This is a genomic window from Cognataquiflexum nitidum (assembly GCF_022538055.1).
Lineage (GTDB): Bacteria > Bacteroidota > Bacteroidia > Cytophagales > Cyclobacteriaceae > Cognataquiflexum > Cognataquiflexum nitidum.
Genome location: NZ_JAKZAM010000001.1, coordinates 173,015 through 230,685, shown reverse-complemented (window position 1 = coordinate 230,685; position 57,671 = coordinate 173,015). Strand labels below are relative to the sequence as shown.

The 57,671-nt window shown below is 40.4% G+C and carries 49 protein-coding genes (2 of these 49 running past the window's edge); 21 read left to right on the top strand and 28 right to left on the bottom strand.

The window, feature by feature from the left end:
• Together MMU07_RS01005 and MMU07_RS01000 are read left to right on the top strand one after the other, a co-directional pair.
• Positions 1-201: the end of a RagB/SusD family nutrient uptake outer membrane protein gene (locus tag MMU07_RS01005; protein ID WP_241123959.1), read on the top strand. 1,317 nt of this gene lie to the left of the window's left edge; 201 of the gene's 1,518 nt are visible here — the last part of the coding sequence; its start codon lies off the left edge, out of view; its stop codon occupies positions 199-201.
• Positions 202-316: 115 nt separating this feature from the next.
• Entirely contained in the window at positions 317-3,619 is a 3,303-nt protein-coding gene (locus MMU07_RS01000; protein WP_241123958.1) for a VCBS repeat-containing protein, read from the top strand.
• A gap of 216 nt (positions 3,620-3,835) precedes the next feature.
• On the opposite strand, the gene MMU07_RS00995 is transcribed toward MMU07_RS01000, so the two are convergent.
• Complete coding sequence (locus tag MMU07_RS00995) at positions 3,836-4,027, bottom strand: hypothetical protein (protein WP_241123957.1); 192 nt, start codon at positions 4,025-4,027, stop codon at positions 3,836-3,838.
• 181 nt (positions 4,028-4,208) lie between these two features.
• Between MMU07_RS00995 and MMU07_RS00990 the strand changes: the two genes are divergently transcribed.
• From MMU07_RS00990 to rsmG, 6 genes are all read left to right on the top strand, one after another.
• Entirely contained in the window at positions 4,209-4,799 is a 591-nt protein-coding gene (locus tag MMU07_RS00990; protein ID WP_241123956.1) for a hypothetical protein, read from the top strand.
• Complete coding sequence (locus MMU07_RS00985; RefSeq protein WP_241123955.1) at positions 4,786-8,115, top strand: VCBS repeat-containing protein; 3,330 nt, start codon at positions 4,786-4,788, stop codon at positions 8,113-8,115. The genes MMU07_RS00990 and MMU07_RS00985 overlap by 14 nt, the downstream gene beginning before the upstream one ends.
• Positions 8,116-8,173: 58 nt before the next feature.
• Positions 8,174-8,398: a hypothetical protein gene (locus MMU07_RS00980; protein ID WP_241123954.1), complete on the top strand. Its 225-nt coding sequence runs from the start codon at positions 8,174-8,176 to the stop codon at positions 8,396-8,398.
• Positions 8,399-8,568: 170 nt separating this feature from the next.
• Entirely contained in the window at positions 8,569-11,841 is a 3,273-nt protein-coding gene (locus MMU07_RS00975) for a VCBS repeat-containing protein (protein ID WP_472843675.1), read from the top strand.
• A gap of 156 nt (positions 11,842-11,997) precedes the next feature.
• Entirely contained in the window at positions 11,998-13,362 is a 1,365-nt protein-coding gene (locus tag MMU07_RS00970) for a vanadium-dependent haloperoxidase (protein WP_241123952.1), read from the top strand.
• A 124-nt stretch (positions 13,363-13,486) separates the two neighbouring features.
• Positions 13,487-14,119 (top strand): 16S rRNA (guanine(527)-N(7))-methyltransferase RsmG, encoded by a 633-nt coding sequence (gene rsmG / locus MMU07_RS00965; RefSeq protein WP_241123951.1) that lies wholly within the window; start codon positions 13,487-13,489, stop codon positions 14,117-14,119.
• Between the two features lie 272 nt (positions 14,120-14,391).
• On the opposite strand, the gene MMU07_RS00960 is transcribed toward rsmG, so the two are convergent.
• Both MMU07_RS00960 and MMU07_RS00955 read right to left on the bottom strand, forming a co-directional pair.
• On the bottom strand, positions 14,392-14,961 hold the full coding sequence (locus MMU07_RS00960) for an outer membrane beta-barrel protein (RefSeq protein ID WP_241123950.1): 570 nt from the start codon (positions 14,959-14,961) through the stop codon (positions 14,392-14,394).
• Between the two features lie 492 nt (positions 14,962-15,453).
• Entirely contained in the window at positions 15,454-16,491 is a 1,038-nt protein-coding gene (locus MMU07_RS00955) for a sialidase family protein (RefSeq protein ID WP_241123949.1), read from the bottom strand.
• Between the two features lie 98 nt (positions 16,492-16,589).
• On the opposite strand from MMU07_RS00955, the gene MMU07_RS00950 reads away from it, so the two are divergent.
• Positions 16,590-17,786 carry an ATP-binding protein gene (locus MMU07_RS00950; protein ID WP_255737140.1) on the top strand — a complete coding sequence of 399 codons (1,197 nt, stop codon included), beginning with the start codon at positions 16,590-16,592 and terminating at the stop codon, positions 17,784-17,786.
• Positions 17,787-17,818: 32 nt separating this feature from the next.
• Here MMU07_RS00950 and MMU07_RS00945 read toward each other — a convergent pair whose 3' ends face one another.
• Positions 17,819-18,238 carry a PH domain-containing protein gene (locus MMU07_RS00945; protein ID WP_241123947.1) on the bottom strand — a complete coding sequence of 140 codons (420 nt, stop codon included), beginning with the start codon at positions 18,236-18,238 and terminating at the stop codon, positions 17,819-17,821.
• Positions 18,239-18,381: 143 nt separating this feature from the next.
• Between MMU07_RS00945 and dnaE the strand changes: the two genes are divergently transcribed.
• The 4 genes from dnaE to selD all read left to right on the top strand — a co-directional run bounded on the left by dnaE (position 18,382) and on the right by selD (position 25,339).
• A complete protein-coding gene (gene dnaE / locus MMU07_RS00940) occupies positions 18,382-22,668 on the top strand; it encodes a DNA polymerase III subunit alpha (RefSeq protein WP_241123946.1) in 4,287 nt (1,428 codons plus the stop codon).
• Positions 22,669-22,867: 199 nt separating this feature from the next.
• Positions 22,868-23,188: a thioredoxin gene (gene trxA / locus MMU07_RS00935; RefSeq protein ID WP_241123945.1), complete on the top strand. Its 321-nt coding sequence runs from the start codon at positions 22,868-22,870 to the stop codon at positions 23,186-23,188.
• Between the two features lie 76 nt (positions 23,189-23,264).
• Positions 23,265-24,323 (top strand): tRNA 2-selenouridine(34) synthase MnmH, encoded by a 1,059-nt coding sequence (gene mnmH / locus MMU07_RS00930; RefSeq protein WP_241123944.1) that lies wholly within the window; start codon positions 23,265-23,267, stop codon positions 24,321-24,323.
• Positions 24,299-25,339: a selenide, water dikinase SelD gene (gene selD / locus MMU07_RS00925; RefSeq protein ID WP_241123943.1), complete on the top strand. Its 1,041-nt coding sequence runs from the start codon at positions 24,299-24,301 to the stop codon at positions 25,337-25,339. Before mnmH ends, selD begins: the two co-directional genes overlap by 25 nt.
• Here the strand turns inward: selD and MMU07_RS00920 are convergent.
• From MMU07_RS00920 to cmk, 9 genes are all read right to left on the bottom strand, one after another.
• Positions 25,336-25,962, bottom strand: a complete 627-nt coding sequence (locus tag MMU07_RS00920; RefSeq protein WP_241123942.1) for a 3-keto-disaccharide hydrolase — start codon at positions 25,960-25,962, stop codon at positions 25,336-25,338. The two genes, selD and MMU07_RS00920, sit on opposite strands and share 4 nt — an antisense overlap.
• Positions 25,963-26,071: 109 nt before the next feature.
• Positions 26,072-26,629 (bottom strand): DUF502 domain-containing protein, encoded by a 558-nt coding sequence (locus MMU07_RS00915; protein ID WP_241123941.1) that lies wholly within the window; start codon positions 26,627-26,629, stop codon positions 26,072-26,074.
• Positions 26,630-26,780: 151 nt separating this feature from the next.
• On the bottom strand, positions 26,781-27,392 hold the full coding sequence (gene nqrE, locus MMU07_RS00910) for an NADH:ubiquinone reductase (Na(+)-transporting) subunit E (RefSeq protein ID WP_241123940.1): 612 nt from the start codon (positions 27,390-27,392) through the stop codon (positions 26,781-26,783).
• 15 nt (positions 27,393-27,407) lie between these two features.
• Entirely contained in the window at positions 27,408-28,088 is a 681-nt protein-coding gene (locus MMU07_RS00905) for an NADH:ubiquinone reductase (Na(+)-transporting) subunit D (RefSeq protein WP_241123939.1), read from the bottom strand.
• 27 nt (positions 28,089-28,115) lie between these two features.
• A complete protein-coding gene (nqrC, locus tag MMU07_RS00900) occupies positions 28,116-28,892 on the bottom strand; it encodes an NADH:ubiquinone reductase (Na(+)-transporting) subunit C (RefSeq protein ID WP_241123938.1) in 777 nt (258 codons plus the stop codon).
• A complete protein-coding gene (locus tag MMU07_RS00895; RefSeq protein WP_241123937.1) occupies positions 28,879-30,093 on the bottom strand; it encodes an NADH:ubiquinone reductase (Na(+)-transporting) subunit B in 1,215 nt (404 codons plus the stop codon). Before MMU07_RS00895 ends, nqrC begins: the two co-directional genes overlap by 14 nt.
• 6 nt (positions 30,094-30,099) lie before the next feature.
• Complete coding sequence (locus tag MMU07_RS00890) at positions 30,100-31,464, bottom strand: Na(+)-translocating NADH-quinone reductase subunit A (RefSeq protein ID WP_241123936.1); 1,365 nt, start codon at positions 31,462-31,464, stop codon at positions 30,100-30,102.
• 134 nt (positions 31,465-31,598) lie between these two features.
• Entirely contained in the window at positions 31,599-32,498 is a 900-nt protein-coding gene (locus MMU07_RS00885; protein ID WP_241123935.1) for a 4-hydroxy-3-methylbut-2-enyl diphosphate reductase, read from the bottom strand.
• Between the two features lie 10 nt (positions 32,499-32,508).
• On the bottom strand, positions 32,509-33,189 hold the full coding sequence (gene cmk / locus MMU07_RS00880; protein WP_241123934.1) for a (d)CMP kinase: 681 nt from the start codon (positions 33,187-33,189) through the stop codon (positions 32,509-32,511).
• A 154-nt stretch (positions 33,190-33,343) separates the two neighbouring features.
• On the opposite strand from cmk, the gene ade reads away from it, so the two are divergent.
• Together ade and MMU07_RS00870 are read left to right on the top strand one after the other, a co-directional pair.
• Positions 33,344-34,978, top strand: a complete 1,635-nt coding sequence (ade, locus tag MMU07_RS00875) for an adenine deaminase (protein ID WP_241123933.1) — start codon at positions 33,344-33,346, stop codon at positions 34,976-34,978.
• A gap of 213 nt (positions 34,979-35,191) precedes the next feature.
• Positions 35,192-36,331: an acyl-CoA dehydrogenase family protein gene (locus tag MMU07_RS00870; RefSeq protein WP_241124014.1), complete on the top strand. Its 1,140-nt coding sequence runs from the start codon at positions 35,192-35,194 to the stop codon at positions 36,329-36,331.
• Between the two features lie 61 nt (positions 36,332-36,392).
• Here the strand turns inward: MMU07_RS00870 and MMU07_RS00865 are convergent, their stop codons facing one another.
• From MMU07_RS00865 to MMU07_RS00820, 10 genes are all read right to left on the bottom strand, one after another.
• On the bottom strand, positions 36,393-37,613 hold the full coding sequence (locus tag MMU07_RS00865; RefSeq protein WP_241123932.1) for an NHL repeat-containing protein: 1,221 nt from the start codon (positions 37,611-37,613) through the stop codon (positions 36,393-36,395).
• Between the two features lie 157 nt (positions 37,614-37,770).
• Complete coding sequence (locus MMU07_RS00860; protein WP_241123931.1) at positions 37,771-38,523, bottom strand: MIP/aquaporin family protein; 753 nt, start codon at positions 38,521-38,523, stop codon at positions 37,771-37,773.
• The gene (gene glpK / locus MMU07_RS00855) at positions 38,523-40,022 is read right to left on the bottom strand and encodes a glycerol kinase GlpK (protein WP_241123930.1); all 1,500 of its coding nucleotides are present in this window, start codon (positions 40,020-40,022) and stop codon (positions 38,523-38,525) included. Before glpK ends, MMU07_RS00860 begins: the two co-directional genes overlap by 1 nt.
• Before the next feature lie 3 nt (positions 40,023-40,025).
• Entirely contained in the window at positions 40,026-41,594 is a 1,569-nt protein-coding gene (locus MMU07_RS00850; protein ID WP_241123929.1) for a glycerol-3-phosphate dehydrogenase/oxidase, read from the bottom strand.
• Between the two features lie 118 nt (positions 41,595-41,712).
• Complete coding sequence (locus MMU07_RS00845; RefSeq protein ID WP_241123928.1) at positions 41,713-42,210, bottom strand: SixA phosphatase family protein; 498 nt, start codon at positions 42,208-42,210, stop codon at positions 41,713-41,715.
• Positions 42,211-42,220: 10 nt separating this feature from the next.
• Entirely contained in the window at positions 42,221-42,634 is a 414-nt protein-coding gene (locus MMU07_RS00840; protein ID WP_241123927.1) for a putative toxin-antitoxin system toxin component, PIN family, read from the bottom strand.
• A complete protein-coding gene (locus tag MMU07_RS00835) occupies positions 42,618-42,845 on the bottom strand; it encodes a hypothetical protein (protein WP_241123926.1) in 228 nt (75 codons plus the stop codon). Before MMU07_RS00835 ends, MMU07_RS00840 begins: the two co-directional genes overlap by 17 nt.
• A 75-nt stretch (positions 42,846-42,920) precedes the next feature.
• Positions 42,921-43,655, bottom strand: a complete 735-nt coding sequence (locus tag MMU07_RS00830; RefSeq protein ID WP_241123925.1) for an RluA family pseudouridine synthase — start codon at positions 43,653-43,655, stop codon at positions 42,921-42,923.
• Positions 43,656-43,769: 114 nt separating this feature from the next.
• Positions 43,770-45,350 carry a peptide chain release factor 3 gene (locus MMU07_RS00825; RefSeq protein WP_241123924.1) on the bottom strand — a complete coding sequence of 527 codons (1,581 nt, stop codon included), beginning with the start codon at positions 45,348-45,350 and terminating at the stop codon, positions 43,770-43,772.
• A gap of 277 nt (positions 45,351-45,627) precedes the next feature.
• Positions 45,628-46,872, bottom strand: a complete 1,245-nt coding sequence (locus tag MMU07_RS00820; RefSeq protein ID WP_241123923.1) for an ATP-binding protein — start codon at positions 46,870-46,872, stop codon at positions 45,628-45,630.
• 146 nt (positions 46,873-47,018) lie between these two features.
• Here MMU07_RS00820 and MMU07_RS00815 point away from each other — a divergent pair, with 146 nt between their 5' ends.
• Positions 47,019-47,489: a Dps family protein gene (locus tag MMU07_RS00815; protein WP_241123922.1), complete on the top strand. Its 471-nt coding sequence runs from the start codon at positions 47,019-47,021 to the stop codon at positions 47,487-47,489.
• 51 nt (positions 47,490-47,540) lie between these two features.
• On the opposite strand, the gene lipA is transcribed toward MMU07_RS00815, so the two are convergent.
• The gene (lipA, locus tag MMU07_RS00810) at positions 47,541-48,419 is read right to left on the bottom strand and encodes a lipoyl synthase (RefSeq protein ID WP_241123921.1); all 879 of its coding nucleotides are present in this window, start codon (positions 48,417-48,419) and stop codon (positions 47,541-47,543) included.
• 59 nt (positions 48,420-48,478) lie between these two features.
• A complete protein-coding gene (locus MMU07_RS00805; protein ID WP_241124013.1) occupies positions 48,479-49,207 on the bottom strand; it encodes a hypothetical protein in 729 nt (242 codons plus the stop codon).
• Between the two features lie 353 nt (positions 49,208-49,560).
• Here MMU07_RS00805 and MMU07_RS00800 point away from each other — a divergent pair, with 353 nt between their 5' ends.
• From MMU07_RS00800 to sdaAA, 4 genes are all read left to right on the top strand, one after another.
• Positions 49,561-50,109 carry an RNA polymerase sigma factor gene (locus tag MMU07_RS00800; protein ID WP_241123920.1) on the top strand — a complete coding sequence of 183 codons (549 nt, stop codon included), beginning with the start codon at positions 49,561-49,563 and terminating at the stop codon, positions 50,107-50,109.
• Positions 50,090-51,442 (top strand): outer membrane beta-barrel protein, encoded by a 1,353-nt coding sequence (locus MMU07_RS00795; RefSeq protein ID WP_241123919.1) that lies wholly within the window; start codon positions 50,090-50,092, stop codon positions 51,440-51,442. The genes MMU07_RS00800 and MMU07_RS00795 overlap by 20 nt, the downstream gene beginning before the upstream one ends.
• Positions 51,435-52,391, top strand: a complete 957-nt coding sequence (locus MMU07_RS00790; RefSeq protein ID WP_241123918.1) for an FKBP-type peptidyl-prolyl cis-trans isomerase — start codon at positions 51,435-51,437, stop codon at positions 52,389-52,391. Before MMU07_RS00795 ends, MMU07_RS00790 begins: the two co-directional genes overlap by 8 nt.
• A 97-nt stretch (positions 52,392-52,488) precedes the next feature.
• Positions 52,489-53,394 (top strand): L-serine ammonia-lyase, iron-sulfur-dependent, subunit alpha, encoded by a 906-nt coding sequence (gene sdaAA / locus MMU07_RS00785; protein ID WP_241123917.1) that lies wholly within the window; start codon positions 52,489-52,491, stop codon positions 53,392-53,394.
• 446 nt (positions 53,395-53,840) lie between these two features.
• Here the strand turns inward: sdaAA and MMU07_RS00775 are convergent, their stop codons facing one another.
• From MMU07_RS00775 to MMU07_RS00765, 3 genes are all read right to left on the bottom strand, one after another.
• Positions 53,841-54,764: a calcium/sodium antiporter gene (locus MMU07_RS00775; protein WP_241123915.1), complete on the bottom strand. Its 924-nt coding sequence runs from the start codon at positions 54,762-54,764 to the stop codon at positions 53,841-53,843.
• 7 nt (positions 54,765-54,771) lie between these two features.
• On the bottom strand, positions 54,772-55,452 hold the full coding sequence (gene upp / locus MMU07_RS00770) for a uracil phosphoribosyltransferase (protein ID WP_336246153.1): 681 nt from the start codon (positions 55,450-55,452) through the stop codon (positions 54,772-54,774).
• 102 nt (positions 55,453-55,554) lie between these two features.
• Positions 55,555-56,835 (bottom strand): OmpA family protein, encoded by a 1,281-nt coding sequence (locus tag MMU07_RS00765; protein WP_241123914.1) that lies wholly within the window; start codon positions 56,833-56,835, stop codon positions 55,555-55,557.
• A gap of 166 nt (positions 56,836-57,001) precedes the next feature.
• On the opposite strand from MMU07_RS00765, the gene MMU07_RS00760 reads away from it, so the two are divergent.
• Positions 57,002-57,671: the 5' portion of a M20/M25/M40 family metallo-hydrolase gene (locus tag MMU07_RS00760; RefSeq protein WP_241123913.1), read on the top strand. It continues 242 nt past the right edge of the window; 670 of the gene's 912 nt are visible here — the first part of the coding sequence; the start codon lies at positions 57,002-57,004; its stop codon lies off the right edge, out of view.

Genomic DNA, 57,671 nt, shown 5'->3' with positions numbered 1-57,671 from the left:
TTGGATGCTGATATCCTATTAGCGGAAAGAGGAAAAGAGTTCTTTGCTGAAGGGCAAAGAAGGTCAGATTTGATCAGATTTGGAAAATACACTGCTGCATGGTGGGAGAAGCCAGCTTCTCAGGCATTTAGAACATTGTTCCCGATCCCTCAAAACCAGCTTCAGGCTAATCCTAACCTGCAACAAAATCCGGGTTATTAATCCAAAAAAAGTTATACCAAAATTAAAAGAAGTGCACGGAAGTGCACTTCTTTTTGATTTAATGGATACCTTCGAATTTGTAAAAAAACCAGTATCCCAAATTAATCCTATCCAAATGTCATTGGTGAACAGCCGCTACTCCCTTGTTATTCCCTTCATGCTCTTGTTGGTCTCCTGTTCCAATAGAGAGGAGGTTACATTGAACCTTTTTGAACTAATGGAAAAAGAGCATACCGGGATAGATTTTAATAATAACCTAGAATACAACGAAAAATTCAACCCTTATCTCTTTAGAAATTTTTATAACGGAGCCGGGGTAGCCCTTGGAGATATCAACAATGACGGTTTGGTTGATGTCTTTCTGGCCGGCAACCAGCAGGGAAACAAACTTTACCTCAACAAGGGGAATTTCCAATTTGAAGATATCACCACAACAGCTGGATTGGCTGTACCAGAAATCTGGTCCACAGGAGTCAGTATGGCCGATATCAACGGTGACGGTTGGTTAGATATCTATATTTGCAAATCCGGCCCATTAGGTGGGTCTCAGCGATACAATGAACTTTTTATTAATAACGGTGACCTGACTTTCACCGAGAAAGCCAAAGAATACGGCATCGCCGATGAAGGACTTTCCCAGCACGCCGTATTTTTTGACTTTGACAAAGACGGCGATCTGGATATGTACCTGCTCAACAATTCGGCTAGGTCAATAGGTATAAATGATCTCCGGATCGGACAGAGGGATATTAGGGATCCTTTTGGAGGAAATAAGCTTTACCGAAATGACAATGGAAAATATACCGATGTCAGCGAAGCTGCAGGAATTTATGGCTCAGCCATTGGCTATGGATTAGGTGTGACAGTAGCTGACCTCAATAAAGATGGTTGGCCGGACCTATATGTCTCCAATGATTTTTTTGAAAAAGATTACCTCTATATCAATAATGGTGATGGTACATTTACAGAATCCCTAGAGAGCATGATAACTGAAATCAGCATGGGTTCTATGGGGGCGGACATTGCGGACTTAGACAATGACGGTTGGCAAGATATTTTTGTCACTGAAATGCTTCCGGCTACGATGGCGAGGGTAAAAACCAAAACACCTTTTGAAGAATGGGACAAGTACGAAGCCAATGTCGCCGGTGGATATTTCCATCAGTTTACCAGAAACACGCTTCAAAGAAACCTAGGTTACCAACCCAACAGCAATCAGGTTCATTTTTCAGAAATCAGCAGACAATCCGGCGTACATGCTACTGATTGGAGTTGGGGGGCGCTGATTTTTGATACAGACAATGACGGACTCAAAGATATTTTTGTAGCCAATGGTATTGTCAAAGACCTCACGGATTTTGATTATGTCGATTATTATGTCAACAACCAAGACTTGATCGCCCAGTTTAGGCGTGACAGTATCCTATTGACCAAGATGATTGATGAGTTTCCTTCAAACCCACAGATGAACTTTCTGTTTCATAACGAGGGTGATTTCAAGTTTAAAGACATAGCAGCTGGATCAGGAATGGCGCAATTGACTTTTTCTACAGGAGCAGCCTATGCTGACTTGGACAATGACGGCGACTTAGACCTTGTGGTCAATAACCTAAACGGCGAAGTGTCTATATTTAAAAACAACAGCCGTCAAATCAACAAAAACCATTTCCTACAATTGGATCTGAAAGGACAATTCGGAACCCAAGTGACACTTTTTGCCGGAAATAATCTGTTCTTTGCAGAGCATAATCCTGTCAAAGGCTATATGTCTTCCGTTGACCACAGGCTTCATTTTGGACTCGGTCAGGTAGAGAAAATTGATTCAGTTATCGTCCTTTGGCCAAATGGTAAAACCACAAAATTAACCGATGTTTTATCTGATCAATTACTTTCTCTGGATCCTTTTTCAGCCACAGAGGAGCGAAAATCCGATAAACAGGATTTTCTAAAAACGCTTAAACCTTCTTCCATCAAACTTCCCTGGAAACATCAGGAAAGTAATTATATAGATTTTGACAGAGACAGGCTGCTATTTCATATGATTTCCAATGAAGGCCCTAAAATGGCTGTGGGAGACATCAATGCAGATGGACTGGATGACCTCTTTCTTCCGGGCGCAAAAGGACAGACTTCCTCTGTATTTATCCAAAGTGCTTCGGGAGACTTTCAAATCCACCAAACATTCGAGGCAGATTCAATCGCTGAAGATGTGGATGGGTTATTTTTTGATGCGGATGGAGATGGCGACTTGGATCTCTATGTAGTCAGCGGAAGTCTGGAATTCAGTGCATTTAACACCAATTACTTGGATAGGCTTTACCTCAATGATGGAAAGGGAAATTTCACCAAAACAAAAGAAAGCCTCCCTATGGTTTTTCAGAGTTCCTCTTTCGTAAGGGCATTTGACCATAACGGAGATGGGAAAATGGACCTTTTGATTGGGACAAGGACAATACCCTTTGCTTATGGCGTGCCGGGTGATGTGACCCTATTGGAAAATCAGGGAAATGCAGTATTTGTGGATAAGACTATGGAGCTTGCTCCCCAACTCAAAAATATTGGGATGACAAGGGATGCATGGATTGGTGATTTGGATGGGGATGGGTTAGACGAAATCCTGATTGCAGGAGAATGGATGCCAATCAAAGTATTTAAGAAAACCAATGGAAAATATTCCGATGCTTCTGCTGCTTTTGGATTTGAGAATACCGGGGGGCTATGGAATACCCTCCATGTAGCAGATGTGAATGGAGATGGATTTCCAGATATATTGGCAGGAAATGCAGGTTTGAATACCAGGCTTCTCGCATCAGTTGAGAAACCCTTACAATTACAAATCAACGACTACGACCAAAACGGAAGTATCGAGCAAATCCTAACTCAATACGAAGGTGATAGTACCTATCCCTTGGCATTAAAGTCCACACTTATCAAGCAATTACCGGCATTGCGAAAGCAATTGTTGACTTATGACGCTTACAAAAACAAAAGACTAGAGGATTTATTTCCACAAGAAATTTTGTCCCGAAACATGGTGTTAAACGTACATACTTTGGAAACAAGCCTGTTTATCAATAAGGGAAATGGTACATTTACAAAATCAATCTTACCCTATCCTATCCAAAGCAGCCCAGTCTATGCTTTCCATACCTTCAGAGATGCCTTGGGCAAAATCCATTTGCTGTTTGGGGGAAACCAAAGCCGGATCAAGCCTGAGTTAGGGATCAATATGGGGAGTTTCGGATGGCACCTAACCGGATCAAATGAAAAAGACCTTCGGGTGATTCCAGCCAATAAATCAGGATTCTTCGTCAGAGGAGAGATCAGAGATATCAAAAACATCAGAACAGCCAAAGGAACCAGGATAATAGTGAGTAGAAATAACGATTGGCCGATGGTTTGGGAAATGGTGAAATGAGCTGGAAATAGTAAGAGGTCAAAGGTGGGAGGTAGGAAGTACGGAGTACGACGTGGCAAGTACGAGGGTGAGAGGTGGATGGTTAGTGAAGGATGAGGGAGGAAAGATGAGGGTGAGGGTGAGAGGTTGTAGGTATGATAAGGAAGGATGAAGTGAGAGGTGGGAGGCTCAAAAGTTAAAATAACTTTTCCTTGTCATTCCTAGCTTTTAACATTATCAAAAAAGTTCTGAAAGGGTAATGACATTGATGGGAACAAATTGGCCTCGGCCAAGATTGCGATTGGGATCGGCCACCGAGAATGTTCTTGGGAGAGGGGGGGAGGAAAAAAGGGCTGCGCCGCTTTTTCCTCCCCCCCTTCCAAACACCGAATCTCCGTTCCCTGAGCTTGCCGAAGGGGGAAATTTCATTTCTGTCATTGGTAATCTGAGGTACGACCCCGACAACGGCACGGGAGAAGGATCTCAGAATAAAAGAGACTCTTCTCTGCGTTCAGAGTGACGAGCCCGACAATTACGTCATTGGGACGGAGGAGAAATCTTTACGAATAATTAAAAAAAGCCAGAGTTTAAAGTTTAGAATCAAAAGTAAATGTCCAGAGTATTTATTATCCTTAGTATTTTAATTCTAAGTGTATCATGTCAACCCAAGTCTGAATATGATTTGGTAAAAGAAAGGGAACTTGCATCAGGAAAAGTAGTCGATGACCTATTTCTTGATATCCGATTTGGGATGGGAAGGAAAGAGTTTTTTGGCACCTGTTGGGAACACAATAAAAATGGAGTTTTGGTCAATGGGGATCATTACCTTCAGATTCAGTATATTCCCAAAATGCCTTCGGGTAAAAATGCAGAAATGAATTTTTACCCTGATTTTGAAAATGACAAACTGTTTTTCATGCCTATGGAGTTTGGTTATACGCAATGGTTTCCAGGAAATGAGGAATTTTCAAATGACAACCTGATCACCGATGTGGTTGATTTACTGGAATCTTGGTATGGCAAAGGCTTTTTTGAAGTAGCCAACAAAGATAAATCCATCAGCGCAATGGTCAAAATAGACGGAAACCGTTTGATCAGGGTCTTTAAAAAAAATATAAATACTGTACGGGTTGAAATCCTAGATCTCCGCGTCAAGGACATCATCGAAATGACAAAAAAAGAAGAAGATGCCTCTAAATAAATCCCTTTTAATTTCCTTTTTTATTGCCGTGGCCATTGCTTCCTGCAAATCGCCCGAAAATGAAAAAAAGGACACCCTTTTCGAAAAAATAGAATCTTCCGCTTCAGGGGTAACATTCAGGAATGACCTTCCTTTTGATGAGAAGTTTAACATATTCACCTACCGTAACTTCTATAACGGCGGTGGTGTGGCCATGGGTGATGTCAACAATGACGGGCTTATTGACCTTTACCTGACTTCCAATCTGGGAGAAAATAAGCTCTACCTGAATGAAGGGAATTTTAAGTTCAAAGATATTACCGCTACCGCCGGCGTGGCTGGGACAAGGGCTTGGAGCACAGGTGTGGCGATGGCAGACGTCAATGGCGATGGATTTTTGGATATCTATGTCTGCAATTCAGGGGATATAGCAGGGGATAACAAGCAGAATGAGCTTTTTATAAATAATGGAGATGGTACTTTTACTGAAAAAGCAGATGCATATGGCCTCGCCGATCAGGGATATTCAACCCACGCAGTGTTTTTTGACTATGACAATGATGGAGACCTAGATGTCTACCTACTTAACAACAGCTATCAGTCAATCGGTAGTTTCAATAAAATGCAAAATGAAAGGCCTAAAAGAGACCCTGTCGGTGGTGATAAGCTATTCAGAAACGACGGGGAAAAATTCACAGACGTATCGGAAGAAGCAGGGATATATGGAAGCACGATCGGTTTTGGATTGGGAATCACCATCGGAGACGTCAATCAGGACGGATGGATGGACATTTTCATTTCCAATGATTTTTTTGAAAGGGATTATCTCTATATCAACAATCAAGATGGGACTTTTACTGAAAGCCTGACGACTTACATGCGCGCCATCTCAGCAGCTTCCATGGGAGCAGATATAGCAGATATCAACAATGATGGACACTTGGACATCTTTGTTACTGAAATGCTCCCCGAGCCCTCAGAACGCCTCAAACAGATCACGACTTTTGAGAGCTACGATAAGTTCCAGTTCAATGTCCAGCATGATTACCACTACCAATACACAAGAAACATGTTTCATATCAACAATGGCGATGGATCTTTCTCGGATATGGGAAGACTGGCCAATGTGGAAGCCACCGATTGGAGTTGGGCGGCACTGATGTTTGACATGGACAATGACGGCTTAAAGGATATTTTTGTAGCCAATGGTATCTACAAGGACCTGACTGACCTGGATTACCTCAATTTTATCGACAATGATGAAACCAAACAGAAAATTATAAGCAAAAAAGGCGTTGATTATAAAGCCTTGGTAGATCCCATGCCCATCAATCCTGTCTCCAATTATGCCTTCAGGAATAAAGGAGACCTTGTTTTTGAGAATGTCATACACGAATGGGGCATGGGCGATCCCATCCACTCCAATGGCTCGGCGTATGGAGACCTTGACAATGACGGAACTATGGATCTTGTCGTCAATAATGTCAACAATGAAGTCCTGATTTATAAAAACAGATCTAAGGAATTGGCTCCTGAAAATCATTTTCTTAAAATCCAGCTTACCGGAAAAGGTAAAAATACAGCCGCTATAGGCACCCAAGTGAGGCTGGTGGCCGGAGACCAGATTTTTTATCAAGAACAAATGCCCAACCGGGGATTTCAATCTTCGGTCGATCCGAGGCTGAATTTTGGTTTGGGATTGAAAACAAAACTGGATCAGGTACAGGTCAGGTGGCCGGATGGCAAAATAACCTTGCTCCACGATATTGCTGCTGATACAGTTTTGGTATTGAAATGGGAAGAAGCACAAGATGCTGAGGAAGGATTTGCATTTTTTGAAAAGCCTACAAGTCAGATTTTCTCTAAAGTTGATCCTAATACCATTTTGGAGTATTCCCATCAGGAAAACCTTATGGTTGATTTTGACAGGGACAGATTGACTTATCATATGCTCTCTACTGAAGGGCCAAAAGCAATTTGGGGAGATGTAAATGGGGATGGATTGGAAGATGTATTTATTGGGGGAGCCAAAGGTTTTGCAGGTCAGCTATTTATCCAAAATGCCAATGGAAATTTCAGGCCAACGGACCAAAAGGAGTTTGAAAGAGATAAATTTTCTGAAGACAGAAATGGGATATTCTTTGATGCCAACGGAGATGGAAGCCTCGATTTGGTGGTGGCCTCAGGTGGCAATGAATCAGGATTCGGTTCGCCGGATCTGGCGGATAGATTGTATCTGAATGACGGAAAGGGGAATTTTACCAAATCCGATAACAGCGGACTGCAGTTTCTCACCAACAGTACAGCTGTGATCGTAGCATTGGACATCAATGGTGACGGTGCATTGGACCTCTTTGCAGGGTCGAGATTGGTGCCGTTTGTCTATGGAGTCAATCCCAACTCTTCTATTTTGATCAATGACGGCAATGGAAACTTCAGCGATGGTACTGTCCAATTTGCGCCCCAACTGAAAGAATTGGGAATGGTCACCGATGCGGCAGCGGTGGATTATGATGGCGATGGAAAAATGGATTTGGTAATTGTAGGAGAATGGATGGCCCCGACATTTTTTAGAAATACAGGCAATAAACTTGAAAAAATAGAAATGCCGGAAATGGCAGGGTACAAAGGATGGTATCAGGCGATTGTGGTTGGAGATTTCAACAATGACGGCAAACCTGATTTTGCATTAGCAAATCAAGGATTGAATACTAGATTTAAGGCTTCGGTAGAAAGTCCTATACGCATGTATGTCAACGACTTTGACCAAAACGGATCAGTAGAACATGTCTATGTCAAAAAACAAGGTGACAAGCATGTTCCGTTTACCTTAAAGCATCAACTCGAAGGACAATTGCCGGCACTGAAAAAGAGGTATCTCAAATACAGCGCATACAATAACCAGACTTTGGAGGATATTTTCACCCCGGAAGAAATCAGTAAATCAGTCATGAAGGAGGTTAACTTCCTCTCTTCTGCGATATTGATGAATCAGGGAAACGGGAAATTTGAAATGAAAGCCTTACCTAGATTTGCGCAGCGCTCATGGATGCATGCGGTATTGGCGGCAGACCTCAATGGCGATGGCATTCAGGATCTGGTCATGGGAGGAAATCTCAGGGCTGCTAAGCCTGAAGTCGGGCAATATGACGGAAGTTATGGGGAAGTGCTTATAGGGAAAGGGGACGGTACATTTGACTACTGGCAAAACCGTGAACATGGTTTGAAATTGGACGGAGAAATCAGGGATTTGAAAATCTTGGAATTGAAAGGAGGGAAATTCCTGATGGTGGTCAAAAACAATGAACCGGTGGAATTTTGGGAGATAAAGAAATGAAAGTTGGTCCCGCAAAGGAGCAAAGGAGTTAAATTAGATATTTACCATTAATATCAAGATGAAAACAATTTCGGGTACATATCACCATGGGAAATTGAGTCTTGACAAACACGTCAAAACCAAAAAACCTGTTCGGGTAAAGGTGGTGTTCGAAGAGATAATTGAAACGGAGGAGAGTTTGAAAGTGAGTGATTTATCATTTCTTGAAATGCAACAATTGCTTCAAAATTGCCAGACCTCTTTAGCTGATGAACTTATCAAAGAAAGAAGACGGGAATTATGAAAAGGTTTTTTGAAACATCTGTTATCCTGCTTCTCCTGAAGCTGGATTTAATTCTCCGTTACCTTGCTTTTCCAGAAGCAAGATTTAATTCTCTCGCAAAGGCGCTAAGAGGCAAAGTTTTGAAGTTCGGAAATCTTGATTTGAACTCATCTCCCTTTTTAAAAATAGGAATGTTTTTCTTCATTGTATTTGGATTTTTATCTTGTTCTAAACCCAAAGAGGAAACACTTTTCAAACTTTTAGATCCCAAAGAAACCGGAATCGAATTCCGAAACGACCTCGAATCTTCCGAGGAGATGAACATCCTCGAATACCTGTACTTCTACAATGGAGGCGGTGTGGCTACCGGGGATATCAACAATGACGGTTTGGTGGACATCTATTTCACCTCAAACCAAGGTGAAAACAAATTATACCTGAACAAAGGGAATTTCAAATTTGAAGACATCAGCGTAAGCGCCGCAGTTACCGGAGACGGTGGTTGGTCGACCGGAGTCACGATGGCAGATGTCAATGGGGACGGGTTGCTGGACATTTACGTCTCACAAGTCGGGGATTACAAAGGCCTGACCGGAAAAAACAAGCTCTACATCAACAACGGTGATTTGACTTTCTCCGAAAAAGGCGCAGCATACGGAGTAGATTTTGTGGGTTTCTCAACCCATTCGCTATTTTTTGACTATGACCAAGACGGAGACTTAGACCTCTATTTGCTCAATCATTCCATAAAAAAGCCTGAGGTCTTTGCCAATGCAGACACCAAATTCACCAATCAAGATGAAAAAGGCGGAGATAAACTTTTCAAAAATCTTTTGGCAGAAGGGGAAAACAGGATGGTTGATGTTACTGAAGAATCAGGAATCCTTTCAAGCAGTCTGGGGTTTGGCTTGGGGGTTGGCATGGCTGATATCAATGGGGACGGTTGGATGGATTTGTATGTTTCCAATGATTTTACCGAAGATGACTACCTCTACATCAATCAGGCTGACGGAACTTTCAAAGAATCCTTAAAGGAATATATTTCCAATACCAGTCGGTACAGCATGGGAAATGACCTGGGGGACATTAATAATGATGGCTTGTCGGATATTTTCACCACAGACATGCTTCCCTCTGATCCCCAGATTTGGATGAAATCAGTCGGAGAAGACAAGCAGGAAGTATTTGATGTCAAAAAGCGTCTCGGTTATGGCGACCAATATGTCCGAAACCACCTCCAACTCAACAGAGGAGATGGCAGATTCAGTGAAATCGGTCTCTTGACCAATACCTTCGCTACAGATTGGAGTTGGTCGCCTTTGATTTTTGACATGGACAATGACGGGCAAAAAGACATCCACATCACCAACGGAATAGTCAAACGTCCAAACGACCTCGACTTTATCCAATACAGTCAGGAACCAAGTCCAGGTCTGTCCGAAAAGGAAATCCAAGCGAAACAGATCGACATGTTGCCTACAGTCAAACTTCCCAATTTTTCTTTCAAGAATGAGGGCGATCTGAAATTTTCCAATATGGCCAAAGAATGGGGCTTGGACCAACTCTCCTACTCCAACGGTTCTGCCTACGCGGATCTGGACAATGACGGTGACCTTGATTTGGTGGTCAATAATATTGACCAAAAAGCATTTGTATACCAAAACCAAACTGCTACCAAACTTCAAAACCAATTTGTGCAGTTTGATTTGAAAGGAGAAAACTTCAATCCTTTTGGGGTAGGGGCACAGGTATTTGTGTATGTAGGAAAAGAAACATTGCACCAAACACTAAGTACATCACATGGATTCCAATCAGGAACTTCCACAACTTTGACTTTTGGTTTGGGCAAAAACTCCGCTTTGGATTCTGTGGTGGTTGTCTGGAATGCCATAGATACCGACATTTTCAGAAACCTTACGGTCAATAAAAAACATCTATTGGAAAAAGGAAAAGGGATAAAATCTTTAAATTCCATTTATGACTCGACCCCGATTATAGAATTCAAGGATTTAGGCATTGATTGGACCCATGAAGAAAACATTGATTTTGATGATTTTAGAAGGGAATATTTGATACCAAGAAAGTATTCGACTGAAGGTCCGGCATTGGCAATAGGAGATGTAAACGGGGATGGTCTGGATGACATTTTCTTTGGCGGGGCCAAAGGTCAGGCCGGAGTTTTTTATTTTCAGACGGAAGGCGGTAAGTTTGAAAAAAGTATTCAGCCTGTCTTTGAGCAACTGAAAATGGCGGAGGATGTGGTCGCGATCCTGGAGGATTTTAACCTGGACGGCACTTTGGACCTTTATGTGGGAAGTGGCGGTAACGAATCTACGAGAAAAGAATTTTTCAACTTTGACAGGCTTTTCTTGAACGATGGTAAGGGAAATTTCTTCTTTTCCATGAATTCCCTCCCTCCTATTGCTGAAAACACTTCGACCCTAGCCGTCCACGATGTCAATGGAGACGGTGCCCCTGATATTTTTGTAGGAGCCTCTATTGTAACTGGGAATTATGGTGAAATCCCCAAAAGCTATTTATTGCTCAATGACGGCAGAGGCCAATTCAAAGAAGCAACAGCAACTTATTTTGGAGAGGATTTTCAACCCGGCATGGTCAAAAAGGCAACATGGGCTGACTTGGATAATGATGGGGAAAAAGAACTCATCTTGGCAGGAGAATGGATGCCCGTACAGGTTTACCGCCAAAATCCCGAAGGAAAATTTGAGTTGGCCAAGACCGAATCCCTAAACTTTCCAGGTTGGTTTTTTGGTTTGGAAGTGAAAGATCTGGACGGAGACGGGATGGGAGATATCTTGGTAGGAAACCTGGGATTGAATTCCAAACTCAAAGCAAGCCCAGAAAAACCTGTTTGGCTTTACCACGGAGATTTTGATGAAAACGGGCAGGCTGATCCCTTGATTTTCCATTACATGGAAGGTCATTTGGTGCCTTTTGCCACCAGAGATGACCTGATCAAGCAGATTCCCGGGATCAAGAGAAAACACCCAAACTACGTGGAATACGCCAATATCAAATCCCCGGGAGACCTTCTTGAAAGTTCTCAGATTGATTTGGCTTCCAAATACCATGCGTCGGAATTTAGGTCGGGGGTATTGTGGAATAAAGGTGAAAATATATTCGAATTCAGTCCATTTCCTGTTGAGGCACAATTCAGTCCCCTTCATGGTTTTGCGTCTTTCCAATCCCAATCAGGAGATCAATATTTACTTGGGACAGGGAATATACAAGGCTTCAGAAGTGATTTTGGTAAAGCAGACGCCCAACCTTTGGTTTTGATGAAATTTGAAAATGGTAATTGGAAGTATACACCTATCAGACTTCCTGCCAATAAATATTGGGGAGAATTCCGCCATATCTCAAAAATCATCGTTGACGGAAAAGAGGTTTTAATTGCAATAAGAAACAATGCTCCCCCGGTTTTTCTCCAGATCAAACCCTAAAACCTGCTTAAAATCAGTGTTTTTGGGTTTTACAAAAACACTGATTTTAATGGAATTATTTCTAGATTTGAGATTTGAAACCCACACAAAAAAGCCCCGTACTTAATTATTCGGGAAGCTACATTGAGAAGAAAAGTATCCTTAGATATATTGATCATGGAAAAACCATTACAAAAATATTTCCTCCTCGCATTCTTGCTTGTGCTTGGTGCCTCCTGCCAGGAAAATAAAGATTATCAAAATGCCATTACCGACGGTACCTACCAAATCGCCGCCCAAAACAAACTCACTGATATCATCATCAATGATATTTTTTCGCCGCCGGTGGCCAGCAGGATATATGCTTATCCTTCCATTGCGGCCTACGAGGTAACAGTACTTTCTGACCAAAGATACAAGTCTCTTATGGGCCAACTCAATGGCTTTGAAAAGACGTCTTTTGATACGACAGGTCAGATTTACTATCCTTTGGCTTCTCTTGCCGCTTATTACAAGGTCGCCACTGCCTTGATTTTTTCAGAAAATCTAATGAACGAACACAGGGACAAGGCTTATGCCGAGATAAAGGACAAGGGTGTTCCCTCAAAAGTTTTTGAACAATCCATCCAACTTGGACAGGAAGTGGCCGATCATGTTATCGCCTATTATAAAAAAGACAATTACCATGAAAGTCGGTCTTTTGAAAAATATACTGTAAGCAATGACCCCAGTACTTGGCAACCTACTCCTCCATCCTATCATGAAGGAATCGAACCACATTGGAATAAAATCAGGACTTTTTATCTTGATTCAGCCGCCCAATTTAAAACTATTCCAGGTACGGAATTCAGCACGGATCCTGAAAGTAAGTTTTACAAAGAAGCAGAAGAAGTATTCAAAATAGTAAATGAATTAAATGATGACCAAAAAGACATCGCCATGTTTTGGGATTGCAATCCTTACAAAGTTAATGTCAAAGGCCATGTGATGTTTGCTGAGAAGAAAATCACCCCCGGTGGCCATTGGATGGGTATCGCGGCCATATCCTCCAAAACTGCAGGACAAGATTGGAAAGGAACCTCAGAAACACTTGCATTTACGAGTATCGCCATTTTTGATGCATTTATAGCTTGTTGGGATGAAAAATACAGAAGCGTATTGATCAGGCCTGAAACTTACATCAACCGATATATTGACGAGGATTGGCTTCCGTTGTTGCAGACTCCTCCATTCCCTGAGTATACAAGTGGACACAGTGTTGCTTCCAATGCAGCTGCAGAGGCTTTGACAAGTTTATTTGGTGAACCATTCCATTTTGTGGATTCTACAGAAGTGGCCTATGGTCTTCCGGTTAGAGAGTTTGACTCATTCAGACAGGCAGCAGACGAAGCAGCAATCAGCAGATTATATGGAGGTATCCACTATATGCCTGCCATCGTCAATGGTTCAGATAAAGGGAAAAAGATCGGAAATCATTTGATTGAAAATGTAAAAACCAAAACAGGATTATCTGCCCCGGTAGCAGCAAATTCTAAAAAATAACCCTTCCCTTTCAAAAAAGGGGCAAATGACAGGTCATTTGCCCCTTTTTTATTTTTTATTCCAAATCAAAGTCAATTTGACAGATCGAAAACCCTAATTTTGAATCTTAACTCCTATAGAATTTATGGACCTTATTCTCAAGTATTTTCCGGATCTGACAGAATCCCAAAAGGAAAAATTCGCCAAACTTGGCCCTTTATATGCTGATTGGAATGAAAAAATTAATGTAATCAGCAGAAAGGATATGGAACACTTTTACGAAAAACATGTCCTCCATTCATTAGGAATTGCCAAAGTGATCCAATTTGAACCCGGTACCAAAGTGTTGGATATCGGTACAGGAGGAGGATTTCCGGGAATTCCATTGGCAATTATGTTTCCCGAAACACATTTTCATTTAGTAGACTCGATAGGAAAAAAAATCAATGTTGTCAAAGACATCGCCAAGCAACTGAAGCTATCCAACGTCGAAGCCCAGCAGGTCCGCGCTGAAGACTTGGTAAGGAAATATGACTTTGTCCTCAGCAGGGCTGTGTCACGTTTTGCTAATATCCTTCCTTGGGTTAAAAACAAATTCAAGAAAGAAGACTTCAACGAACTTCAAAACGGTCTGCTGCTACTCAAAGGTGGAGACGTCGATGAGGAAATGGAAGAAAGAGAAGTGAGTTATGTCACTTACCATTTGGATGATTACTTTAAAGAAGAATTTTTTGAAACCAAGAAAGTGGTCTACGTGCCTTGGGAAGGGAAAAGGTAATGAAGATGGGAAGGATGGAAGTCGGAAGTTTGGAAGTTGGATGTTTTGAAGTGAGAAGTACGAAGTACGATGGACTAAGTACGAAGTGTTTGGGAGTCTAAGGTAGTGGGTACAAAACAACCAGGCCTTGACCTACCGACCAGGGGGAGATATTTTTCGAGTAGGGGCAGAGTCCAAAAATTCATTTTTTTATGTAGATATTTACTAAAACGAAAAGGGTTTACTGAAGAAACTCCAGCAAACCCAACTCAAAATTTAACGCATAATTTATCTTAAAATCTAAATCCTGCCGTCAAAAACACTCCGTTTGTTCTTCCTAAATCAATACCTGGAATATTTTTTTGAACATTGGTTAGGGACCATTGGTAGCTCAAATCAATGAAGATAATAGAAATATCGGCACCTAACCCTGCAAATACTCCCCATTCAGGGTTGTTAAAATCACTTATGGCATATCCATCAGACACGCTAGATAAAATAAAGGCCGATCCTCCTCCAAAAACACGAAAAGCAAAAGAAGAATTTGTATTGCCCAAAATATTATAGCCTACTGCCACAGGGACTCTAAAACCTCGAAATTGCGCATCAGATAATGAGGAGACACCATCGTTAATGGTGGTTGATTCAGCATTTCGAGTCGTATAGAATATCCCGGGTTCAATATAAAATTTATTTCCCAATTCGACGGAAGCACCTACTTGCCACCCCATTTTGCCTTTAACATCATCCCCTGTTCCGGTGATACCTGTAAAATTCAAACCAGCACCGGGTTTAAAAGAACTTTGAGCAAAGGCACTTCCTACAGTAGCCAATAGAATAAATAATGTTACCAGACTTTTCATATTATTTAGATTTTAAGTTTCAAACAAATTAAGTAACCTGACTATGATGAATATTTTCTTACCGTATTTCTAGGAATCGGGACCTTAAGCAAAAAAAACTTATTTTTAGATAATTATAAATTTGATTATTCATGTTTTTAAAATATTCAATTCACAAATTTTAACAATTTCAATTTTTTTTTATTATATAATCTTAGGAGATTGTTTAATAATTATTGTTTTTAGCTGGAAATAGCTTTAACTTTTCTTTTCCTTGGATAGGAATCATTTCTACACAAATGTTAATTCTTCAGAGGATTATACTTTGGGATGCAATCCGGCCCAAGTAGTGATTTGTGTGGATTGTACTTTACTCTCCCCAAGCCAAAAATGAATAGATGGGTAAGAACTTATTAAAAAAGGGTTTAAATGAAAAAGCTTCTATGATATGGGCTATCCTCTTAATTTATTTTACCTCTTAATTGAACCAAAGGAATGGATCATCTGCCGGTATCAGAATCCCACCTCAACCTTGACAAATTTGATCTTTTCCCTATTCCAAGTGTAGCAAAAAACCAAATAACCTTCATCATAAATGATCGAGGGATACGAAAACTCATTTTTCCCCTCCCCTGCTTCCATTACTTCCTTTATGGGCCAAGTCAGCCCATTGTCAAATGAAACTGCCAATTGCATCGGATAGCGCTTGCCCCAGTTTTCACCAACCGGATTATAGACCAAAGCGATGGTTTCATCCTTGATCTTGACGAGGTCTATGCCGCTGTTATTGTTAGGCAAGTCTGTCAACTCCACAGGTGACCAGGTCAAGCCATTGTCTTTGGAATCGCTCCTTCCGATTTTTCCGGCAGAAGTTCTCAAAAGCATATGAATCCTATTGGGTATCGATTCCCAAAGTGCAGGCTGGATCACACCTTCACCTGAGATCAGCTTTCGATCTAGAATCAAAGTTTCTGTATTGAGCCAGGTTTTACCACCATCTTCGGACCTGTCCACGAAGGCATTCCAAACCCTGTCTTTTTCCAAAGAAGCAGGTGCCAACCAGGTGTTGTCTGACAAAACCAGAATATGGTTACGGACAGGTCCTCTTCCGCCACGGTCACCTTCCACGAGTTCTATTGCCTCTGACCATGTATCGCCACCATCTTCCGAATACTGCACCCAAGTCTCCCAATCGTCGATTTCCTTTCCAACTTTAAAGTAGAGGTGCAATTTTCCATCCGGAGCATTGAACAGCACAGGATTCCAATGCGGATCGTTTCTGACTTTGACCAGCATCTGTGGGGCTTTCCAGTTTCCGGGTTGGCCTTTTGACATCCATATCCCGACATCGTCGTTTTTCTCATGTGACCCGGCAAACCACACGATCATGTATTGCCCGTTTCCCAATTTTTCTATAGAGGAAGCATGACACTGCGCAAATGGCCTGTCGTCTCCAAAGATGAATTCATTGGCTTGGACCTGAAGGTTTGCAGTTTGGGCAAAAGTTCCAAAACTGAGGAATAACAAGGATAGAAAGAGGAGAGATTTCATATGAATTGTGGTTTCGTACTTTTAAAGATACAATTAATTATATTTTTTGTACCTTCAAAGATACACTTTAAACATTAAATCGTATCTTTGAAGATACAATGGAATCGTTAATTACAAGATACAAAAAACTTTTAAGGTCGGTCAAATTAGATTTTAAAAGAAATCTATACCACCAAATCAATTGGGACGCAAGAGCCATTTGTATCCTTGGTGCAAGAGGTACAGGTAAATCTACTCTGATGCTCCAATATTTGAAAGAGAAACTTCCAGAAAATCAATCCCTTTACATATCATTGGATGACCTATATTTCAAACAAGAGGGACTTGTAGAAGTGGCAGAGCGATTTATCCAATTGGGTGGAAAGCACCTTTTTTTGGACGAGGTGCATAAGTATGGGGATTGGCAAGCCGCAGTAAAAAACCTTTATGATTTTTACCCGGACTTGAAAATGGTGATCTCCGGTTCGTCAATTCTTACGCTTCAAAAGTCCCAAGTTGACTTGAGCAGGAGATTGGTTTATTATGAACTTCCCGAATTATCTTTTAGGGAATACATTGCATTGAAACATCAAATAGTGGCTTCACCGGTTGATTTGAACTATCTGCTCATCAATCACCAAGAGCTTTCAAGCAAAATAATTGAGGTTTTGCCACACCCATTAGCCGAGTTTGAACAATTCTTACAATATGGAGCCTACCCCTTTTTTAAAGAAGGACAGCAAGATTATATCTCTAAAATCAATCAGTTGATCAATGTCATTATAGATTATGATTTACCTGAAGGAAGGGACATCTCCACCGCTACCCAGGCAAAACTGAAAAAATTACTTTACATCTTATCCACGGCTGTCCCTTTCAGCCCAAACATCACCAAACTGGCAGAAAAAACAGAAACTACGAGACCTAGGTTACTGGAAATGCTCCACATGTTGGAAACATCTAGGCTCATCAGAAACCTTAGAAATTCATCCCATGGAGTCAGCATGATGAATAAGCCAGACAAAATCTTTTTGTCCAACACGAATCTCATTTATGCCTTGGCCCTTGAAAACCAAAATAAAGGAAATGTCAGGGAAACATTTTTTTATAACCAATTGGCAAACAGCAAAAGAACAGTCACCTACCCTCAGCAGGGAGATTTTCTGATCGATGATAAGTACTTATTTGAAATAGGCGGAAAAAATAAAGACTTCAGCCAAATCGCCAATCTTCCCGATTCATTCATTGCTGCAGATGATTTGGAATATGGATTAGGCAACAAAATCCCCTTGTATCTTTTTGGTTTTTTGTATTGAGAAAGGTATTAAAACATGAAAGATGCAAGTTTTCATTCCACAACTTCAATTCCGGAATTGATTTTTAATAAATCTTCAATCATTTCCTCATTGACTTCAGGAGCTACATAAATTTCATCATATTTCATTTTTATGATAAGTCCTTTGCCTGCCATCGCAGGTTTGACCCCGGTCCACATGGTTTTATTTTTAGTAATCCTAGTAATTTGAAGGATATCTATATCACCTTTTAAGAATGCTGATTTATAAAAAAGTTTTCCCTTATCAATCCAATAATCGGTGCTAAGGTAAACCCAACTCAGCATTAAAATCGGAATTAAAAGAAGCAGAAAAATCACGGAGAAATTTAGAGGTAGTTGACTCTCAAAAACATAAACAAGAACAGGAAAAAGTATTGATAAAGCCAAAAGGATTTTTATGCCTGTTCCCTTTTTTGCCTTGTATTTTTTCATGGGTTAAGTTTAGCAAAAAAGCTTATCCATTTCAAATGGCTTAATGTGAAAATCTAAAATTAAATCCCGACAATTTCCGCCACTCAAATAGCAGCTCCCAAGGATATGTCTTATTTTAGACCATCCAATTTTGAATTGCACTTATGTACATTATTTTCGATACCGAAACCACCGGATTACCAAGAAGTTACAATGCCCCCATGTCAGATGATGACAACTGGCCAAGGCTGGTTCAGGTGGCATGGCAGCTTCATGATGCCAAAGGCAAGCTCCTTTCCAATCATAATTACATTGTCAAACCGGAAGGATTCACCATTCCTTACAATGCAGAAAAAGTGCATGGCATTTCTACCGAACGTGCTACCAGAGAAGGTCATGCTTTGGATAAGGTGCTCGCAATTTTTCATGAGGACGTAGGAAAAGCCAAATACCTCGTAGGTCACAACATCGGTTTTGATATCAATGTGGTGGGTTCTGAGTTTTTGCGAAAGCAAATACCTATGAAGCTACAGTCCATGAAGGAAATGGATACCAAAGACCTTTCCACGGATTTTTGTGCGCTTCCGGGAGGAAAAGGAGGGAAATACAAATGGCCGACTTTGACGGAATTGCACCAAAAACTTTTTGGCAACGGATTTCAGGATGCCCACGATGCAGCCTATGACGTAGCAGCTACAGCCAAATGTTTTTTTGGTCTCATTACCCAAAAAGTAATTGCTCCGGAAAAGGGAATCCAGTTTTCGGAAGTTATGTATGAGGCACCAACCCTGGATGCGGCTAACTTTGCTAATGCAAAAGATGAGCAAAAAACCGCAGCCAAAGATGTCCTAAAAGCTGCCGGAACAGCCGATATCTCGGTCATGTCAGACATGCCTTTTTCGCACCTGCATGTCCACACGCAATATTCTGTCCTACAGGCAACCTCTGAGATTCCTGCTATGATCGCCCTTGCAAAGGAAATGAAAATGCCTGCCATCGCCATGACTGACCACGGCAATATGATGGCGGCATTCAACTTTGTCAAAGAAGCACTTGCAAAAGAAATCAAACCCATCATTGGCTGTGAATTTAACCTGACTAAGGACCGAAATAACAAAAGCCAAAAAGATGACGGTTACCAGACTGTCCTCTTGGCAAAAAACAAAAAAGGGTATCATAACCTCGCCAAACTTGCCTCCTACGCCAATATCCAGGGTTATTATTATGTCCCTAGAATTGACAGGGAAGTATTAGTCGAGTACAAATCAGACCTTATCGCTACCACGGGAGGACTTTGGGGAGAGATTCCATACCTGATTTTGAATGTGGGTGATACGCAGGCCGAGGAAGCTTTTGTCTGGTGGAAGGAGCAATTTGGAGAAGACTTTTATGTAGAGCTCAATCGTCACGGGATTCCTGAAGAGGAGAAAGTAAATGAGGTTCTCCTTCACTTTGCTCAAAAATATGGAGTCAAATACTTCGCCGCAAACAATACTTATTACAACCAGAAGAATGATGCCAAAGCCCATGATATTTTGCTTTGTGTCAAAGACGGGGAATTGGTAGAAAAACCAAAAAAATATATCGGCAAGCGCGGTCGTGAATTCCGATATGGATTCCCAAATGACGAATTCTACTTGAAAAGTCCTGAGGAGATGAAAAAACTCTTTGCTGACCTTCCTGAAGCCATTGCCTGCACAAATGAGATTGTAGAAAAAATAGAAACCTACAAACTCCAAAGGGACGTGTTGCTTCCTAATTTCCAGATTCCTGAGGAATTCAAAAATCCTTTGGATGAGGAAGACGGAGGAAAGAGAGGAGAAAATGCTTATTTGAAATTTCTGACTTACGAAGGTGCGAAGAAACGCTACCCTGTCCTTACTGACGAAATCAGAGAAAGACTGGAATTTGAATTGGCTACGATCGAAAAAACAGGTTATCCGGGTTACTTCCTGATCGTACAAGATTTTACAGGAGCGGCGAGAAAGATGGGTGTCTCAGTTGGTCCTGGAAGGGGTTCGGCTGCGGGTTCTGCAGTTGCTTACTGTACAGGGATTACCAATGTGGATCCCATTGCGTATGACCTACTCTTCGAAAGATTCCTCAATCCAGACAGGGTTTCCCTTCCAGATATTGATATTGACTTTGACGATGAAGGCCGTCAAAAAGTCATCGACTATGTGATCAACAAATACGGTTCAAACCAGGTCGCACAGATCATCACTTACGGTACCATGGCTGCAAAATCGGCCATCCGTGATACCGCAAGGGTTTTAAACCTGCCTTTGGCTGAAGCCGATAAACTGGCAAAACTTGTCCCCGATATCAAGCTAAAGGCGCTTTTTGACCTTTCAAGCGACCGGGCAAAACTAGCTGACAAACTCAAAAACAACGGAGAGGACATCGGCAAAGCGGATGAACTGATCCGGATTTACAAAGGTCAGGATGAATTGTCCCGAACCATCAAGCAGGCAACGGTTTTGGAAGGTTCGGTGCGAAATCTCGGAATACATGCCTGTGGGGTGATCATCACACCGGGAGATATTACTAATTTCGTTCCTGTGGCTTTGGCCAAAGATTCGGACATGGTCTGCACACAGTTTGACAACTCTGTCGTGGAAAGCGCCGGATTATTGAAAATGGACTTCTTGGGATTGAAAACCCTCACCTTAATCAAAGACGCTGTCAAAATCGTCAAAGAAAGGCATGGCATCGACCTCGATCCGGATGAGTTTCCGATAGACGATGTGAAGACCTATGAGCTTTTTCAAAGAGGAGAAACTGTCGGCATCTTCCAATACGAATCTGCCGGGATGCAGAAGTATATGCGGGAACTGAAGCCTACCGTTTTTGCTGATTTGATTGCGATGAATGCACTATATAGACCGGGACCTTTGGAATATATCCCGAGTTTTATCCGAAGAAAGCACGGCACAGAACCCATCAGCTATGACTTGGACGACATGAAAGAATACCTTGAGGAAACTTATGGTATCACAGTCTATCAGGAACAGGTCATGTTGCTTTCTCAAAAATTGGCAGGATTTACCAAAGGCGAAGCTGACGTACTCCGTAAGGCAATGGGTAAAAAGCAAAAGGATGTCTTGGATAAAATGAAACCCAAATTTGTGGAACAGGCTTCCTCAAAGGGTCATGATCCAAAAAAACTGGAGAAAATATGGAAAGATTGGGAAGCCTTTGCCTCCTATGCTTTCAACAAATCACATTCTACCTGTTACGCCTGGATTGCCTATCAGACGGCATACCTCAAAGCACATTACCCAGCAGAGTACATGGCTTCGGTTCTCAGCAACAATATGAACGATATCACGCAGGTGACATTCTTTATGGAGGAATGCAAGCGTGCCGGCATCGCTGTATTGGGACCGGATATCAATGAATCCAATAACGGTTTTACAGTAAACAAAGAAGGTCAGATCCGATTTGGTCTTGCTGCCATCAAAGGTGCAGGAGGGGCGGCTGTAGATACAATAATCGCTGAAAGGGAAAAATCCGGACCCTACAAAAATATTTTTGAATTCTGTAAAAGGGTCAATTCGCGTGCGGTAAACAAGAAAACGTTAGAAGCATTGGCAATGGCAGGTGGCTTTGATTGCTTCAGAGAACACCATAGAAGACAGTATCTCGAAGCTTTGGATGGAGATGTGACGGTGTTGGAAAAAGCCACCAAATATGCCCAAAAAGTACAACAGGAAGCCGATAGTTCACAGGTGAGTCTTTTTGGCGGAGGCACAGGAATGGAAGTTCCACTTCCTTCCGTGGCACCGATGGAGCCTTTCAGTCAGCTCCAGCAACTCAATATTGAAAAGGAAGTTGTGGGACTTTATATTTCCGGACATCCATTGGATCAGTTTAGGGTGGAAATTGAATCCTTTACCAATACCCCCTTGACCGAATTCAACGATATCGAAACATTGCGAAAAAAAGGAGAAATCAAGGCCGCTGGTTCGGTAACTTCATTTGCACATAGAACTACTAAAACCGGAAAGCCATTTGGTACACTCACCATGGAAGATTATCACGGAGCCCATACCTTCTTTATTTTTGGAGAAGATTATATCCGGTTCAAAGAATATTTCATGACCGGTTGGTTTATTTACCTGACTGGGTCAACCCATCTCAACAAATGGAAGGAAAATGAATATGAATTCAAAATCAATTCCATGATGCTTTTAAGTGAAGTCAGGGGAAAAATGGTTAAAGGTCTGCGAGTCAATATTGACCTTGATGACCTGAATTTTGACCTGATGGAAAAACTTGAAGCAATCACCCAAAAATACAAAGGAGAAGCAAAACTGTACATCAATGTCATCGATACGAGGGAAAATATCACCTTAGACCTGATGTCAAAAAAATACAGCATAGATCCTTCCAATGAAATGATCAAAGACCTAGGACAGATTCCTGAAGTAGTGTATCAAATTATCTGAAATTGAAACAAATGAAACTAAAACGAACGATCCTCTCCAATTATTTTTCAAAAGAAATAATAAAGCAGGCCTTATTTCAATCCTAAGTATTTAGGATTTAAAGGTTGGATATTTTTTTGCTTTAGCTCGGAACTTATTCACAATTAAAGTGCTTAAGAAGTATATTTGAAAAATTAGAAACATCCAAAAATATAATACAATGGCAAAAGCAATAGAAATTACTGACGCAAACTTTCAAGAAATAATCAATTCAGAGCACCCTGTTCTAGTAGATTTTTGGGCAGAATGGTGTGGCCCGTGTAAAATGATCGGCCCGATCGTTGAAGAACTCGCCGGTGATTATGCAGGCAAAGCAGTGATTGGAAAAGTGGATGTGGATACAAATCCTATGGTGGCATCTCAACTTGGAATCAGAAGCATTCCTACACTTCTTTTCTTCAAAGATGGAAAAATAGTAGACAAACAAGTCGGTGCAGTTCCAAAGGCGGTTTTAGCCCAAAAGCTGGACGCACAACTATAATCGATATAAAAATTAAATTGATAGCCACGGAGATTCGTTCTTTGTGGCTATTTTTATTTTTGAGTAAAATGAATTGATGAAAGAAACCCTGATCGAACTTAAGCAATTTTTAGAACTGCGTGAAAGCATCCCAACGTTGGATGCCCGTAGTGAAGGGGAGTTTGAGCAGGGACATATTCCGGGGTCAACAAATCTTCCAATCCTAAACAATGAAGAAAGGAAAATCGTCGGCACAATCTACAAGCAAAAAGGTAATCAGGAAGCCGTGCTGAAGGGCTTCGAACTCGTCGGGCCTAGGTTCCATGCCATCATCCAAAAAGCTTTGTTACTTTTTCCTGAAAAAAGAATCCTAACCTATTGTTGGCGGGGAGGAATGAGAAGTGAAATCATGTCTTGGCTCCTTAGCATGGCAGGATTTGAAATCCTCAGATTGAAAGGGGGCTACAAAACGTACCGCACTCTAACCTATGAAACGGTGCGGGCAAAAAGGGATTTCATCGTGTTGGGCGGAAAAACAGGCGTCGGAAAAACAGTTTTGCTTCAGGGGCTAAAAAAAATGGGAGAATCCGTTATTGACCTGGAAGATTTGGCCAAACATAAAGGTTCTTCCTTTGGAGGAATAGGTCAGCTTCCCCAACCAAGCATAGAACATTTTGAAAATTTGCTTGCTGAAGAATTTTTCAAAATCCCACTTTCAGAAAAAATATGGATAGAAAATGAAAGCCGGAGAATTGGAAAAGTGAATCTTGCAGATGAACTCTATGCCAATATCATAGCTTCCCCTCTGATAGAAATTATCAAATCAGAACCAGAAAGAATCAGCCATATTGTTGAAGAATATGCTGTCTTGCCTCAAAATGAACTATTAGAAGCTGTAAAAAGGCTTCAAAAAAAATTGGGAGGAAAAAGGACATCCGATGCTGTAGAAGATATCATTGAACATCGCCATTCTTCTTGGATTGCAAACATGCTCGTGTACTATGACAAAACTTATGGCTATGAACTTGAAAACCATAAACATAAAAGAGACCAAACATTCCAATTAAACCTGACTAACACCGATTTAAAAGAATCTGTCCAACAGCTTTTAGCTATAAAAAACATCATCCAATGGAAAAACAAACTATCAGGTTAACGCAATTCAGTGAAGGTTCAGGATGCGGCTGCAAGATTGCACCTGCAGTTTTGGACAGCATCCTCTCCAATAGGAAGTCAGTGGATTTGGTAGATACCCAACTATTGGTGGGAAACTCATCGAAAGACGATGCCGCTGTATATCAGGTCAGCGAAACCATTGCCATGATCAACACAGTTGACTTTTTCACCCCGATTGTAGATGATGCGTATGATTTTGGTAGAATTGCAGCAGCAAATGCTTTATCGGATGTATATGCCATGGGGGGGAAACCTCTTTTTGCAAATGCTATCCTGAGTTGGCCAGTGGAAAAAATAGACCCACTTTTAGCAGGTGAAGTATTAGAAGGAGGGCGTGAGATGTGCCATTTGGTAGGAATACCTTTGGCAGGTGGACACAGCATTGCGGCAAAAGACCCCATTTTTGGACTCTCAGTCAATGGAATCATTCACCCCAGCAACATTAAAACCAACAAAGGTGCACAGGCGGGAGACCTGATTTACATCACCAAGCCCTTAGGGATAGGTGTGTTGGCAACCGCTCTGAAAAGGGACAAGATCAAACCGGATGATTATGCCAATATGATCCTCTATGCTACCCAAATCAACTCTATTGGCAAGGATTTCGGGCTATTGGATTATATACATGCCATGACAGATGTGACAGGATTTGGTCTATTGGGACATTTGGTGGAGATGGCTGAAGGTGCAGGACTCACTGCTATCATTCAGGGTTCTAGTCTTCCTCTGATCGATGGCGTATCTGAATATATTTCCCAGTTTGTATTTCCTGACAATACATACAGGAATTGGAATGCCTACAGCAGCAAATCAGAAGGGATCGTCGGAATGGAATTGGTCAAGTTCTGCGATCCACAGACAAACGGAGGATTGATGGTAGCGGTCGATCCAAAATCCCAAAAAGATTTTGAAGCCAAACTGGAAAAACACCAGCAAAAAGCATGGCTGATCGGGGAGTTTAATGCCCAATCAGCCATAAAAGTCAAAGTAATTTAATCAAGCACTTTAACTCTAATATTCCTATAATAAATCACGCTTTCGGGGTCATGTGCCTGAAGTGCAAATGTTCCCTTATCTATTCTCTTCTCACCGGCATTGGCAGGGCGGTTTTTATCTTCTGACTCAATGTATTCCATCACGGTTTTTCCATTGATTTTTACAGTGACATGGTCTCCTTTGACGATAATGTGTTCGGTGTACCATTCACCATCTTTGACATAGACTTCTTTCACATCATTGAATGAATACAAACTTCCTGTTTTTCTCCAGTCACTGTGGGTTTGGTTTACCTGAACTTCATAGCCTTTGTTAGGCCATCCTGTTTCTTGATAAATGGTATGGAAAAATATCCCAGAATTGGCTTTAGGCATAGTTTTTACCTCGGCGATAAATTCAAAATTCTTGAATTCTCCATTATTGACATCGCCAACATAGAATGCGTGTGCGCGTGGACCGTCGATTTTGATTTCTCCATCGACCACATTGAAGGAAGACGGGTTTTCTGAGACCTTCCAACCATCAAGATTTTTGCCATTGAATAGAGAAATCCATCCGTCTTTTTGTCCAAAGGAAAAAGTAGAAGTGGATAGTAAGAACAGGATTACAAATAGTTTATTCATGATATAGTGGTAAATGGTTTTAGGGAAATATAATATAAATAGTTATCTCTGTTTCAAGAAAATTGACGGAATGGTTTAATCTAATATGATTGGCAGGATATTCTTCCCATCAATCATGCAAAGGAGAAACTCCACCAGAGACTATCATTTTCATGATATCTGCACTCTTTACATTTTTTAAGATCCGGACATTATCTCTCGGGACCAAATAAAGGTTACCTGAGAAATTATAACTATGAGGGAAATAAATGGCGACAAGATTCTCCTCTTCCAAAATCGTCAAGTTATCCTGCGTGATAAAACCCAATCGAGACATTCCTTCAGACAACTTCACAATCACCGGAATATTGAATTTCTTTTTATCGCCTACAAAAGCTGACATCAGGTCCTTGATGCTTGTATACAATATATTGATCAATGGAATTTTAAATACCCACTTTTCAAAAATATCAAAGAGAGGTTTGGTAATAAAAATACTAGCCAAAAACCCAATGAAAGTGATGAAAGAAAGCATTATCAAGATTCCAAGTCCAGGAATAGGGATGGGCAGGATACCATCTAAAAACTGAATGATCAAATAAATCACATAAACCGTAAGCGCAATAGGAACCACAAATAACAGTCCCCTGAAAAAGTATGTAATGATTCTTTTATAAGTGAAAGCCATGATTAAACATTTTGAATAAAAGTACAAAAAAAGAATACTTACCGAGAGGAAATAATTGTTAAAACATTCCCAAAACAAATTACCTCAATCTCTAAACACAAAAAAGCCCCGGATTGATAACCCGGGGCATGAATTTATGATAATGAATACTTTAGAGATCTATTCCCATGAACGACATAAAGGCGATTCCCATCAAGCCTGTCAAAAGCATGGTGATACCGAGACCTTTCAGGCCATTTGGAACGTTGGAATATTTTAGTTTTTCCCTGATAGCTGCCAAAGCGACAATCGCAAGGAAAAACCCAGTTCCTGATCCGAAGCCATATACAGTAGCCTCAGCCAATGTGTAATCCCTTTGAGCCATAAAAAGTGAACCACCCAAAATGGCACAGTTTACCGCAATAAGTGGAAGAAAAATACCCAAGGCACCATATAATGCAGGAGCAAATTTTTCAACAACCATTTCCACTAGCTGAACAATAGCAGCGATGATGGCGATAAACATGATGAATCTCAAGAAAGAAAGGTCAATGGTGGCAAATGTATCACCTGCCCATGACAAAGCGCCTTCCTTTAACACATACTCATTCAAAAGCCAGTTGGCCGGCGTAGTAACAGTCAAAACGAAAATGACTGCTGCCCCCAGACCAAGGGCAGTGCTCACCTTTTTGGAAACTGCCAAGAAAGAGCACATTCCTAAAAAGTAAGCGAAAACCATATTGTCAATAAAAATTGACCGAATACCTAAACTAAATAATTCCATGTCTCCTGTCTTTAATTAATGTTCAACATAACCTGTCTTCGTACGCTGTACCCAAATGATCAGTCCTAGGATGATAAAAGCACCTACCGGAGTTACCATAAGGCCATTTGTAGCAAAGCTAAAATCATCACCAATGAAACCTGCCAAAGTATCAAAAACAGGTACTCCAAATACACTCCCTGAACCAAATAACTCCCTGAAGAATGCTACCGCAAGAATAATCCAAGAATATCCTAAAGCAGAACCAAAACCATCAAGAATGGAATCGTATGGTTTATTACCCAAAGCAAAAGCCTCAAGTCTACCCATTACTATACAGTTGGTGATAATCAAACCCACAAATACGGACAATTCCTTGTACATGTCATATGCAAATGCTTTAAGCAATTCGCTTACAAGAGTAACCAAGGTGGCCACAACGGCAAGTTGAACAATAATCCTAACCCTAGAAGGAATGGTATTCCTCATTAGGGAAATAACAAAATTGGACAACACAATCACAAAAATAACCGAAATGGCCATGATCAAAGTTGGTTGCATCTGCGTAGTAACGGCCAAAGCTGAACAAATACCCAAGACCTGAATGGTAATTGGGTTGCTGTCGATGAGGGGATCTGTTACTAACTTCTTTCTTCTTTTGGACAGAAGTGCCTCAGCGGGCTTTTTAATTTCTGAAATTGTAGTTTCTGTACTCATTTAATTATAGTTTGAAACGTTCAAGATTTAATTTACTGCAACAACTTCAGTCTGTTGACCTGATTTTTGACTGCTCAAGAAAGAACTGTAATACTGAAGATAATTTTTCAGCATATTGTTGACTCCTACGGCTGTAATTGTAGCACCCGAAAGACCGTCTACTTTATGAGAATCCTCGGAATAATCCTTACCTTCTCCTTTTTGCATGGATACTGATTGAAGATTACCGGATTCATCAAAAATCTGCTTTCCTTGATATCGCTGTTGCACATCAGGTGACGTAATTCTTGCACCAAGACCAGGCGTCTCCCCTTTATGAGAGAAAGTTACACCTTCAATAGTGCTTAGATCTGTCTGTAATGCAACATAACCCCAGATCTCATCCCAGAGACCTGCACCATATACAGGAAGGATATAAGATTCTACCGACTCAGGTTTACCTTCTGTGTGATACACATAAATCGGATACAACCTACTTTCCGGTGCCATTTTGTAATTTTTCCCAACATTGACTTTTTCAGCCACCATAGGGCTACCATCAGGGTTTTGGGTTACTTCTTTCCCTTCTATGTCCACTACTTTAGAAGAAATTCTGGATTCGTAAAAACTCAATATTTCTTCAGGCTTCAATGCCTTTAACTGGTCTGCATCCAAAACAGCTCCTAAAATTTGCTTTTTGGCATCCAATTCCTCTGCTTTTTTCTGCAAGGGACCCAATACTTGGGATGTTCCCGAAAGCAGTAATCCCAAAACTACAGTCAGTATAATGGAGAAAGTGATAATATATGTGTTAGACTGTTGCACGTTGTAACCTCCTGTTTTTATTTGCTTTAACTACATAATAATCAATCAATGGAGCAAACACGTTCATAAATAGAACGGCAAGCATAATTCCTTCAGGATAAGCCGGGTTTGTCACTCGGATGATCACTGTTAGAACACCAATCAACAAACCATAAATCCATTTACCTGTTTCCGTTTGGGCCGCTGATACAGGATCTGTCGCCATGAAAACAATTCCAAATGCCAATCCTCCCACTACCCAATGGTATTCCGGAGACATAGCCATATACTCATTTACTGCAAGCAGATTCATTACCAATCCCATGATATATGCACCTGCAAAACCACTGACAATAATTTTCCAACTTGCTACCCCCGTACCAACTAAAATCAATGCTCCAACCAATGCCATCAACGTAGAGGTTTCTCCAATGGAACCTGGAATCCAACCCATAAACATATTATAGAAACTAAACAACCCCTCGCCCATCGCTGAATTATGTTCGGCCAAGGCTTGGGTGACGGGTTGACCGTCTACTCCGGCATTGTACGCAACAGCCAGAGCTGTCGCTCCTGAAAAACCATCTACAGGTACTTTATCCCCAAGGTAGGTCCATACCTGATCCCCGGATATTTGTGCAGGATAGGCGAAATACAAAAATGCTCTCGCTGTCATGGCGACGTTTAAAATATTCATCCCAGTACCTCCAAATACCTCCTTGGCTATGATTACCGCAAAAATGGTAGCTAATGCAACCTGCCATAACGGAAGTGTCGCAGGTACAACCAACGGAATCAACATCCCAGTGACCAGGAATCCTTCATTGATGGGGTGTTTTCTTACGACAGCAAAACCTGCTTCAACCAATCCACCGGCAGCATATGCTACTATTACTATTGGAAGTACTAGCTGTAATCCCAAAAGGAATTTTGGACCAAAATCTTCCCACAAACCTGCAGTTTGTCCAATTGCGAGAAAATGCTGATGCCCTGTATTGTATATTCCAAATAGAAGACAAGGAATCATTGCAATCACCACGGTGATCATCATCCTCTTTAAATCAATGGCATCTTTTACCTGAGCGCCTTTTATACCATTGGTATGATTTGGGGAAAACAAAAACGTCTCGCCTGCCTCATAGAGGTAAAATAAGTTCTCCAACTTTCCGCCTTTTTGAAAGAGCGGTTTCTGCTTATCCAACAGATCTCTTAGAAACTTCATATTAAATTAACTGTATTGAATTAAATCTATTCCTTTTCTGATAATTTCCTGAACAGGATGTTTGGATACATCTACAAACTCACACAACGCAAGATCTTCTTCCACTACTTCGTAAATCCCTAATTCTTCCATTTCGTCAAAATCTTCGGCCAAAATGGCTTTCAATAGATAAACAGGAAGAATATCCATGGGTGTGACGCTTTCAAATACTCCGGTCTGGACAAATGCCCTTTCTTCTCCCCTGACATTGGTATCAAGAACATATTCTTTATTTGGCTTCAAAAAAGAAAGCAAACCAAGAGCCCTATGATAACTTAACTTTTCACTGGTTGGCTTCATCCAACCCAAAAACTCATAGTAATCACCTTCTGGAAGTATTGTAATCTGATTGGCATAATAACCTAAGTAGCCATCATTATTTATCTTTTCTCCTGTGAGGACATTTCCTGATACAACCCTGATATGGTCCTTTTTCAAATTACCATTAACCAAAGTATCAACGCAGGCACCAAGATAGGTTTTTGCATATAGGGCCTTCATTGCTTCTGAACCTGTCACAGCAACGATTTTTGAGGCATCATATCTTCCTTCAAGGAATAGCTTACCAATCTGAATTACTCCAAATGGACTAATTGTCCAAACAATTTCACCTTTATTGATAGGATCGACATGGTGAATGTGAATTCCAACATTTCCTGCAGGGTGAGGACCAGAAAATTTATTGACCTGTACGCCTTGAACATTAGCAAAAACTGGCGCAATTTCCGAATCAAGCTCAAGTCCCAAGTGAACTTTTCCTGAGGTAAGTTTTTGAAGTACAAGCACACCAGCCTGAAAATATCTCTCTTCGCCTTTATAAGTGAAGGCATAATCAGGTGCCAATGGGTGGGTATCAAAACCCGAAATAAATATTGATTTTGGTGAATCTTGAGGATTAGCAACAATTCCAAATGGTCTTTGAATTAGTTGCGGCCAAACCCCTCCTTTACATAGTTGAGCGATAGCTACTTCTTTGCTAAGGGTTTTTAGAGAAGATTCGGTGAATTTTTCAAAAGATTCAAAACTGATTTCAGCATCCGCAAGGATTTTGATCTCAAGTAATTTTCTCTTTTCACCTCTTTTGATTTCAACTATTTCACCTGAAACGGGAGCGACATATTGAACGCTTTCCATTGCCTTATCGAATAAAATCGGGGTTCCTGCTTTTACAGAATCGCCTTCATTTACAGTGACTTTTGGTCTTTGCATTCCAATAAAATCAGCAGGTTTGATGGCAAAGGTTTTGGCCCGATTGAAATCCCCAAGCTGTTTGTCAGCTTTTCCGGCGAGCTTAATATCAAATCCTTTCTTAAGCTTTATTGTTTTTGACATATGATTTGTGAACTGTATGGTCTTTTAAAAACGCCTCAAATCTAATAAAATACATCAGTTATTAGAAGATAATTCTGGTAATATTTGTGAGTTTTCGCACAGATATCAAAGGTTTTATTTGAATGGAAGCAGGGTCAGTTTTCCAATACCATTCCCTTTTCCAAGGATTGAATATGCTGCATCACACGCTCCATCAGCCACATAGGTGTGGAAGTAGCACCGCAAATCCCAACTTTATCCTCAGGATTAAACCATGATGGGTCAATTTCTGTTTCATTCTCTACAAAATAACTTCTATTATTTTCGGCTAGGCAAACCTGATACAATGCCCTCCCATTTGAGCTTTTTTTGCCTGAGACAAACAAAATAACATCATTCTCCTGCGAAAATCGCTGAAGCTGAGGTTCCCTATTGGAAACTTGCCTGCAAATCGAATCGTTTGCATTGAAATCAACTTCTGAAAGCTCACCCCGCTCAGCTTTTATCCTTTCTTCAATTTTTGCTTTCAGTTCATAAAAACCTTTGGTGCTTTTGGTAGTCTGACTGAACAAAGTCACAGGTCTAGTATAATCAACCTTGTCTAGATCTTTTTCTTCCATGACCACTATAGCCTTTTCCAAAGTCTGTCCTGTAAGCCCAATAACTTCTGCATGCCCTTTTTTGCCATAAATGACAATCTGTCCTTGCTCCCTTTCCATTTTGTCAAAGGCTGTTTTTACCCTGTGCTGAAGTTTCAACACTACCGGACAAGAAGCATCAATCAGTTCGATGTTATTTTCTATAGCTGTTTTATAAGTTTCCGGCGGTTCACCATGAGCCCTTATCAATACCTTGCAATCTGTCAAATTTTGAAGTTGCTCCCTATCGATCACCACCAATCCTTTTTCGCTCAGACGCTTTACTTCCATGTCATTGTGGACAATATCTCCAAGGCAGTATAGCTTTTCGGATACTTCCATTTCGTCTTCTGCCATTTTGATGGCAAACTCCACTCCAAAACAATACCCTGAATTTTTGTCAATGGTCACTTCCATAGTCAAAACATTAATTGCCTATTTTTTCTTTGGCGAATGATACAATCTGATTTACCTGATCTTCAAATTCCAACAGACTTGTGTCCAATTCCAACGCATCTTCTGCTTTTCGGAGGGGACTTTCCTGTCTTGTTGTATCGACCTGATCCCTTTCTGCTAAATTTTGCACTATTTTTTCAAGTGCTACCAAATCTCCTCTTTCAAGAAGTTCCTTTTGACGTCTTTCGGCACGGATATTCAAATCCGCCGACATAAAAACCTTCAATTCAGCAGAAGGAAAGACCACTGTTCCGATATCCCTTCCATCCATGACCACTCCTTTGTTTTTACCCATTCTTTGTTGCTGGGCGACGAGTTCGATTCTTACTTCTTTGATCTTGCTTACTTCACTTACGTAATCAGAAACACGCATGGAACGTATTTCATCCTCTACGTTCAATCCGTTCAGAAAGGTTTCTTGTTTACCATTATCCGGGTTAAGATGAAATGAGATTTCAAGGGATTCTAAATATTTGTTGACCTCCTTGGGATTGGAAAGTACAACATGGTGGTTTAAAAAATGCAAGGTCGCTGCCCTGTACATGGCTCCAGAATCGATATAAGTATAACCCAAAATCTGAGCCACAGCTTTAGCTGTAGAACTTTTGCCACATCCTGAGTATCCGTCAATTGCAATCACAATTTTCTGCATCAAATAAAAGTAGCCTTGGCTTTTTTTAATTTCAGGCGCAAATATAGTAGTTTTAAATCTATTTCCTTTTCAATATGTATGTATTACTAAACTTGGTAAGGCTATTCCATAATATCGTAAACATATATTTTCAATCTTTCAAAACTATTCTATAATGGGTAATTTTCACGTCCTCGGACAGCTTGTTGATATTTCAAACCGAGAGATATTTTCTGCAAAAATTTCAGTAGAAAAAGGTAAAATTGTATCCATCCTAAAAGTTGTTGAAGACAAAACCCTTCCCTTTCTCTTACCGGGTTTCATTGATGCCCATGTACACATAGAGTCTTCCATGCTTGTTCCTTCAGAATTTGCAAGGCTGGCTGTTCCACACGGTACTGTGGCCACAGTTTCTGATCCGCACGAAATCGCCAACGTCTGTGGCATGGAGGGAATCAATTACATGATTGACAATGGAAAACAGGTTCCCTTCAAATTTTATTTTGGTGCCCCATCCTGTGTTCCTGCTACTACTTTTGAAACTGCAGGAGCGGAAATAAGCGTCAGGGATATCCATGATCTTTTGGAAAGAAAAGAAATAAGCTACCTCGCAGAGATGATGAATTGGCCGGGAACGGTCCACAGAGACCCTTTTGTCATGGGAAAAATTGCCCTTGCGAAGAAATACGGCAAACCTGTCGATGGCCATGCTCCAGGTCTGAGAGGAGAAATTGCTGCCCAATATGCATCCGCAGGTATTACCACGGACCACGAATGCTTTACATTGGAAGAGGCTTTGGACAAAGTTAAGTTAGGGATGAAAATCTCTATCCGTGAAGGCAGCGCTGCCAAAAATTTCGATGCACTGATCGACATCATCGATGACTATCCTGAAATGGTGATGTTTTGCTCGGACGACAAGCATCCGGATAACCTTGCCATCAGCCATATCAATGAACTTGTCGTGCGGGCTGTAGCCAAAGGAAAAAATGTCTTTGATGTTTTGAAAGCTGCATGCATCACCCCTGTGCAGCATTACAGCATGGACGTCGGTCAAATGCAGATTGGCGATCCTGCAGATTTTATTGTAGTCAAAGACCTCAGGGATTTCAAAGTCCTGCAGACATATATCGATGGAAAGTTGGTGGCGGAAGATGGAAAAACTTTGATCCAAAGGAACCAAAACTCAATAATCAACAACTTCAATACTGGTATAAAGAAGATTGCAGATTTTCAGTTATTGGCAAAAGGAAACAAAGTCCGGGTAATCAGCGCTTTGGACGGACAGCTTATCACTCCTGAGATCCAAGGTGAAATTCTTATTGAGAATGGCTTGGCCGAATCAAACCCCCAATCTGATATTCTAAAATTGACGGTAGTCAACCGATACCAAGAGGCAATGCCTGCTATTGCTTTTATCAAAAACTTCGGATTGAAATCCGGAGCAATCGCATCTTCAGTCGGCCATGATTCACACAATATCATAGCAGTCGGTATAGATGATGCGTCCATTTGCCGGGCTGTCAATTTACTGATCCAAGAAAAAGGCGGTATTTCTGTTGTCAACGGAACCGAGGAAATGGTCTTGGCTTTGCCGGTCGGAGGCATCATGTCTCCAAATGACGGATATGAAGTCGCAAAAGCCTACACCAACATTGATAAAATGGCGAAGGACATGTGCTCATCTCTCAAATCCCCTTTTATGACATTGAGTTTTATGGCACTATTGGTCATCCCTGATCTCAAACTCAGCGACAAAGGATTATTTGACGGGCAACGATTTGAGTTTGTGGAGGTGTTTTTAGACTAGTCATAAAATTAAATTTTAAAGACACAGTCCTACATTTTATTGATTTATGCAAATGCACTACCATTAAATTTCTTCACTTTTTTGTCAAATAAGAATTTGCTTTACGGATGGAATTACCAAGCAAAAAGCCAAATACTCCTTTAAACCAAACCTTCAACTTGAATCTGAAGTTTGTATATTTATAAATAAACCCGAATTAAAAACAGAATTATGATGAATTTTGAGCTCAATGAAAATCAGGCGATGATCGCCAAGATGATTCGCGACTTTGGAGCAAAGGAGATTACCCCATTCAGAAAAGAATGGGATGACAAGCAGATTTTTCCACTAGAACTTTTCAAAAAACTTGGACATCTCGGATTGATGGGCGTCCTCGTCCCAACAGAGTATGGAGGTTCAGGTTTTGGCTATTTTGAATATGTGACAGCGATTGCCGAACTATCAAAATTGGATCCATCGGTAGGTTTGTCCATGGCGGCGCACAATTCACTTTGCACCAACCATATCTTGATGTTTGGCAATGAAGCCCAAAAGCAAAAGTACATTCCAAAATTAGCCACATGCGAATTGCTCGGAGCATGGGGATTGACGGAACCCAATACCGGTTCTGATGCCGGCAATATGAGAACTGTGGCTGTCAAGGACGGGGATCACTACATCATCAACGGCGCAAAAAATTTCATTACACATGGAATTTCCGGTGATGTAGCTGTGGTAATCGCAAGAACCGGGGAAATAGGTGATTCGCATGGGATGACTGCCTTTGTGGTAGAAAAGGGAATGCCAGGATTCAAAGGCGGAAGAAAAGAAGACAAACTCGGCATGCGTGCATCTGAAACTGCGGAACTGATTTTTGAAGATTGCAAGGTACACGAAAGTCAGATCTTGGGTGAGGTTGGTGATGGTTTTATCCAGTCCATGAAAGTACTTGATGGGGGAAGAATCTCCATTGCCGCACTTTCATTGGGCATTGCAGAAGGTGCTTTGGAAGCGTCCATCCAATATTCCAAAGAACGTCACCAATTCAACAAACCGATCAACAGTTTTCAGGGAATTTCTTTCAAATTGGCAGACATGGCCACCCAAATAGAAGCGGCAAAGCTTTTGACTTTCAAAGCAGCAGCCTTGAAAAACAAAGGCCAAAAAGTGACTTTGGAAGGCGCGCAGGCCAAGTATTATGCGTCTGAGGTTGCTGTTTCTGTTTCTAATGAAGCTGTTCAGATATTTGGTGGTTATGGCTTTACCAAAGATTATCCGGTGGAGAAATACTACAGAGACTCCAAACTTTGCACGATTGGAGAAGGAACATCAGAGATCCAAAAGATCGTGATTGCGAGAGAGGTTTTGAAGTAAAATAAGAAAAACCCTCCGAGGTTTTACTTAAGAAGTAGAACTTTGGAGGGTTTCTAACAAATTATTTCTTCTCAATAATCCGACCTCTGTACACCACAAAATCTTCATCTTCCACATCTTTGGAAGCGGGCTTCATCCACCATAATTCCACATCAATCAATTTAAAGCTTTCATATCGCATCTGCGGAAAATCAATAGGACTGACCTCTTTTGTTTTCAAATCAAAAAGTACAGTTTTTATCTTCGTTTCTTCCCTCAATCTATCTTTCAATTCTTTTGTTGCTTCGTTCTTTCGGACTATTTCCAAATCCGAATCGCTGATTGGACTTGGATAATAACTGATCAAAAAATCATCTCCGATTTTCTCCAAATTTCGAATGCGGGAAGGAAATGGCGAGCCCAACTGTCCAGCATTCAGCAAACCGTAATCCACGTCTTTATATTCCCAACCTTCGTGACTAGAAAATCCTGGCAAATCAATCAATATAGTTTCCTTATAAATAGGTTCATCACCTTTCCAATCAAAGAGGTATAAAACCGCTTCATTCTGAAACATCAGATAAAGCACTTCCTCCTTTTCATTAAAAAAGAAAACAGGTCTAAAGTCTTCGAAGGGAAATGCCTTGCCTGCAAGAAATTTGCTTTTTTCGGGAAATGGCAAAATCTGTTTGGTTTTCCCATTGGATAAATCGGTCAGGAGAAGATTTTTCCGACTTTTATAAAATTCCTCGCCTATCTGTTGGACATCATCCATCAAGTCCAGATGATGAATCAAAAACTCCTTTCCTCCTTTATCGATTACTTGGTTTTTTCTAAATAAATCCACCCACTTATGAAAACCTGTCTGAGGCTGATAAGTCCTGTTTTGCAAAACCAATTGTCCATCAATAGTAAATACCCGGATACCGGCCATATTGTCGCCGAGTACGATATTGTGGTTTTTGTCAAAAACAAAATTATCGGCAGCCATGGAAAAATTACCTGGAACATCCCCTGATTTATCCCAGGAGTAGAGAGGCTTTCCCAAGGAATCAAATACAAAAACTTTGGAAGAAGCCTTGTCTCTGAAAACCAAATTATCTCCGGATTTCCCTTCAAACGCAAAAGCAGGCACGAGGACATTTTCAACCTCAACACTATCAAGGACCTCGATGCTGTATCTGAAATTTAACTCCTCAGTCTCAGCTGCCTCTATGCTTTCATTTTCATTGGTATCTGACGGTTTACACCCTTGATTGAGAAACAATGAAAATATAATTACGAAGCCGATTAGACATCTCAATGAATTTTGATTTTTGAAAATTCAAATTAGAAAATCTTTTTTAGTTTTTCTTCATTTGCAGAAGAAATTAGAAATAAAAAAAACCTCAGTCTCATGACCAAAGGTTTTAATAAATTTTGCTTTCTCGCTTCTCGTCTCTCGCTTCTCGCTTCTCCTTTCAAACCAGATTCCCTTCACTCAGCAAAAGAAAAATTCCGGCAGCCATAGCTGCACCGAGAATCGGACCCAATACCGGAACCCAAGAATAGGCCCAGTCACTCGTTCCTTTCCCCTTGATCGGTAGCAATTGGTGCATCAACCTCGGTCCAAAATCCCTTGCAGGATTGATGGCATAGCCCGTCGTACCGCCCAAAGCCAATCCGATCACCCAAACCAAAAAAGCTACCGGCAATGCGCCAAGAGCCCCTAGACCAATCGGTATTTGCTCACCGTCGGTATATTGTATCACAGGATTGGTGGAATATAGGATTACGATGATCAAAACGGATGTTCCTATGATTTCTGAAAATAGGTTGGAGGGTAAGTTCCGGATGGCAGGTGCCGTTCCAAAAGGAGCAAACTTCGATCCCGGATCTTCGGTGGCATCAAAGTGGTCTTTGTACACGAGCCAAGAAATCCCTGCTCCAAACATAGCACCCAAAACCTGGGCGAAAATATAACCGGGAACCATCGCCCAATCGAAAAGACCTGCAATGGCCAATCCAATACTTACAGCGGGATTGAGATGCGCGCCGCTGTGCGGACCTGCCACGACAACCCCAATAAAAACCCCCAATGCCCAAGCGGTGGTTATCACCATCCAACCGGCATTGTTTCCTTTGGTTTTGTTCAAAACCACGTTGGCCACGACTCCCGAGCCCATGGTAATCAGGAGTGAAGTACCTACAAACTCTGCTATCAAAGTATCCATTATTCTACCCAGTTTTTAGATCGTTCGACTGCCTTATGCCAAAAATGAAGGAAATAATCTACTTTTTCCGCTTCCATCTTTGGTTCAAAATCCTTGTCTGATTCCCAAAGCGCCTGTAACTCTTCCTCGGATTCCCAAAAACCTACTGCCAAGCCTGCCAAAAACGCCGCTCCAATCGCTGTCGTTTCTATGATTTTGGGCCTTTTGATTTTGGTCTGCAAAATATCTGACTGGAACTGCATCAGGAAATTATTTGCTGTAGCGCCACCGTCCACTCGCAATTCCCTGATGGGGGCGCCACTGTCCTTTTGCATCGCATCCAAGACATCCCTGACCTGATAAGCTATGGCTTCCAAAGCAGCCCGTGTCATGTGCGCGATCGTTGTCCCACGCGTAATTCCAAAAAAAGCACCTCGCGCATTTTGGTCCCAATGCGGTGCGCCGAGACCTGCCATTGCAGGCACAAAATAGACGCCATCATTGTCCTTGAGACTTTGTGCCAATACCTCACTTTCTTTGGCATGGCCAAATAATTCAATGCCATCCCTAAGCCATTGGATCGCAGCTCCTCCTATAAATACCGAGCCTTCCAAAGCATAGTTGACTTTTCCGTTGACTTCCCATGCGATGGTTGTCAATAGCTTATTATTGGATCTCACGGGTTCTTCCCCTGTATTCATCATCAAAAAACAACCTGTTCCATAGGTGGTCTTTGCCATTCCGGGATGGGTACACAACTGCCCAAAAAGAGCAGCCTGTTGGTCACCTGCGATCCCGGAAATGGGTATCGGCACAGGAAACAACGATTCTGAAGTATGTCCATACACCTCCGAACTTGACTTCACTTCGGGCAATAGGGAGACCGGAATGTCGAAAAGTGAGAGGAGTTCTGTGTCCCATTTTTTTTCAAATATGTTGAAAAGCATGGTGCGACTGGCATTTGATACATCTGTGACGTGAACCTTCTTGTGGGTCAGGTTCCAAACTAGCCAAGTATCCACTGTGCCAAAAGCCAATTCTCCGTTTTCGGCCTTCTCTCTGGCCCCTTCGACATTGTCAAGCAGCCATTTGATCTTGGTGGCCGAAAAATAGGCATCCAGCACCAAGCCAGTTTTGGAGGAAACCATTTCTTCTTTGCCCTCTGCTTTGAGTTGGTCCACGTAGGCCGAAGTCCTCCGATCCTGCCACACGATGGCATTGTAGATGGGTTTACCTGTTTTCCTATCCCAAATAATGGTGGTTTCCCTTTGGTTGGTGATTCCTATGGCAGCAATATTTTTGGGCTTGATCCCACCTTTGGCTAAGGACTCTGCCAAAACCGAAGATTGGGTGGACCAAATCTCCATGGGGTCATGTTCTACCCATCCTGATTTTGGGAAATGTTGTTTGAGGGCTCTTTGGGCAACACATACTATTTCGCCCTGTTTGTTAAAAATGATGGACCGTGAACTAGTCGTTCCTTGGTCCAAAGACATGATGTACTGGGTATTTTGGGTCATTGCTTAGGGTTTTATGATGTATTTATTGGCAGTCTTTTTAAATTCCTTCAATTCATCCTCTATCCAATTCTGATCCATACCAAGTTCTTTGGCCATGATCTCCGCCACTTTTGGCGCCATCTCCATGGCAACCCTGGCATCAAGCAAAAGAATCCTAAACCTTCTTGAGAGTACATCTTCCAGTTTGACGGCCATTTCATTTCTAATGATCCAGATCACCTCGGCGATGGTATAAGGATATTTTGGGTGCAGTTTTTCTCTCCAATCGGGATGATCTTTGAGCATAAACCTGATCTGAAAAGCGTCTGAACCATAGATGGCCATATGCCCTTCATCCGGCTTGATGGTGAATCCATGAAGCTTTTGAGTGGCAGATTTGCTTTCAGACATGGATTTTCCGGATACCTTAGGAAAATAAGCGACGGTATCTTCTCCCATTTTTCGGAAAGTCGTCCACTTACCGCCTGTCAGGGTGACCAACTTGGAATCTGAAAGGATCACTTTATGGGTACGTGAAATCTCCTTGGTCTTGGCACCGTCTTCTTTTGGCGCAGCCAATGGCCTCAATCCGGCAAAAACAGAAAGTATATCTTCCTTGGTGGGTTTTTTGGTCAGGTAGGCTTGGGCAGTTTCCAATACAAAATCTATTTCCTTTTCCAAAGCTTCCGGTTCCAATTGGGGTTTGTCCTTCAGGGTATCTGTAGTCCCGATGACAAGCTTCCCATGCCAAGGCACGGCAAACAACACCCTGCCATCAGAAGTTTTGGGAATCATCAAGGCATCATTGCCTCCCAAAAAAGACTGGTCAAAAACCAAGTGTATGCCTTGACTCGGTTGTATGCTTTTTCTCGCATCAGGATTATCCATCTTCAAGATCTTGTCAGCAAAAACACCGGTGGCATTGACCACCATTTTTGCCTTGATCTGTAAATGGCTCCCATCCAATTGGTCTATAAAATTCAGGCCGTCGACCTTACCGTGGGTATCTTTGGTCAGGGATTCTACTTTGGAATAATTCAACACACAACCACCGAGTTCGTCACAGGTCTGTGCCAAAGCAATGATCATTCTGGCATCATCAAACTGACCGTCATGGTAGACTACCCCGCCTTTCAGTCCTTCCTGTTTGATCTGTGGCATCCTTCGGACAGTTTCGGTTTTACTGATAAACTTCGATTTGCCAAGCCTCCACTTGCCTGCCATCAGGTCGTATAATTTGAGACCGACAGAATATTGTAACCTGTCAAACCAAGTGTAAATGGGAATAATAAAAGGTTGGTTGTAGGTAAGATGGGGAGCATTTTCCAAGAGCCGCCCCCTTTCTTTCAAAGCCTCCAATACCAATAATACATCCCCTTGTGCAAGGTAGCGGACGCCGCCATGAAGTAGCTTGGTACTGCGGCTGGAAGTGCCTTTGGCGAAATCCGATTTTTCTAACAAAACCACCGAAAGACCTCTCGAAAGCGCATCCAAGGCGACTCCAAAACCGGAAGAACCTCCCCCGATAATGGCAATATCCCAGATTTTTTCCTGACTATCTTTGATTTTACTGAGGTTAGCTGACCTGTGCATAACGAAAAATTTTTCTTTCCAAGTTAATGGAAAAAATAAGGAAATTAAAATTCAGGCAAATGTTTAAAAGATGATTTATGTCCGCCTGAACTGTAAAAAAATATTCTGTGGTAAAAAATTAAAAATCCTTAAAAACTTTCCTTATCACCGAACTGCCATCTTCCTTTAGAGAAACTTCGAATATAAAATCATACTCGATGTCTTGAAGCTCGGAGAATTTTTCACCTGAGCCTACAAAATAATTGGCCAAATGATTGACTGTATTGCTGTGGCCGACCACAAGGATGTTACCTGTTCTTTCCCGCAGTTCCCTGACTAGGTCATCATGCTTTTTGGCATCATAGATTTCGATAGTCAGTCCTCTTGCATCCGCCAAAGGCCGTGCGGTGGTTTTGGTACGGATGGTATTGGTGCTGAAGATGTGTTGTATTTCTTTTTGTTCAAGGATTTGCCCTAGTTTTTTGGACCGGGCTATTCCTGCCACGCTGAGTCCGGGGTCATCGCCTACCAATTGTTTTTCCGCATGGCGGACAATGTAAATGGTCTTTGGTTCCTGCTTTGGTGAACAGGCAAGCAATAAAAATGAAACTATAAGGAGATTGAAAATACTTTTCATTTCAAATAATTTATGAATTGTAAATCTCCCAAAATTCCTTGGGAGAAAGTATGACTGTTTTCCTGAATTTTGAAAATGTAAAATCAATTGTATTTCCTGTGATTAGGTAATTTGCTTTTGAAGCAACAGCCAAATCTAAAAACTTATTGTCACTCTTATCTTTCATAATGTCCACTTTTTTGGGAGAGTCGATTATTAAAGAGATTTGCTTGAGGTGAAAAAGTACTATAGAAGACTTCTCTTTAAAATTCAAAAATCTTGAAAACTTATCTCTGTTTAGTACTTGGATATATTCTTCAAGAACTTCATTTGATAAACATAATTCTACTTTTCTCTTCAAAATCAACTCCTCAAGGATTTGTGCAGGATAGCTTTTTGAAATGAAGGCCGAAACCAAGACATTGGTATCAAGAATGACTTTCATTTCTTACCGCCTTGATCTCTGCATCAATTTCTTCCAGTGTCAATTCTGTTAGCCCTACCTCTTTGGCAATATTTTGACATTCTTCGAGTGCTTTCCTTGCAAAATCGAGGTTTATTTTTTCAACAAGGAGCTGGAAATCAATGATTGGGTCACTGTCCAGATTATACTTCTCTAGATCCTTTTCACTTACTTTGACTTGTATTGTTTTCATAAATTCAGGCTTTGAAACATCAATTTAATAACTATTCTGAAAACAATGGCAAGCAAAAACAATTCGGAAATGAAATTACCCACTAAAAGTATTTTCCAAATGCTGGTCTTTACCTCTTACAGGCTCAAACTCCAGATATTGTTCCCAAAAAGCTTCTTCCGGCAATGCTGCTCTAAGAAAGATCTTTTCCTTTTTGATAGGATGGACAAATACCAAGTGGAATGCATGGAGATTGATACTGGCATCAATATTGGGTTTATGAAAACCATATTTCAAATCTCCCCTGATCGGGCAGCCCATGGAAGCCAACTGCACCCTGATCTGATGCGGTCTTCCGGAAACCGGGCGAACCTCCAACAGCCAATGGTCATTCAATTTGCCCAAGGTTTTGTAATTGAGTTCGGCCTTCTGTGATCCTTCGACTTCCTTTTCGTGTGCAGTGACAAAGTTTTTAACCTCGTCTTTCACCAGATAATGAGTCAGCTTTCCGGTTTCTTCCTTTGGCCTGTTTTTGACTATTGCCCAATACACTTTATGGATATCCCGCTTGCGGAAAAGCTCCATCATGCGCTCGAGTCCTTTGGAAGTTCTCGCAAAAACCACCAATCCACTGACAGGTCTGTCAAGACGGTGAACAGGATGTAAAAAAACATCACCAGGTTTGTTGTATTTCTTGGCTATATAATCCCTGCAGTAATCCGTCAGTGTTTTGTCTTTGGTTTTGTCACCCTGCACGAGCACACCTGCAGCCTTATTGACTATCAGGAGGTGATTGTCTTCGTAGACTATTGAAAATGGTTTCTTCTTCATAAAACTTGAGCTAAAGGTTTTTCTCCCACAAAGACACTAAGCCACGAAGGAAAATATAATTGAATGTTAATAAATATTCACAAACAAAAACTTTGCGTCTTTGTGGGATTAAATTTAGAACTCGGAAGTGAAATGAAATTCTATCTCCGGATAATTGTCCTGCACCATCTGAAGCCAAGCCCTCGATTCGGCCATAAAGACCACTTTTCCGTCTTTATCATAGGCAATGTGCCTGCTCTTGGACCTGATAAATTCATCCAACTGCTTTTTGTCTTTGCTGCTGATCCAACAGGCTTTATATAAGTTCATCGATGCAAATTCCACCGAAGCGTTGTATTCATTTTTTAATCTGAATTGAATCACCTCAAATTGTAGCTGACCCACAGTACCCACTACTTTACGGTTACCCATTTCGTAAGTGAAATATTGGGCAACACCCTCTTCCATCAATTGCTTTAAACCCTTTTCCAATTGCTTGGTCTTCATGGCATCTTTGTTGATGACTTCTTTGAAGATCTCAGGGGAGAAACTCGGAATACCTTTGAAGGTCATGTTTTCACCTTCGGTAAGCGTATCACCGATTTTCAAATTGCCGGTATCAAATAAGCCGACGATATCACCTGGAAATGCCTCGTCGACGATCTCTCTGTCCTGCGCCATAAATTGGGTCACGTTAGAAAACCGAAGCGGCTTAGGCCCACGGACATGGTTGTAAGGCTTGTTCCTTTCAAATTTTCCGGAAACTATCCTCAAGAAAGCGATCCTGTTTCTATGGTTCGGATCCATATTGGCGTGGATCTTAAAGACAAATCCTGAAAACTTTGGTTCCTCAGGGTTTACCTCACGGTCCTCTGTATGCCTGCCTATGGGTGAAGGGGCGATCCGGATAAAGGTATCAAGCATTTCATTGACACCGAAGTTATTGACTGCAGAGCCGAAAAACACCGGCGCAACCTTTCCTTCAAGGTATTCTTTTGGATCAAAATCAGGATAAACTCCCTCAATCAATTCCACATCTTCACGCAGTTGCCAGGCATTATTTCCACCAATCAATTCATCCAATTTGGTGTCTTCCAGATTTTGGATCGTCTCTCTGGCATCGCTCAGTTTCCGCTGACTTGGGGTGAAAACATTGAGCTTTTTGTCATAAAGATTATAGACACCTTTGAATCCCTTACCCATTCCTATTGGCCAGGAAAGTGGCCTTACCTGAATGTTCAATTTTTCTTCCACCTCATCCAACAACTCGTAAGGATCTCTTCCTTCACGGTCAAGTTTATTTATAAAACAGATGACAGGTGTATTTCTCATCCTACAGACTTCCATGAGTTTTTCGGTCTGGATTTCGACTCCTTTGACACAATCGATGACCATGATTACCGAATCGACAGCCGTCAAAGTCCGATAAGTATCTTCCGCAAAATCCTGGTGACCGGGCGTATCCAAGAGGTTGATTTTGACACCCTGATATTCAAAACCCATAACAGAGGTAGCCACAGAGATACCTCTTTGTTTTTCTATTTCCATCCAATCGGATTTGGTGGCAGTGTCGATTTTGTTGGATTTCACCGCACCCGCAGTCTGGATCGCACCCCCAAATAGCAACAGCTTTTCGGTCAAAGTAGTCTTTCCCGCATCAGGGTGGGCAATGATGGCAAACGTCCTTCTCTTTTGTATTTCCTTAGTCAAACTCATGTAAAGTCCTGATTCTGTAATTTTTCAGCCTGCAAAGGTAGGCTTTTAATTCTAAGGTTGGAAGGGTGGAAAGTTTAAAAGTTGAATATGGAACATTGGAAAACTTCTTCTTATCAAATAAATAGTCAATTTATTGAATTTACATATTCATTGATATTGGATATTGATTGATATTGATTTAGAAATTTATGGTTAGTGTGGTTCTAAAGTGGCCGGTAATTTCCCGAACAATTTTCAGTTGAATCAAGAAAAACTCGCAAATACTTAGAATCAAAACTCAAACTTTCTGACCCAAAAAATCCTCCTGTTTGAATCCCTGAATGCCTTCTTTACTGCCGTGGAGGATAATTCTAAAAGTGGTTCCAACGCCCAATTCGGAATGTTTGACATAGACTTTTCCTTTATGGTATCCTTCTATTATCCTTTTAGCAAGTGTTAATCCAAGTCCCCAACCTCTTTTTCTGGTCGTGAATCCGGGATTAAAAACCTTTTTAAACATTCCCTTATCCATTCCTTTCCCATTGTCGGTAATATCTACAAAAACAAACTTTTCACTTTCTTTCACGATGTCTATCGAAATACTCCCCTGCCCTTTCATTGCATCTACTGCGTTTTTGACAATGTTTTCGATCACCCATTCAAAAAGCGGCTTGTTCAACATAGCATCTATGTTGTTGGCATAACCATTAACCTGAATGTCTACTTTGGTTGAAATCCTTGGACGCAGGTAATTGATGGCCTCATCCACTACCAAAAATACGTTTTCGAGTTGGATAGAAGGTTTACTGCCAATGGAGCTAAAACGTTCGGTAACCATTCTCAATTTAATGACATCTTTATCCATTTCTTGGATGACTTCCTTGTTTTCTTCCCAGATAGGTGAATTTTTGAGGTAATCCATCCAAGCCATCAATGAGGCAATAGGAGTTCCCAACTGATGGGCAGTTTCTTTGGTGAGGCCTGCCCATACACGGTTTTGTTCTGCAATCTTAGATTGGTTGAAAACAGCAAACGCCAGGACCCCAAATACCAAAATCACTGATAACTGCACGTAAGGATAGTATTTCAAGGACGTCAAAAGCTCAGAATTTCTATAATAAATCAATGACTCTTCACTCCTAATCGGTTCATATTCGGCCTTCATTTTCACAAGCTCTTCCCTCAATACTTTTTCCTTTTCATCTTGGTCTGCATTTCTTTTAAATTTGATGTTTTTATGATCCAAGGGATCGCCATTGGCGTCTACCCTGATGACGGGAATAGAATTATTCTGTGTGATGATTTCCTGTGTGATAAAATTAAGATTGTCTGAATCAATGGAAGCACTTGATGCATATTCAAGTGCCCTTGCGAGTAATTCAATCTGACGCTTTTCTCTTTCCTTTAGTTCTTCTACCAAAATATTGGTATAATATATTGAGCCAAAGCTTATAATCACCGAACTGATAAAGATGAGCCATTTGATACGGTTTTTGTTTTGGTAAAAGTCCAAAATCCCAATATCCTGAAGTGTATTCCTCATAGGGTGCGTTTAGATTGACTTAAGGTGTTGTTATAGAAAACTCAATTTTGAGATAGATATTATCAATCTGACAAAATTACTTGTTTACCTTCTGTGGCTTCATTTTTGTACAACTATTATTATAACTAACCATAAATATAAATATTATGAGCACAAACGATATCGGATTAGAAATAAAAGAAAGTAAGGTCTTGGTAAAAAAACTCAATGTACTCCTGGCAAATTACCAGGTGTATTACCAAAACCTCAGGAACTTCCACTGGAATGTGTCCGGTCCCAATTTTTTCGAATTGCATGCCAAATTTGAGGAACTTTACAATGTTGCCAATCTCGGAGTAGATGAAACTGCCGAAAGGATTTTAACTTTAGGAGCTAGACCTTTTTCCTCCTACGAGGAGTACATTGAAAACTCTGAAATCAAGGAGGCCAAAAAAGTCCATGATTCAAAAACCATGGTGGAGATCGTAAGGGACAATCTTAACACCCTTTTAAAGCTTGAAAGAGAAGCTTTGGAAGCGGCTACCCTACAAGGTGATGAAGGTACAGTTTCGTTGATGAGCGATTATATCACAGCAAAAGAAAAAACGGTGTGGATGCTTTCCGCATACCTAAGATAAAAAAATCAGAAAAAAAGAGGATGGGGTCGAGACCCCATCCTCTTTTTGGTTTTAAACATTTACATGTCTCTCGGCGTGGTAAGAAGATCTCACTAAAGGTCCCGATTCAACATATTTAATTCCTCTTTTCAATCCCTCTTCTTTATAATGGGCAAATAGATCAGGATGGATAAATTCCGCCACTTCGATATGCATTTTGGTTGGCTGAAGGTATTGACCGAGAGTAAGAATGTCACACCCGTGGGCAGCAAGATCGTCCATTGCTTTGTAAAGTTCTTCCTTTGATTCTCCAAGTCCGAGCATGATGCCGGTTTTGGTTCTTTTTCCGTATTCTTTGGTCAATTTGATCTGTTCCAAAGATCGGCTGTATTTTGCCTGTGGCCTCACCCTTCTATAAAGCGTCTCAACGGTTTCCATATTATGGGAAACCACTTCCTGACCTCCACTGATCATTCTATATAATGCCTCCCAATTTGACTTGACATCAGGGATCAGGGTTTCTATTGTAGTTTGTGGAGAAAGTCTTTTGGTCTCTACAACGGTCTGATACCATATCTCTGATCCTTTGTCTTTGAGTTCATCCCTGTTGACAGAAGTGATTACAGCATGTTTGACTCCCATCAGTTTAATGGCTTCAGCTACTCTCCTTGGTTCGTCGGTGTCATATTCGGGTGGTCTTCCTGTGGCTACAGCACAAAAAGAGCAGGACCGGGTACATACATTTCCCAATATCATAAAAGTAGCTGTCCCTGCTCCCCAGCATTCACCCATATTAGGGCAATTACCGCTTTCGCAGATAGTATGAAGCTTATGTTCGTCGACTAGTTTTCTAACTTTGGCATATTCTTTTCCGATCGGCAACTTTACTCTCAACCAGTCAGGTTTTTTTCTCTTTGTTGCCTCTTCGGAAATTACAGGTAATTCGATCATGTTCTAAAGATTAGGAATGCGAAATTAAGTCTTAGGGATGATTAAACCCAATAAAGAGTCTATTTCCTAAAACCATAGAAAAACGTAAAATACACCGATTGAAATACCTGACGGTTTTCAACAGTGGGCATCAACGGGATTTCTTTGGTAAAACCTTCTAATTGGTATCCAAGTTCCAAACCGGTCACATTTGATTTGAATACCCCAAACTCAAAAAGTACAGCTGCTTTTGCATTTCCACCAAAAGCAATATCTGATCCACCAATGCCTTCAAATATCCTTCCAGGTCCCAAAATATTGAATCTACTTTGATGCACCTCAGGATCATATTGCTCTCTGACTGTTTCAAGCCTATTGATTGCATATTCAATATAATAAGGAGCGATAATGCCAATTGTAGGACCTACTGCTCCCAAGAGTGAAACTTGTACACCTTGCTGAGGTGCTTTTTTGAACACAATCACTTCCCTCCCATAATATGGCCGGATGGAATAGAGATAATTAGATTTTCCAAAAATATAAGAATTGCCCAATACCGTATTGTACCTAACTTCTTTTGGGTTTTTGACATTGACTAGGTCAAGACCGAAAAATTGAAAATTAGTTTCATCGATCCTATATCCCATTTTCAAAACAAAGCCTCCTATCAAACCCCCATTGGTATTTTTATTGATCCCAAAAAGGACTTCTCTGTCATATTCATAATTACCAGCATCTTCTCTTTGGGCAAAAGAAAAAGAGACTGAAAGGAAAATAAATAAAATAGAAATATAGGCGATTCTTCTCATCATAAATTGGTTAACCATTAAACGTAGAGTTTTGAAGTAAGTTTTTAAGCAAATATAAAAGTAAGAGTTTAAGACAATGATAAAAAGTTCACCTCAAAGAAATGTTCGATTCAAAATTACCCGTCAATTATTTAGCAAAGACTAATTTGTGCTATTTCTTGTCCAAGAATTCTTGACAATTTTTTTCAAATATTAGATTTACTTTTATTTGGCAAGCTGACAGAAACAAGTCGATCCTATCCCCGTATTGGTAAATATATCTTGATTTAAAGACAAAAATTTTTAACCCTTGTGTCGCATTTTCCCAACTGAGGCCGTCTTAAAAAAGCAGGCTTAATAAAAAGCAATAATCTTTGGAAAAACACCTCATCCAAGAAGCCAAAAATGGAGACAGAAAATCCATAGAACTGCTTTATAAGCAATTCTATGGCTATGCCATGAGTGTGGCTTTGAGGTATTCCAATTCTAGGGAGGAAGCTTGCGAAATTATCAATGACAGCTTTATGAAGGCTTTTGATAAGCTTGATCAATACGACAGCCAAAACTCTTTCAAAGGCTGGTTGAGACGTATATTAATCAATACCTCAATAGATTATTATAGAAAGAATACCAAGCATACTGCTGTTATGGAAATCGAAAAGGCGGGAGCTGAGACTCTTGATCCCGATGTCATAGACCAGCTTTCTGCAGAAGATATTTTAAGGATACTGAGGAATCTTCCTGAAATCCTCAGAATTATCTTCAATATGTACGAAATCGAAGGTTTTTCCCACAACGAAATCAGCGAACAGTTGGGAATTCCTTCAAGTACATCGCGAACATACCTAGCACGGGCAAAGAAGAAATTGCGAGAAAAAATCCTGGAGTTAAATCAAATCAAAAATGCGGGAGCAATTCGATAAAAAACTTGTAGACAAAATCAAATCTTCCTTTAAAGAACAAGAAGGCAAGTTTGATGCTTCGGAATGGGATAAATTTTCGAAGGTTTATTTCAAAAAAGAAGCAAAACAAAAAATGTTTTGGTTGAAGTGGTTTTCGGGGATTGCTGCAGCAATACTTTTAGGAATCATGTTAAACATCTTGATAAGACCAATCCAACAAACCTCAAATGAAGATGAAAACAATATTTCCATAACTGAAGAGCCGAGTAATCCTGAAACAAGTTTGGGTGGGATTGATGATAAAAATTTGAAATCCACCTTGGCTGATTCCAATCAGCCACACAAAAATAAATTGATAGAAGACCTTGGGCAAAACCATAATTTTGAAAATAAAACCATTCATTTATCCGAAATCCCATCAGCCCCAAAAGAAATTACTAAAAGCAATTCCCTTGTGGCCGAAAATGTACCGGCAGATTCTTTAACCAGACAAAAACCGAATACTGAAGTCAGTATTTACAATAACCCAAAAACCTCCTCGGACCTGATAGCAAAGGCAGAACCAGAGCAAATGACTGAACAGGAAGCAATTATTCAAATCGAGGAATGGAAAGGGGAGAATAATATTGCTTTGAATGAAAAGGAGAAATCAGAAGATTCTTTTGCTAAAAACCCTATGAAACTTGGTGTGTTGGTAGCGCCGCAGACTATTTCAAATTCAACCCAAAGTATCAACATGGGAGCAGGATTGATGTCAGAATTCTCAATTTCAAAAAAACTGAAGTTTGATGTTGGATTGGCTTATGCCCAACAGAATTTAGCCCCAAATGCAAATAGGGGGCCGATGTCGGCTAGTTCCCAAAATGATTCAGAAGCGTTTGACATGAAATTAGCCTCCTTTACCGGAAATATCATCAATTCTTCAAGGGAGCTAAGCTTTGGTCAATTGGAAATACCAATGAACCTTAAATACAAAGTATTAGAGAAAAAAGAGTCTGATTTGTATTTGATTTCCGGCGTATCCAACATGGTTTATCTCAATCAGCAGGATGTCACCACCTTCAGTGCTGCAAATATCTCAACATCGAATTTTGCAAATAGCCAACAAATTATAGAAACCTACACCCAATTAGCAGAACCTGATTCTCAAGGAAACGGGATTGATACTGGAAGAATGTTGAATTTTGGTGTGGGTTTTGAACAAAACCTCAAAAATGGAACGTTTCTTTCCATAGAACCTTTTTATAAAATAGCTTTGGGTAATCAAACATTTACAAACCAGCAATTTTCCATAGGGGGAATTAATCTTAGAATGAACTTTCAATTAAAAAACAAAAAAAAGACAGATGATTAGAATAATTTCTTTGTCACTTATGGTGGGATTAATCATAGGAATATCAGGATGTTTCCCGGTAGCTGAGTCTGACTTACAAAATGCAATTGACAGAGATGACAGGCTCTTGGCTAATTTTCTATCACGAAATAATATTGATGCCATTGAGACCCAATTGGGTTATTTTTACAAAAAAGAGATCTCCAATGAAACAGGGAATCAAATTATCAACAATGACAATGTAGGCGTTTATTACGAAATTAAAACGATAGATGGTCAATTGATCGAAGATTACACAGATGAAAACAAGAGTCCAAGAATCTACCGCCATACTGAAGGAGGCCTTATTCCCAGGGCGATAAATTTTGCTTCAGGACTTGCCAAAACCGGTGAAACATTCGCACTATATGTCCCATCTTATCTCGCTTATCAGGAGTATAGTTATCAACAATTGATTCTTCCAAATTCCAACCTTGTAGTGAAAGTAAAGTATGCAAAAACCTATACTGCTAATGAAATCAAGGAAATGGAGGAAGAAATGATTCTTGATTTTATTGCGGAAAAAAATCTCGAAGGATTCTTAAAAACAACCGACAGTATTTATGTAAAAACAACCAAGGAAGGTGAAGCCAACAGCAAAATCACTACAAATGGAGATGTGATTAGCTTTACCTACCAAATCCTCCAACTTGATAGCGAAACCCCAATTGCACAATCCACCGGAAGTACTCCCTTTCAAATTACCGTTGGAAGTGATTCAAATCCTGAGTTTATAAATTTAAGTTTAAAAGGTGTAAAAAAAGGTCAGGAAATCGAAGTAATTATACCCTCACATCGGGGTTTTGGATTGTCAGCACAAGTTTTTCCATTTACTATTCGGAAGGATTTGTTTGAAAAAGGATTTCTAACCCAAATAGCAAGACCTTTTGAACCAATAATTTTTAGAGCGGCAGTTACAAATATCAGATAACCATCAAATAATTTTGGCCCTCACAGACTTATTGTGGGGGCTTTTGTTTTATTCGATAGTTTATCCAAATTTGTCTAAACTAAAGCCCAAATATTTTATGAGTTTCTTATTTGATAGTTTTGTTGGATGGAAATCCTATTGTGAGAAAAACCAAATCAGCTTACACCAAGCTGTGATTGATTTTGAAATCTCTCAAAAAAATGGGATGGAAGAGGATATCTTTTTGGGATTGCAAAGGGCCTTTGATGTCATGAAAGAAGCCGTTGATACAGGTCTAAGCTCGGAGATGACTTCAAGGTCAGGTATGATAAACAATGGTGCAAAAAAAGTCTACAACCATCCTCTTGCAGTTTTATCCCTAGATTTTCAAAAGTTAATTTCTAGAGCCTTGGCTGCCAAAGAGGTCAATTCCTGTATGGGAAGGGTGGTTGCAGCGCCGACTGCGGGTGCTTCGGGAATTTTGCCAGGTACTTTATATACTTTGCAGGAAATTCATGGGTTTCCGGATTCAAAAATTATTGAAGGATTATTGGTTGGTGCAGGAATTGCCTTAATTATTGAGCAAAAAGCTAGCTTGGCAGGAGCGGTCGGAGGATGTCAGGCTGAAACAGGCTCCGCAGCAGCGATGGCTTCAGGAGCGATTGTATATTGTTTGGGGGGAACTGTAGATCAGGTTTTCAATGCTGTTGCAATCACAATTCAATGTATGCTAGGCCTCGTATGTGACCCTGTAGCAGGGCTTGTAGAAGTCCCCTGTGTAGTTAGAAATGCAAGTGCAGCTGCAATTGCCTTCAGTTCTGCTCAAATTGCTATTGCATCCGTGAGTTCCGTTATTCCCGTAGATGAGTGCATAGAAGCAATGGGCGAAATAGGGTCTAGTATGGAAAGTAGGTATAAAGAAACTGCAATGGGGGGCTTGGCAGCTACATTGACAGGCCAGGAAATTTCGAAAAGGGTTTTGATTCAAGATATTGAAATCTTACCTGATGAACTTTCATCGTAATAAGGTGTCAAAAAATGGAATAGTCAAAATCCAATTAATTGATCCACCAAGAACAAGTGCCCAAAATAAAGCACTGATTGACATATAAAATATAATTTTCCTTTTATCCACGTTGAAGGCATTCATCACTACAGTGCCCCCAATCGGAGTTAGAAAAAGAGGCGTAAAAACCGCGACTCCAATTGGCCCAAACTTTCGCCATATTCTTACTATTTTCCGAGATTTCGGGGAAAATCGCTTTCTATTAGGCGATATTTTAAGGTTCCAATATGACTTAAACCAATCCCCTACATAAGATAATGAAATCACAGTTGTCATCATTCCACCAACTGAAACAATGACAATCTCCAACAACGAAAAACCTGCGGCCGCACCCAAAACTGGACCTGAAATGAATTTGAATAGACAAGCCAGATAAATGCCCAGAAATTTCCAAATATAGCTTGTCATAAAATAATCAAAATGTATGTAATGTAAGCAACAAAGAGAAATGTACCCTCAATTCTAGTAACCCTATCCCCCGTCCTCAAGATCGGAAACAAGACAATTGTCAAACCTAGCATCCAATAAAAATCTTGATTTAGGAAACTCTCGGAAATAGGGATTGGACTGATTACGGCAGTTGCTCCGACTATAGCCAGAATATTCATAATATTGCTTCCGAGTATATTTCCAACAGCAATATCGGTTTTTTTATTTAATGCAGCGATTACGGAAGTTGCCATCTCGGGTAAGCTTGTACCTATTGCAATTACAGTAATTCCAATTATTCTTTCACTTACCCCAAAAATGGAGGCAATTTCCACAGCGCTATCTACAAACATGTCTGCACCATAATACAGTCCAAAAATTCCTAAAATCAGAAACAGCGAAGATTTCCAACCTGAGAGCGGTAAGATCAAATCCATTTCCAATTCATTTAGATTACTTTTACCTAGTTTGAAAAAAAAATATATGTTTATCAAAATAAGGATTATTAGCAAAAAAAAGCCCTCAAGCCTTGAAATTACTCCATTAAAAGAAAGTAGATAGAAAAGGATAGAACTAAAAACCAATACCAAGTAATCAACTTTGAAAACAGAAGGGTTAATCTTGATTGGAAACAGGACCGCACTAATTCCCAAAACCAATGAGATATTAGCTATATTAGAACCAATTACATTACCTATTGCAATATCACCCTTCCCACTCAGGGCAGCATTCAAACTTACTAATAGTTCGGGCGCAGATGTGCCAAAAGCAACAATTGTCAATCCAATAAAGCCTTGACTCAAACCGAATTTTAGAGCCAAAGAAGATGCTCCATCGACCAAAAGTTTCCCTCCTCCTAAAAGGATCAACAAGCCTAAGCACAAAAACAAATAAATCATTTACTTATCAGATCTTATCTCCAAAACTAAGATCTCCGGCATCTCCAAGGCCTGGGATAATATAAGACTGCTCATTTAGGCATTTGTCTATAGAACAGACCCATAATTTAAAAGGGGCTTTAATGCTTTGATTTATGAAATCTATCCCTTCAGGAGCAGCGATGACACTTACAATTTGAATACTTTTAGGACTTCCCTTCAAAAGAAGGTTGTCAATTGTTTTTACTATTGATTTTCCCGTTGCAAGCATCGGATCAATTAAAATAAGGTTTTTATTATCAATCTCAGGAGTAGCCTGATATAAATATTCGATTTCAATATCTGTATTTTGACTTCCTTCCTCTTTTCGATAAGCACCTATAAATCCACTATCCGCTTTGTCAAAAAAATTTAAAAATCCATTGTAAAAAGGCAGCGCCGCTCTCAATACCGCAATTAAAACCGGTTCTTCATAGATCAAATATGTATTTTTTGCCCCTAAAGGGGTCAAAACCTCAACCTCATGAAAATTAAATGATTTAGAAATCTCATAGGCCATTACTTCTCCCAATCTTTCGAGATTTTTACGAAATTTCAACCTGTCATTTTGATGATTAATGTCTCTGAGCTCAGCAAGAAAATGATTGGCTACACTATTTGTATCTTCCAAAACGAACATATCAATAATTTTTAGTTTAACTCCAATCAAATATCGGAATAATTGAATTAACCAAAAGGAGGAAAATTTTAAAATATATTCAAAAAAAAAGCCCGATTCTAAGAATCGGGCTTTGAATAAATTTGGTAATTATTACTTTACTTCAAAGCTTGCTCTTCTTGACAATTGTCTTGCATCAGCAGAGTTTTTGTCAACGCTTGTATCTTCTCCATAACCTTTGTAAGAAAGTCTAGAAGAATCAATGCCTGCAGCTATCAATAATTCATAAACAGCCTTGGCACGTCTTTCAGATAACTTCATGTTGTAGTCTTCAGGACCTAATTCGTCAGCAAAACCTTTAACTTCTAGCTTCACTCCAGGATTTCTTTTTAAGAAGTTAGATACATAATTAACGGCTGAAGCTGAGAATCCAAGAGGCTTGGCAGAATCAAAAGCGTAATAAACGTTTACATAGTTCTCGTTGATAGCTCTTTTAAAGAAATCAACTTCTTCTTTCACTTGCTCTATAGGACAGCCATTGTTTGAAGCAGGACCCGGAGCAAACGGACATTTATCCAAATGATCAGGAATTCCGTCACCATCAGAGTCAATTGTTCTACCATTAGAATCTACCCTAGCACCAGATGGAGTGTTTGGTTCCTTATCAAGGTAATCAGGAATACCATCACCGTCAGAATCCTTAAGCATATCTTTAATCTCACCGATTTGTTGAGCCAATTCAGCTTTTGTAGCATATTTGTCAGCCTCTACGTACCAGTCAGCATGAGTAGCACTCTTTCCAAGATAGAAAGTCAAACCTAGAGTACCTGTCCACCAAGTACCATTTGTTCCATAAAATCCATTTTCAATTGATGGCTGTATATTTGTGTTACCATCAAAAGTAACAGTCTGTCTTCCATTGAGGATAGTGCTGATATCTCCTGTAAGGGCAATTCTTTCAGAAAGTTTGATTTGAGTGGTCAAACCTGTAATAATGTTGTAAACATTATCATCGAATGTAATAGGAGGACCATCATGTCTTACCTGTCCAATACCTGCTCCTAAGTGACCAAGCAAATTGACCCTTCTAGTAAAGGATTCAAATTTCATGATTCTACCTAGGTTAGCAATACCTTGAAGGTTTAATCTGTAATAACTTGTAGAAAACGCAGGGTTATTGTCTTTTCCGGATTCACTGAATGAACCCAAACCATAATCCAGTTTTGCACCAAATTTGTCATTGAACATATACCTAACTCCAAAGTCAACATGACCAAGATTTAACGTAGGTGAGAAATATCCAGGTGACAAAGGAGCCATCGGTTTGTTGAAACCTCCATTGAGCTCTAAAGACCACTTATTAAAGTCGTCCTGGGCGTTAACTCCTAAAGCTAAACAGCCCGCCATAATTGTAGATAGTAATATTTTTTTCATAATAAAAAATTTTTTGTTCAGATTTTTAGGTGTTTAATTGATTTGACTGCAAATTTATAAACTTTTAACTATTCACAAATGTATATTAATATTTTAAAACTATACCAAAATTCTTTTTGATTTTTAATCAATTCACAATTTAATGGTATTGGAAATAAATAAATCTATGTCAGAGTTACTTATTGATCTTTTAAAGATAAACAGTGTTTCCGGAAATGAAACACCTATGAGAAATTTTCTACTCGAATATATTAACAAACGCAAATATACTTGGAATGTTCAGCCTGAAATATATTTTGGAGAGGATTTACATGACTGTCTGTTACTTAAATTTGGAAATCCCAAAACTGCTGTGTTTGCACACATCGATACAATCGGGTTTACGACAAGATATGAAAACCAACTTTTACCTATTGGCGGGCCAGAAATTGACGAAGGGATAAGACTTGTTGGAGAAGACAGGCTAGGGCCTATTTCCTGTAAAATAGTTTTGAATGACGATTTTGTTTTTCATGATTTCCCAAGAGCCATAGAAAGGGGGACCTTGCTATCCTATGAACAATCCATAGTCATAGACGATGAATTTATCCAAGCAGCCTATTTAGACAATAGGCTAGGTATTTACAACTGCTTAAAATTATGTGAGGATCTGGAAAATGGTTGGATTGTATTTTCAACTTATGAAGAACACGGAGGAGGAAGCATTCCCTTTTTACTTCGCTTTATTCAGGAGTTGGCACCAATAAAATACGCACTGATTTCTGACATTACATGGGTCACAGAGGGAGTCCATCATCATGGTGGAGTGGCTATTTCCATTAGAGACAAATATATAC

What these genes read in the sequence shown, in the direction of transcription:
- MMU07_RS00985 (WP_241123955.1), top strand. Translation starts at nt 4,786, where the DNA reads ATGCCTCTAAATAAATCCCTTTTAATTTCCTTTTTTATTGCCGTGGCC.
- MMU07_RS01000 (WP_241123958.1), top strand. Translation starts at nt 317, where the DNA reads ATGTCATTGGTGAACAGCCGCTACTCCCTTGTTATTCCCTTCATGCTC.
- cmk (WP_241123934.1), bottom strand. Translation starts at nt 33,189, where the DNA reads ATGCAGAAAATTGTGATTGCAATTGACGGATACTCAGGATGTGGCAAA.
- mnmH (WP_241123944.1), top strand. Translation starts at nt 23,265, where the DNA reads ATGAAAGAAACCCTGATCGAACTTAAGCAATTTTTAGAACTGCGTGAA.
- MMU07_RS00960 (WP_241123950.1), bottom strand. Translation starts at nt 14,961, where the DNA reads ATGAAAAGTCTGGTAACATTATTTATTCTATTGGCTACTGTAGGAAGT.
- MMU07_RS00890 (WP_241123936.1), bottom strand. Translation starts at nt 31,464, where the DNA reads ATGTCAAAAACAATAAAGCTTAAGAAAGGATTTGATATTAAGCTCGCC.
- MMU07_RS00845 (WP_241123928.1), bottom strand. Translation starts at nt 42,210, where the DNA reads ATGAAAAGTATTTTCAATCTCCTTATAGTTTCATTTTTATTGCTTGCC.
- MMU07_RS00805 (WP_241124013.1), bottom strand. Translation starts at nt 49,207, where the DNA reads ATGAGAAGAATCGCCTATATTTCTATTTTATTTATTTTCCTTTCAGTC.
- MMU07_RS00860 (WP_241123931.1), bottom strand. Translation starts at nt 38,523, where the DNA reads ATGGATACTTTGATAGCAGAGTTTGTAGGTACTTCACTCCTGATTACC.
- MMU07_RS00790 (WP_241123918.1), top strand. Translation starts at nt 51,435, where the DNA reads ATGATTAGAATAATTTCTTTGTCACTTATGGTGGGATTAATCATAGGA.
- MMU07_RS00765 (WP_241123914.1), bottom strand. Translation starts at nt 56,835, where the DNA reads ATGAAAAAAATATTACTATCTACAATTATGGCGGGCTGTTTAGCTTTA.
- MMU07_RS00905 (WP_241123939.1), bottom strand. Translation starts at nt 28,088, where the DNA reads ATGAGTACAGAAACTACAATTTCAGAAATTAAAAAGCCCGCTGAGGCA.
- MMU07_RS00975 (WP_472843675.1), top strand. Translation starts at nt 8,569, where the DNA reads ATGTTTTTCTTCATTGTATTTGGATTTTTATCTTGTTCTAAACCCAAA.
- MMU07_RS00920 (WP_241123942.1), bottom strand. Translation starts at nt 25,962, where the DNA reads ATGAATAAACTATTTGTAATCCTGTTCTTACTATCCACTTCTACTTTT.
- MMU07_RS00970 (WP_241123952.1), top strand. Translation starts at nt 11,998, where the DNA reads ATGGAAAAACCATTACAAAAATATTTCCTCCTCGCATTCTTGCTTGTG.
- MMU07_RS00850 (WP_241123929.1), bottom strand. Translation starts at nt 41,594, where the DNA reads ATGCACAGGTCAGCTAACCTCAGTAAAATCAAAGATAGTCAGGAAAAA.
- MMU07_RS00950 (WP_255737140.1), top strand. Translation starts at nt 16,590, where the DNA reads ATGGAATCGTTAATTACAAGATACAAAAAACTTTTAAGGTCGGTCAAA.
- MMU07_RS00835 (WP_241123926.1), bottom strand. Translation starts at nt 42,845, where the DNA reads ATGAAAACAATACAAGTCAAAGTAAGTGAAAAGGATCTAGAGAAGTAT.
- sdaAA (WP_241123917.1), top strand. Translation starts at nt 52,489, where the DNA reads ATGAGTTTCTTATTTGATAGTTTTGTTGGATGGAAATCCTATTGTGAG.
- MMU07_RS00820 (WP_241123923.1), bottom strand. Translation starts at nt 46,872, where the DNA reads ATGAGGAATACACTTCAGGATATTGGGATTTTGGACTTTTACCAAAAC.
- glpK (WP_241123930.1), bottom strand. Translation starts at nt 40,022, where the DNA reads ATGACCCAAAATACCCAGTACATCATGTCTTTGGACCAAGGAACGACT.
- nqrE (WP_241123940.1), bottom strand. Translation starts at nt 27,392, where the DNA reads ATGGAATTATTTAGTTTAGGTATTCGGTCAATTTTTATTGACAATATG.
- MMU07_RS00995 (WP_241123957.1), bottom strand. Translation starts at nt 4,027, where the DNA reads ATGAAATTTCCCCCTTCGGCAAGCTCAGGGAACGGAGATTCGGTGTTT.
- MMU07_RS00870 (WP_241124014.1), top strand. Translation starts at nt 35,192, where the DNA reads ATGAATTTTGAGCTCAATGAAAATCAGGCGATGATCGCCAAGATGATT.
- MMU07_RS00955 (WP_241123949.1), bottom strand. Translation starts at nt 16,491, where the DNA reads ATGAAATCTCTCCTCTTTCTATCCTTGTTATTCCTCAGTTTTGGAACT.
- MMU07_RS00840 (WP_241123927.1), bottom strand. Translation starts at nt 42,634, where the DNA reads ATGAAAGTCATTCTTGATACCAATGTCTTGGTTTCGGCCTTCATTTCA.
- ade (WP_241123933.1), top strand. Translation starts at nt 33,344, where the DNA reads ATGGGTAATTTTCACGTCCTCGGACAGCTTGTTGATATTTCAAACCGA.
- MMU07_RS00825 (WP_241123924.1), bottom strand. Translation starts at nt 45,350, where the DNA reads ATGAGTTTGACTAAGGAAATACAAAAGAGAAGGACGTTTGCCATCATT.
- dnaE (WP_241123946.1), top strand. Translation starts at nt 18,382, where the DNA reads ATGTACATTATTTTCGATACCGAAACCACCGGATTACCAAGAAGTTAC.
- lipA (WP_241123921.1), bottom strand. Translation starts at nt 48,419, where the DNA reads ATGATCGAATTACCTGTAATTTCCGAAGAGGCAACAAAGAGAAAAAAA.
- MMU07_RS00795 (WP_241123919.1), top strand. Translation starts at nt 50,090, where the DNA reads ATGCGGGAGCAATTCGATAAAAAACTTGTAGACAAAATCAAATCTTCC.
- MMU07_RS00815 (WP_241123922.1), top strand. Translation starts at nt 47,019, where the DNA reads ATGAGCACAAACGATATCGGATTAGAAATAAAAGAAAGTAAGGTCTTG.
- MMU07_RS00885 (WP_241123935.1), bottom strand. Translation starts at nt 32,498, where the DNA reads ATGGAAGTGACCATTGACAAAAATTCAGGGTATTGTTTTGGAGTGGAG.
- MMU07_RS00775 (WP_241123915.1), bottom strand. Translation starts at nt 54,764, where the DNA reads ATGATTTATTTGTTTTTGTGCTTAGGCTTGTTGATCCTTTTAGGAGGA.
- trxA (WP_241123945.1), top strand. Translation starts at nt 22,868, where the DNA reads ATGGCAAAAGCAATAGAAATTACTGACGCAAACTTTCAAGAAATAATC.
- rsmG (WP_241123951.1), top strand. Translation starts at nt 13,487, where the DNA reads ATGGACCTTATTCTCAAGTATTTTCCGGATCTGACAGAATCCCAAAAG.
- selD (WP_241123943.1), top strand. Translation starts at nt 24,299, where the DNA reads ATGGAAAAACAAACTATCAGGTTAACGCAATTCAGTGAAGGTTCAGGA.
- MMU07_RS00980 (WP_241123954.1), top strand. Translation starts at nt 8,174, where the DNA reads ATGAAAACAATTTCGGGTACATATCACCATGGGAAATTGAGTCTTGAC.
- MMU07_RS00945 (WP_241123947.1), bottom strand. Translation starts at nt 18,238, where the DNA reads ATGAAAAAATACAAGGCAAAAAAGGGAACAGGCATAAAAATCCTTTTG.
- MMU07_RS00830 (WP_241123925.1), bottom strand. Translation starts at nt 43,655, where the DNA reads ATGAAGAAGAAACCATTTTCAATAGTCTACGAAGACAATCACCTCCTG.
- MMU07_RS00895 (WP_241123937.1), bottom strand. Translation starts at nt 30,093, where the DNA reads ATGAAGTTTCTAAGAGATCTGTTGGATAAGCAGAAACCGCTCTTTCAA.
- MMU07_RS00915 (WP_241123941.1), bottom strand. Translation starts at nt 26,629, where the DNA reads ATGGCTTTCACTTATAAAAGAATCATTACATACTTTTTCAGGGGACTG.
- MMU07_RS00990 (WP_241123956.1), top strand. Translation starts at nt 4,209, where the DNA reads ATGTCCAGAGTATTTATTATCCTTAGTATTTTAATTCTAAGTGTATCA.